Origin of the sequence: Spongiibacter marinus (assembly GCF_016906995.1) — a bacterium.
Taxonomy (GTDB): Bacteria; Pseudomonadota; Gammaproteobacteria; order Pseudomonadales; family Spongiibacteraceae; genus Spongiibacter; species Spongiibacter marinus.
In genome coordinates this window covers 55767-113437 of record NZ_JAFBBD010000005.1, presented here as the reverse complement: position 1 = coordinate 113437, position 57671 = coordinate 55767, and the positions used below count along the sequence as shown (strand labels likewise).

The window sequence follows — 57671 nt, the reverse complement described above, 5'->3', positions numbered from 1 at the left end:
AGGCTCCGCTTCCGGCTCGGGTTCCGCTTCCGCCGCTGGCTCTTCTGCCACTGGCTCTGGTTCGGGCTCAGCTTCCGGTTCGGGCTCAGGCTCGGGTGCAGGCTCTGCCGCCTCGACAACCTCAGTTTCTTGAGGTGCTGCGGTTTCAGGCACCTCAGCTGCAGGCGCTTCTTCTTTGACTTCCGGCTCAGCAGCAACCTCGACAGGCGCTTCAGTGGCTGCAGCTTCCGCTTGCTCAGCTTCAGCAGCCAGACGCGCCGCTTCCTCGGCCTCTGCGGCCAGCTCAGCAGGGTCGCGTTTTACATACGTCCGCTTCTTGCGCACTTCGATGTTGACAGTTTTCTTGCCCGCACCTGAACCTGTTTTTAGCGTACTGATGGTCTTACGCTTCAAGGTAATTTTACGCGGCCCCTCGGTGGACTCACCGTGGCTGCGCTTTAGAAAGGTCAGCAGAGTTTGCTTGTCTTCGTCGGACACCTTTTGTTCCGCCGAGCTGTGCGACAAACCGGCCTCTTTCATCTGCCTAAGTAGACGCTCTACTGGTGCGCCAACAACTTCGGCAAGCTGGCTCACGGTAACTTCAGCCATTCATTATCTCCCTAAACTGTACGACTCGCTTAGCTTGCTGATTCGTCTTCGTCGGCAAACCAGGGGGCACGGGCAGTCATAATCAGCTCAGCAGCCCGCTCTTCAGTCATATCTTCAATATCGAGAAGATCTTCAACAGCTTGTTCAGCCAGATCTTCCATCGTCACAATGCCACGGCTGGCGAGGATGAAGGCCAGGTGTTTCTCCATGCCATCCATCGTCAACAGGTCTTCAGCCGGCTCAGCAGCATCCAGTTGTTCTTCACTTGCAATTGCCTGAGTCAGCAGCGCGTCTTTGGCTCGCGCGCGCAATTCCTGAGCAATTTCTTCGTCAAAACCTTCGATCGCCATCATCTCTTCAAGCGGAACGTAGGCCACCTCTTCAAGGGTGGTAAAGCCTTCTTCCACAAGTACTTCGGCAACATCTTCACCGACGTCCAGGCTCTCCATGAAAGATTCGATAATCTGGCCAGATTCCTGCTCGTGCTTCTCAGCCATCTCATCAACGCTCATTACGTTGATCGTCCAACCCGTCAGCTCACTAGCCAGTCGAACATTCTGTCCGGCACGACCGATGGCCTGCGCCAGGTTATCCTCGGCAACACCCACATCCATGGTATTGGTATCTTCGTCGACGACGATCGACTCAACTTCAGCCGGTGCCATCGCGTTGATTACCAGCTGCGCTGGGTTGTCGTCCCACAGGATAATGTCAACACGCTCATTGCCGAGCTCACCCGATACGGCTTGCACACGCGAACCACGCATACCGACACATGCACCAACCGGGTCGATGCGGCCGTCGTTAGTCTTAACGGCGATCTTCGCGCGAGAACCCGGGTCACGAGCAGCAGAGCGGATTTCGATCACATCTTCAGAAACTTCTGGCACTTCAATTTTGAAGAGTTCGATCAGCATTTCCGGGCATGCACGGCTGAGGAACAGCTGCGGGCCTCGCGCTTCCGGGCGTACGTCTTGCAGAATGGCGCGCACACGGTCATTGATGCGGAAAACTTCCCGCCCCACCAGCTCTTCTCGAGGCAGAAGGGCCTCGGCGTTGTTACCAAGGTCAACAATAATGCTGTCACGGGTGACTTTTTTCACCGTGCCATTAATCAGCTCGCCGACGCGACCGGCGTATTCTTCAACAACCTGCGCTCGTTCGGCCTCGCGCACTTTTTGCACGATAACCTGCTTGGCTGTCTGCGCAGCAATTCGGCCAAAGCCGACGTTTTCAATTTGCTCTTCATATACATCGCCAGCCTTAAGGCTCGGGTCACACTCGTGAGCCTCTTCGAGCGTAAACTGCGTGCCGAGCAATGCCATTTCATCATCAGGCATTACTTCCCAGCGACGGAAGGTCTCGTAATCACCGGTCACCCGATCAATTACAACACGGATATCCGAGTCTTCTTCATAGCGCTTCTTCGTCGCAGTGGCCAAAGCCTGTTCCATCGCCTCGAAGATGATGTCCTTAGACACCCCCTTCTCGTTGGATACTGCTTCAACTACCAGCAATATTTCTTTACTCATCGTCCGCCTCTATTCCGTAGCCGGCTGTTATGGTTAATTGCCCGTCAGAAACTCGGGACAATCTGTGCTCTGTCAATTTGCTCGAATGGCAACAAGTACTCGTGACCATCAAGCTGAATAACAACTTCATCACCCTCAATCGCTACCAAGCGACCTTGGAATTTGCGCCGCCCTTCAAAGGCGATGCGCAAGCGAATATTAATATCGCTGCCAATATACTCAGCGTACTGTTCTAAGCGATACAAGGGGCGGTCCATACCCGGCGAAGACACCTCAAGCGTGTACTCACCAGTAATCGGATCCTCGACATCCAAAACACCGCTCACCTGATGACTGACCTTGGCGCAATCATCAACAGAAATACCGGCCTCTGCATCAATATAAATGCGAAGCATGCTGCGCTTTGCGTGGGACTGGTATTCAATCCCCCACAAATCAAACCCCAGGGCTTCGATGCCCGGCCTTAGCATTTCTTCTAGCTTGTCGCGCTGTGCTGACAAATTAATTACCCACCAATAAAAAATGGGCCCAAGGCCCACCATCGAAATTTCCTGTCGACCATCGCAAACTACACCGCGACGATACGAAAAAGCCCCTACGTAAGGGGCTTTTAAAAACTTCTATAAAAGCAGATGAGTCGCCCTACGCACCCGATGACGGAAACTCTCGCCGCCACCAGAACTGACCTGCTCCAAGGAGGCGAAATTATAGACAGTCGCCCGAACCAGGTCAAGATAAACACAGGCAAATACCCACATACAGGCGCACGATCATGGCGACAACGGGGCATAAAAAAAGGGAGCTGCCTTGCAACTCCCTTTTCGGTATTTGGTGCCGAAGGCGGGACTTGAACCCGCACGAGCTAAGCTCACTACCCCCTCAAGATAGCGTGTCTACCAATTCCACCACTTCGGCTTTATTACTACTTACTGCCCCTGGGGCATGTCGCTGTCGCTCATCGCCGGCATGTCCGACGCAGCCGCCTCAGGGAGGTCACCCTCAGGCACTGGAGCCACTTCGCGACTCTCCTCCAGAACAGGTACATCGATGATATCTTCACCAACGACACTGCGCTGCTTGGCCACATAAGCCAACGACAAACTGGTTACAAAGAACAGTGTTGCCAGGATCGCGGTCGCGCGGGTCAGCACATTACCACTACCATCGCTGCCAAACAACGTCTGCGATGCACCTGCACCAAAAGACGCCCCCATATCGGCACCTTTCCCCTGCTGAACAAGGATCAAACCGATAATGGCCAGCGCAGCCAAAACATGTACAACTAATATAATTTGTTCCATTTACTCCGCCGCCCGACATATTGCGGAAAATTCCTGCGCATTCAACGATGCGCCACCGACCAAGCCACCATCGATATCAGCCTGGCTAAATAACTCAGCAGCATTCGCCGCTTTTACACTACCGCCATAAAGAATTCTCATCTCATTTGAGAGATTGGCATCTTTTTCGGCAAACACGCTGCGAATAAACGCGTGTACTTGTTGCGCCTGCTCCGGGGTGGCGGTCTTACCTGTACCAATTGCCCACACCGGCTCGTAAGCCACTATTAAGGAACCCAAGTCTGCTACTGACAGTTGATCCCAAAGCGCATTCAGCTGACGCGCAACCACTTCTAGGGTTTGCCCGGCTTCGCGCTCAGACTCCGATTCCCCCACACACAGCACCGGCGTTAAGCCTACATCGAGAGCGCGCTTGACCTTTGTGACGACAAGCGCGTCACTTTCACCATAAAGCGCCCTGCGCTCAGAGTGCCCGGCAATCACATAGCGACAACCGACATCGGCCAACATGGCTGCCGACACCTCACCCGTGTATGCACCTTCACCGGCGTATTCACAGACATTCTGGGCACCAACGGCAACCGGACTTCCCTTGAGCACCTTAATCGCGTCGTTGATATAAACCGAACTGGGGAAAACGGCAATATCAACGCTTGGCTCAGAGGGTAATTCAGCTTTTAGGGCAGTCAGCAACTCACCGATAGCCGCACGATCTCCGTGCATTTTCCAATTACCTGCTACCAGTTTGCTCCGCATAGCACTTCCCTTAGCGCAAAATGGGCGCCAATCTTACATAAACTTATACACACATACAACATCAGCTTGCCAAGCTTTCAACGCGCTGCGCCAACTGCTTACAGAGCCGCTGTACCTGCTGCTCGTCATGTCCTTCAACCATGACGCGAATCAACGGCTCGGTGCCCGAGGCACGCAGCAATACCCGCCCTCGATCACCCAGCTCTGCCTCCACATCAGCAACTGCCGCCTGCAACGCGGCGTCACTCAGGTCGAAGGCACCCGCTGTACGAACGTTTATCATCACTTGCGGCAACATCTGCAGTGGCGCGCGCAAGGTGGAGAGCGAAGCGGATTGTGTCTGCATGGCTTTCAGTACTTGCAGCGCAGCCACTACGCCGTCGCCAGTGGTACTCACATCCGAGCAAATAATATGCCCCGAATTTTCACCACCCAGCGAGAAGCCTCGCTCATTCATTAATGCCTTCACGTAACGATCGCCGACGTTGGCGCGCTCAAAGGGAATACCAAGCTCGCCAAGCGCGAGCTCCAAGCCCAGGTTGGACATAAGTGTTCCCGCCACACCATCGCAGCGACCCGTGCGACGGTGTTGATCCGCGGCAATGATGTACAGCAATTCATCGCCATCGACCAGTTCGCCATTGCTGTCGACAAACAATACGCGATCGCCATCGCCATCAAAGGCAATACCCAAGTCGGCCTTCTCTGCCACCACGCGCTCGCACAGCGCTTTGGGGTCGGTCGAGCCATATCCGGCGTTAATATTTAAGCCATCCGGCGCCGCACCAATAACTACGAGTTCGGCCCCCAGCTCGGCAAACACCGCTGGCGCCACATGATAGGTCGCGCCGTGGGCGCAATCCAAAACCAGTTTAAGGCCGCTCAGGGAAAGGTCGGAGCCGACCGTCGATTTGCAGTATTCAATATAGCGGCCCGCTGCATCATCTATGCGCTTGACCTTGCCCAGCGCCGACGAATCGACGGTGGTCATCGGCAGGTCCATCGCCGCTTCGATTGCACTTTCAAGCGCATCGGGCAACTTACTGCCTTCAGCCGAAAAGAACTTGATACCATTGTCGTAATACGGATTGTGGCTGGCACTAATAACAATCCCTGCGCGCCCCTTAAAGGTACGGGTCAGATAGGCAATCGCCGGCGTTGGCATTGGCCCCAGCAAACGCACATCTACGCCTGCCGCCACCAAGCCCGCTTCCAGCGCAGACTCAAACATATACCCCGAAATCCGCGTGTCCTTACCAATTAACACTCGGCTGCGGCCTTCTTTTGCGAACACCTGGCCAACCGCCCAGCCCAGCTTCAGAACAAACTCGGGAGTGATGGGAAACTCCCCCACTCGACCGCGCACACCATCAGTGCCGAAATACTTTCTTGTCATTATCAGAATCCTTTTAGCGCTGCGGCGACGGCTAAGGCATCGGCCGTTTCAGCGATATCGTGGGCACGAATGATGGCCGCGCCGCGCTCGGCAGCGAGAGCAGCCAGGGTGATACTACCGGGCATACGATCAGCAACTGCTCGTCCGGTAATATCACCCACCATAGACTTGCGCGACACTCCCACCAACACCGGATAACCCCAGGCGCACAATTCCGGCAGGCGGCGGAACAAGGCCAGGTTGTGGGCTAGCGTCTTACCAAAGCCAAAACCGGGGTCCAGCAGTAAGCGCTCCGCTGGTATTCCCGCGTCGGCGCAGGCGGCTACGCGTTCACGCAAGAAGGCCTCTACCTCAGTGACGACATCCTCGTACTGCGGTTGACGCTGCATATCCCCCGGTTCGCCACGCATATGCATCAAACAAACCGGCAGGCCGGAGTCGGCAGCCGCCGCTAGCGCGCCTTCGCGACGCAAAGCCCGCACATCATTGATCAGCCCAGCCCCCGCCGAAGCCGATTCGGCGATCACAGAAGCCGTGCTGGTATCCACCGAAATCACCACATCAAATCGCCGCGCAACCGCTTCTACCGCGGGCAGCACACGCGCCACCTCCTCCGCCTCGGAAATCGGCGCCGCGCCGGGGCGCGTTGATTCACCACCAATATCAATCATGGTGGCACCGGCGCGCAGCGCCGCATCGACCTGGTTCAGCAGGGTATCGAGGTGCAAACCGCCATCACGGAAATAGCGCCCGCCATCGGAGAACGAGTCGGGAGTGACATTGATTACCGCCATTAACTGCGGTTTCGAGAGGTCTAAAACGCGATCGCCACAGCTCAGCTGTGGCGATTCGGGAATCTTCGATAAAGCCATCGGGATCAATGATCGCTTACCGAATCAACAAAGGGGTCTTCGGGGCCGCGCTTGCGTGGCTGCTCGACGTCTTCTTCCGCTCCGTCATCCACCACCGGGCGCTGTTGGCCGCCGCGACGATTTTGGTCGTCATCCCAGCCCGCTGGGCTGCGCGGCTTGCGCCCCGCCATAATGTCGTCGATCTGCTTGGCATCGATGGTTTCGTACATCATCAATGCTTCAGCCATCATATCCAGCTTACTGCGATTTTCTTCCAAAATGCTCTGCGCCTTGGCATAGCACTCATCGATGATGCGTCGTACTTCCTCATCGATCTGTCTGGCTGTCTCGCCGGAGACACCCTTACCAGGCTGAGCGGCAGAGCGACCCAAAAAGACTTCTTCGTCAGCATCGTCGTACATCAGTGGGCCCATTTTTTCTGACAGGCCCCACTTCGTTACCATTTTGCGCGCGATGTCGGTGGCACGCTGAATATCGTTCGACGCCCCGGTAGTGACGCCGTCGGCACCCAGCGTCATCTCCTCAGCGATACGACCGCCAAACAGCGAGCATATCTGGCTGATAATGTGGCGACGGCTCAGGCTGTAGCGATCTTCCTCTGGCAAGAACATGGTCACACCCAGGGCGCGCCCACGCGGAATAATACTCACCTTGTAAACGGGATCGTGCTCAGGCACAACGCGGCCAACAATGGCATGCCCGGCCTCGTGGTAAGCGGTATTGAGCTTTTCCTTCTCCGACATCACCATCGATTTGCGCTCGGCGCCCATCATGATCTTGTCTTTGGCCAGGTCGAACTGTTCCATCGTCACCAGGCGCGAATTTGCCCGCGCGGCAAACAGCGCCGCCTCGTTTGCCAGGTTCGCCAGATCAGCACCCGAGAAACCCGGTGTACCGCGAGCAATAACCGCGGCATCCACATCGTCACCGACCGGCAATTTGCGCATATGTACTTTCAGGATTTGTTCACGTCCGCGAATATCGGGCAGACCAACCACGACCTGGCGGTCAAAACGCCCGGGGCGCAGCAGGGCCGGGTCAAGCACATCGGGGCGGTTCGTCGCGGCAATAACGATAACGCCATCATTAACTTCAAAACCGTCCATCTCAACCAGCAGCTGGTTCAGGGTTTGCTCACGCTCATCGTGACCACCGCCCATGCCGGCACCACGGTGACGGCCGACGGCGTCGATCTCATCGATAAAGATAATGCAGGGTGCTTGTTTTTTGGCCTGTTCAAACATGTCCCGCACACGCGAAGCACCTACACCGACAAACATCTCGACAAAGTCTGAACCGGAAATCGAGAAGAAGGGGACTTTTGCCTCACCGGCAATCGCCTTGGCAAGCAGGGTTTTACCCGTTCCCGGGGGCCCCACCATCAATACGCCGCGAGGGATTCGGCCGCCTAAACGCTGGAATTTTCCGGGGTCGCGCAGGAACTCAACCAACTCCTGTACGTCTTCCTTCGCCTCATCGACACCGGCAACATCGGCAAAGGTGGTTTTAATCTGGTCTTCACTCAGCAGTCTGGCCTTACTTTTGCCAAACGCCATCGGGCCGCCTTTGCCGCCACCCGCGCCACCTTGCATCTGGCGCATGAAAAACATAAAGATCGCGAGAATAATTAAAATCGGGAAGCTGGCGACCAGCAATTGCGTCCACAGGCTTTGCTGCTCAGGCTTGCGCCCTTCTACAACAACATTGTGTTCCAGCAGGTCGTCAATCAGCTTGGGATCATCGAGCAAGGGACGAACGGTTTCGAACCGGCTATTATCGTTACGCTGGCCGCTAATGACTAAGCCATCGATCACCACCTTTTGCACACGCTCGTTTTGCACCTCAGTAATAAACTGGGAGTAATTGAGCTGCTCAGTAGGCGATTGCACGCTGAAGTTATTAAATACTGTCAGCAACACTGCGGCGATAACCAGCCACAATAATAAATTTTTAGCCATGTCGTTCAAAAACCGATCCTCATATCGCACACTGCGCAAAGCCAGTTGGCCAGGCGCACAGTCCTAGACCCCACTCTACTACAGAAATTCCACGCTCTCTACGAACAAATGGCCGCAGCACCATTAGGCCTTGAGGCCACGCCCCAGCAAATAAACTTCACGCGAGCGCGGCCGCGACGCCGCCGGCTTGCGCGTTATCACCTTGTCAAAGCGGCTGCGCATGTCTCGAAAATACGCCTCGAAGCCTTCGCCCTGGAATATCTTTGTTACGAAATCGCCACCAGGGCGGAGCACATGAGCTGCCATATCAAGGGCCAGCTCACATAAATACATAGAGCGGGGCTGATCCACGTCCTTCACTCCACTCATATTGGGGGCCATATCGGAAATTACAAGGTCGGCCCGCTGATCGCCCAGCGCGGCGAGCAGCTCGTTGAATACCGACTCTTCGGTAAAATCACCCTGAATAAACTCAACGCCAGCCAGTGTATCCATCGGCAGAATATCTGAGGCCAATACACGCCCCCGGTCGCCCACCAGTTCTGCCGCTACCTGGGACCAGCCACCCGGCGCGCAGCCCAGATCAACAACACACATCCCAGGCTTTATCAGACGGTCTTTTTCTTGAATTTCCAGCAACTTATAACAGGCGCGCGAGCGATAGCCCTCCTTTTGGGAGCGCTTCACGTAGTGGTCATCAAAGTGCTCTTTCAGCCACGCACCACTAGAAGAAGATCGTTTTGCCACCGCATTTCCCTTTTTTGTATGTAAACGAGCCGAGCCCCAAAACGGGCGTATCGCTAACAGTATACCTTTCCCGTACAATAACGCTCCCGTAAACCAACAAGCTAGATACCTATGGAAGCACTCACCGCCAGCGACAAAAAACATCTGCGCAGCATTGGCCACAAACTCAACCCTGTTGTGATGATTGGCGACCGAGGCTTGAGTGAAGGTGTGGAGCAGGAACTGGAGCGGGCCCTGGAGGACCACGAACTGATCAAGGTCAAAGTCAATGTTGCCGATCCAGGCGAGCGGCGCGAATTGATCGATCAACTGTGCGAGGGAAGCCGCGCACAGCTAGTACAGGCTATCGGTAAAATAGCGCTGATCTACCGCGCCGCGAAAAAGCCCAACCCGCGCCTGTCAAACTTGCTGCGCGCCTAAATCGGCGCGCTGTGCGGCGCTACTCTGCGAGGTGTTGCACCTGGTCGATTTCGTATTCGATGTCGCCACCGGGGGCAGCAACTACCGCCACATCACCCTCTTCCTTACCGATCAAGGCGCGCGCAATCGGCGACGTGACAGAGATCTTACCCGCCTTCACGTCGGCCTCATCCTCACCAACAATGCGGTAGGTTACTTCTTCGTCGGTATCGCAATTGATCAGCGACACAGTGGTGCCGAAAATCACCTTGCCGGTACAGGGAATTGTGGTGATATCAATCACCCGCACATTGGATAGCTTGCCTTCAATTTCCTGAATACGACCTTCACAAAAACCCTGCTGCTCACGCGCAGCATGGTATTCGGCGTTTTCTTTCAAGTCGCCGTGCTCACGGGCCTCGGCAATCGCCTGAGTAATGCGAGGACGATCAACCGTTTTCAGGCGCTTAAGCTCATCGCGCAACGCCTGTTCACCGGCCACCGTCATCGGGGTTTGCTGACTCATTTTACCAACTCCTCATGCACATCCTGCAGGCGACGCACCGTACGCTCAGCGCCGAATACCAGCGCCTGGCAAATGGCTTCCGCCCCCGCCAGCGTTGTGGTGTAGCTCACCTTATTCTGCAGAGCAGAGCGGCGAATCAGCGATGAATCGGCAATCGCCTGCTTACCTTCAGTGGTATTGATAATCAGATCAATATCGCCATTTTTGACCATATCGACAATATGCGGACGCCCTTCCATCACCTTGTTCACGCGCTGGCAAGCCAGGCCCGCGTCGGCCAGGACTTTGTGCGTTCCGCGAGTCGCGCACAGCTCAAAGCCCAACTCCAGCAACTGCTTCGCTACCGCAACAGCGCCCGCCTTATCTGGGTCACGCACCGAGATAAAGGCACGACCTTCGGTTGGGAAGACCTCGCCAGCACCGCGAGCCGCCTTAGAGAAGGCCTCTGCGAAGCTTTCGCCCAAGCCCATAACCTCGCCCGTCGACTTCATTTCGGGCCCGAGAATCGGGTCGACACCGGGGAATTTATTGAAGGGGAAAACCGCCTCTTTCACCGAGTAGTAATCGGGCACGCGCTCGGCGGTAAAGTTTTGCTCAGCAAGGCTGGTACCCGCCATACAGCGCGCGGCCACCTTGGCCAAAGACAGACCAATACACTTGGAGACGAAGGGCACGGTACGCGAAGCGCGCGGGTTGACCTCGATCACGTAGATCTCGCCATCCTGTACTGCCAGCTGCACGTTCATCAGTCCGACAACGCCAAGCTCCAGGGCCATGCGCTTGACCATTTCGCGCATTTTGTCCTGCGTTTCGGCATCGAGCGAATATGGCGGCAGCGAACACGCCGAGTCACCCGAGTGAACACCCGCCTGCTCGATGTGCTGCATAATGGCGCCAATCACCACCTGCTTGCCGTCTGACACGGCATCGAGGTCGACCTCTACTGCCGCATTAAGGAAGTGGTCCAGCAGTACCGGCGACTCGTTGGACACCTTCACCGCTTCGCGCATGTAGCGCTCCAGTTCTTCCTCTTTGTAAACGATCTCCATGGCGCGACCACCCAATACATACGATGGGCGAACAACCAATGGATAGCCAATTTTCTGCGCAGCGGCCAATGCCGCCTCTTCAGAGCGCACTGTGGTGTTGGGCGGCTGCTTGAGATTCAGGCGCTCAATCATTTGCTGGAAGCGCTCACGGTCTTCAGCGCGGTCAATCGCCTCAGGGCTGGTACCAATAATCGGCACACCGGCAGCTTCGAGGTCGCGGGCCAGCTTAAGTGGCGTCTGCCCACCAAATTGCACGATCACGCCCTTGGGCTTTTCTTTCGCCACAATCTCCAGCACATCTTCAAGCGTTACTGGCTCGAAATACAGGCGGTCGGAAATATCGTAGTCGGTAGAAACCGTCTCGGGGTTACAGTTCACCATAATGGTTTCGTAACCGTCTTCGCGCATGGCTAATGCCGCGTGCACGCAGCAATAGTCAAATTCGATGCCCTGACCGATGCGGTTTGGACCGCCACCGATAACCAGAATTTTTTCGCGCTCGCTTGGCTGGGCTTCGCACTCTTCCTCGTAGGTTGAGTACATATACGCCGTAGACGTAGCGAACTCTGCCGCACAGGTATCCACCCGCTTGTACACCGGCAATACGCCCAATGCGTGACGGCGGGCGCGCAATTGCCGCTCGCTCACTGCCAGCAGCACGGACAAGCGCTGATCGCTGAAACCTTTGCGCTTGAGGCGACGCATAAGCGCTTCGTCAATATCCGACAGCGCCACCTTCTTCAGGGCGTTTTCAGACTTAACAATGTCTTCGATCTGCACCAGGAACCAGGGGTCGATCCACGAGTGCTCGTACACCTCTTCCACCGACATGCCAGCACGGAAAGCATCGGCCACATACCAAATGCGCTCAGGGCCAGGGTTGGTCAGCTCGGCAATCAACACATCGCGAGCATCGTCGCGATCAACATCAATCTTGTGCTCAAAGCCGGCAGAGCCTACTTCCAGACCACGCAGTGCCTTTTGCACGGACTCCTGGAAGGTGCGGCCAATCGCCATCACCTCTCCGACCGACTTCATCTGCGTATGCAGCTTGGTCTGTGCTTCGCCGAACTTTTCAAAGGTAAAGCGCGGAATCTTGGTCACGACATAGTCGATGCTCGGCTCAAATGACGCAGGCGTTGCGCCGCCGGTAATGTCGTTTTGCAGCTCATCGAGGGTGTAACCCACCGCCAACTTGGCAGCGACTTTAGCAATTGGGAAGCCAGTGGCCTTCGAGGCCAATGCCGATGAACGAGACACCCGCGGGTTCATCTCAATCACCACCAGGCGGCCGTCTTTCGGGTTCATACCAAACTGGACGTTCGAACCGCCCGTTTCAACACCAATCTCACGCAGCACCGCGCAAGAGGCATTTCGCATGATTTGATATTCTTTATCCGTCAGCGTTTGCGCGGGGGCAACGGTAATCGAGTCACCGGTGTGCACACCCATCGGGTCGAAGTTTTCGATGGCACAAATGATGATGCAGTTGTCATTGCGATCACGCACCACCTCCATTTCAAACTCTTTCCAGCCGATCAGGCTCTCATCGATCAACAGCTCGTTGGTGGGTGACAAATCCAAGCCGCGGGTACAAATCTCCACGTACTCTTCTTTGTTATAGGCAATACCACCGCCGCTGCCGCCCATTGTGAACGACGGACGAATAATCGCCGGAAAACCGATGGAGTCGAGAACTTGCAGTGCCTCCTCCATGCTGTGTGCAATCGCAGAGCGCGGCGTTTCCAGGCCGATACGCTTCATCGCTTGATCGAACAACTGGCGATCTTCGGCCATGTCGATGGCGTCTTTCTTGGCGCCGATCATCTCTACGCCGTACTTCTCCAGTACGCCTTCGCGATCCAGGTCCAGCGCACAGTTCAACGCTGTCTGCCCACCCATTGTTGGCAGCAGTACATCGGGGCGCTCTTTCTCGATGATTTTTTCAACAGTCTGCCAGGCAATCGGCTCAATGTAGGTGGCATCAGCCATTGCCGGGTCGGTCATGATGGTGGCCGGGTTGGAGTTCACCAGAATAACGCGATAACCCTCTTCGCGCAGCGCCTTACAGGCTTGCGCACCGGAGTAGTCAAACTCACAGGCCTGGCCGATGACAATCGGGCCGGCACCCAGGATCAAAATGGATTCTATGTCGGTTCTTTTGGGCATGTTGTCTCCGCTTTACGCTCAGCGAGAACGGCTACTGCCGCCCCCGGTTGCGCAGGACGCAATCCGATAGTCTCAACCGGCCTTCTTGGCCTGGATTAACTCAATAAAGTGGTCAAACAAGGGCGCAATATCATGCGGCCCCGGGCTAGCTTCTGGGTGTCCCTGAAAGCCAAACGCAGGTTTGTCATTGCGCTCAACCCCCTGCAAGGAGCCATCAAACAGCGACTTGTGGGTCACCGTCATGGTCGCCGGCAAGCTGTCTTCATCAACGGCAAAGCCGTGGTTCTGACTGGTGATGTGTACCACCTTGGTTTTTAAGTCCTGAACCGGATGGTTGGCGCCGTGGTGGCCAAACTTCATCTTCATGGTCTTTGCACCTGATGCCAACGATAACAGCTGGTGCCCCAGGCAAATTCCGAAGACCGGCAAGTCGGCGTCGAGAATGTCTTTGATCGCCGCGATGGCGTAGTCACAGGGCTCTGGATCGCCCGGGCCATTGGACAGGAAGACCCCATCGGGATTCATCGCCAGTACATCAGCTGCTGGCGTGGTTGCAGGCACCACGGTGAGGCGACAGCCGCGGTCGGCCAGCATACGCAAAATGTTGCGCTTTACGCCGAAGTCATAGGCAACAACATGGTGAGGCAAGTCGTCATCGCCCAGGACTTTATGCCCCTCGCCCAGCTGCCATGTGCTTTCGCGCCACTCATAGCGCTCGGCAGTGGTCACTTCTTTCGCCAGATCCATGCCTTTCAGGCCTGCAAAGCCCTTTGCCAATTCCAGTGCTTTGGCTTCATCTTCCGCGCCGAGGTCATCACCGGCCAGCAGACAGCCACCCTGAGCACCCTTGTCGCGCAGAATACGCGTCAGGCGGCGGGTATCTATCTCGGCGATGCCGACTATATTGCGCGCGCGCAGATAGTCAGACAGGCTTTGCTCGCTGCGGAAACTGCTCGCCAACATGGGCAAATCGCGAATAACCAAGCCCGCAGACCAAATTTCTGCAGCTTCTTCGTCTTCTGAGTTAACGCCGGTATTGCCGATATGGGGATAGGTCAGCGTCACGATCTGACGCGCGTAGGAGGGATCGGTGAGAATCTCCTGATAACCCGTCATGGCGGTATTGAACACCACCTCCCCAACCGAGTGCCCGTGCGCACCGATTGCAACACCCCGAAAAATACTGCCGTCTTCTAGGGCGAGTATGGCTGTAACCGTCAAGATAACCTCCTGGATCAGACTTGCGGCCGAGAGTCACCGCCGACAGCCGTCGGAACGATAACCAGGGAACCACAGAGGAAAATACGCGTGCAAAAAAGCGAGATGCGGTGAATCCCCATCTCGCTTTTTTACGGGGTCTCGGGTGATTAAACCCGGCGCCCAAATCTGAAAAGAAATTTTACGCGAAGTTGGCAGCAGAATCCACCGCGACCGACACGCTCACGGTGTAACTATTACCCTTTGAGAGCCGCGACCATCTCCGCGGGCGCATCGACAGCACGCCCCAGCTCGGGAGAAACCACCAGATGGGCCGTTTTCGCCACCGCCACCGCGCGGCCGGAGCTCACATCGCTGACTCGGTAGGCGATATCAAAACCGCAGCGATGAAAGTCGCTGGCGGCAACATCAAAGCGCAATACCTCACCGTAATGCGCCTCGCTTAAGTAGCGCACCGCCATATCTGCATTCACCATACCCAGGCCATCGTCACGGCCACCCTCGCGAACGCCGCGGCTTGCCAGGAAGCGCCCGCGCGCCTCGTTAAGCAAACTCACCAAGGCATCGTTACCCAGGTGATTGCCGGCGTTAATATGGCTGCGCAACAAAGCAATATCGGTGCTGAACGGGAAGGCCTCGGGCACCGCAAACTCTAGCTTTGCCATCGATTTAATCCGCTTTCAGGCCGAGCACATCCTGCATATCGTAGCGGCCGGCGGTCTGCGCCTTCAGCCAAGCCGCCGCCCGCACGGCACCGCGCGCGAATGACATTCTGGAGCTGGCCTTGTGCGTAATTTCAACGCGCTCGCCCTCGGCGCAAAACATCACCGTGTGATCGCCAACAATATCGCCGGCACGCACCGTGGCAAAGCCAATGGTTTCGCGCTCGCGAGCCCCGGTTTGCCCCTCCCGGCCATATACAGCGACCTTATCAAGGTCGCGACCCAGGGCATCAGCAACCACCTGCCCCATGCTCAGCGCGGTACCGGAGGGTGCATCAACTTTGTGGCGGTGATGAGCCTCATACACCTCGATATCAACATCGTCACCCAGCACGCGGGCCGCCATATCCAATAGCTTGAAACAGAGGTTCACCCCGGTACTAAAATTGGAAGCCTGGCACACCGCTATCGGCGCAATAAGGCGCTCTAACTCGGCTTTTTGCCCAGCATCAAAGCCGGTTGTGCCAATCACCATGCCCTTGCCTGCCTTTGCACACACCTCGGCATTAGCCAGGGTAGCCAGTGGCGCGGTGAAGTCGATCAGCACATCAAAATCGTCAACAACTGCAGCAATATCAGCGCCCACCAGCACGCCGCACTTACCCAAGCCCGCCAGCTCACCGGCGTCGGCACCAATCAAGCTGCTTTCCGGGCGCTCCAATGCGGCACTCAGCTCGCAGCCCTCGGCCACGCTTATCGCCTCTATCAAGGTTTTACCCATGCGCCCCGCAGCGCCCGTCACAGCAATTTTTACAGTCATGATTTACCCAGTTGATTACTTGATTCTTCTAACTCTGGCGACGCCTCTGCCAAAGCCATATCTTTTACACTTGTCTCGGCCAGTACCGACGACACCGCATCATCAATATTCTTGCGCACTGCCTCTACCCCGGTAACCGCTCTGCGCGGTCGCGCAGCGGAGACGAAACCCTCGCCCCCCTCATTGCGCACCGCCTCCAGCACTTCTTGCAGGCGCACTTTTTCCAGGGGCGCATTGGGCAGGTAGCGCGGCGGATCATCGCTGTTTTCAGTGATAAGGCCAGCCCGGGTCAATGCGCGAAGCACCCGCGTGACGCCCTGAATCTGCACCCGCAACCGCAGCACATAGTCCGAGGCCGACATCGGCCGACGCCCTTCATAATAGCGCTGCGCCAGCACCGCCATAATATTTAACGCCAAATCTTCCTGCTGGCGAATACTCATATCGCCGCTGCGCTTGGAAGGGACGACATATTCGGGATGTTGCACATAAAAAGCAACACTGCTGCCCACCAGCAGGATCAACCAACTGATGTACATCCACATCATAAACAGGATCAATATCGCAAAGCCGGAGTAGATCGCGTAGGTACCGCTGTCGCTCGCCGACACCACCACGCTACCAAAGCCCCAGCCCAGACTCTGGAACAACACCCCCGACACCAACCCCGCCATCGCGCCCGCGCGGAATGTCACTCGCGTGTTGGGAATAAACATATAAAAGAAGGTAAACGCGGCGATAATCATGATGTACGGCGCCGCCGTGGTGAGCAGTGATACCACGTGGGTCACAAAGGGCAGGTATTCACTCGCCTCCTGCACCGCGCGGCCACTCAATACACTGGCCGACAGACCGATCGCCGAAAATACCAACAAAGGGCCAATCAGCATGACACTGCCATAGTCGGCAAAGCGTCGACCAATACTGCGGTGCTGCTCCAGGCGCCAGATATAGTTAAACGTTCCCTCAATCTTTTGAATCAGCGAGATCGCGGTGTAAAACAGCAGCGCAATACCGAAGGTTCCCAGCACGCCGATCTTCACATTGTCGATAAAGCCAATGATCTTTTGAGTGATCTCCACACCCTGCTCACCCATCGGCGCCAGGAACTGCAGCATGATCGGCTCAAGCTGCTTGTTGTGCATGCCAAAGGCCTTCAACACAGAAAAGCTCACCGCCAGCATCGGCACCAGAGAAAGCAGCGTGGTATACACCAAACTCATCGCCCGCAGCGTGAGCTCGCCTTTGGCCAGGTCATCCAGCACCACATACACGTAGCGCAAGATATGCACGCACCGGCGCCGCCAAGGGCTGTAATTGGCAACCTCCGGCGACCAAAGCGACTCAGCAACAAAGCGATTAAGGGTTTTTTCCATAGTGTGTCGTCCAACCCGGATACCAGGGTCTCAGGATGGAGAAAAATGTGAGGCAAGTCGAGGGGAGGCAACCCTCCCCTCAACTATTTACAGCTTCATGTCGTCAAAGAAGTCTTTAACGCCGTCAAACCAGCTTTTCTTGCGCGGCGACTGCTTGTCATCGCCATCCAGCGTTGACTGAAACTCTTGCAGCAGCTCCTTTTGGCGCTTGCTCAGCGATACCGGCGTTTCAACAACCACCTTACAGATCAAGTCACCAGTGCTGCCACCACGAACCGGCGTAATCCCCTTGCCGCGCAGGCGGAAAGACTTACCCGTTTGCGTCTCGGCGGGAATCTTCAGTTTTACTCGGCCATCAAGGGTGGGCACGTCCAGCTCGCCACCGAGCGCCGCGTCGGCAAAACCAATGGGCACTTCGCAGTGAAGGTGCTTGCCATCGCGCTTGAAAATGGGGTGCGGGCGCACCGACATTTGCACATACAAATCGCCAGCGGGGCCGCCGTCGGGGCTAGCCTCGCCCTCGCCACTCAGGCGAATGCGGTCGCCAGTATCAACGCCGGGCGGCACTTTCACCGACAGCGTCTTGGTTTCCTCTACCCGACCCTGGCCATGGCAGTCATTACACGGGTCGGAAATAATCGTCCCGCTACCCCGGCAATTGGGGCAGGTTTGCTGCACAGCAAAGAAGCCCTGCTGCATGCGCACCTGACCCACGCCATTACAGGTTCCGCAGGTAAGCGGCGTCGAGCCTTTCTTGGCACCGCTACCGTCACAGGTTTTACACGACACCAGAGTCGGAATACGGATTTTCGCCGTTGTTCCGCGCACCGCTTGCTCAAGATCGATCTCAAGCGTGTAGCGCAGATCCGCGCCGCGCTGCGGGCCACGCTGACGCCCCCCGCCACCGCCGCCAAAGATATCGCCAAAAACATCGCCAAAGATGTCGCTGAAGCCAGCGCCACCTGCGCCGCCACCGAAACCTCCGGCACCGCCACCTACCGCGTCGTGACCAAAGCGGTCATACGCTGAGCGTTTCTCAGAATCCGACAGCACCTCGTAGGCCTCTGTCGCCTCTTTGAAAATATCTTCCGCCTTGGGGTCATCCGGGTTGCGGTCCGGGTGATTCTTCATGGCGATACGGCGATAGGCTTTTTTAATTTCCTTCTCGTCCGAATCTCGGGACACGCCCAGTATTTCGTAGTAATCGCGTTTTGACATCGTCTCGCTTCACGCTGTGTTGGGCGCAGACAAACCCCGCAAGCCCAGTAAAAATTCAATCTCTCATCACACGCGAAACGGGAGCGGGCCAAACGCCCTGCAAAACCCTAAGGTTTTAGCGCCTCCCTTCTCCCGTTCACGCCAGCAACGCGGGGCAGAGCCCCGCCCGCCGCTTACTTCTTGTCGTCGTCTTTGACTTCTTCAAACTCCGCATCGACAACGTCGTCGCCGGCCGCTGAGGCTTCAGGCTGCTCACCGCCCGCCGCTTCCGCTTCTGCCGCTTGCTCGGCGTACATCTTTTGCGCCAGGCCAGCAGAGGCTTCGCTAAGCTCTTTGGCAGCCGCTTCGATAGCCTCGACGTCGTCGCCTTTAACGGCCTCGTCAACCTTCACCAGCGCTGCTTCAATGGCTGACTTCTCTTCGTCACTCGCCTTATCGCCAGCTTCTTCCAGCGTTTTGCGAGTCGCGTTAGCCAGACCTTCGGCGTTGTTGCGCGCAGTGACCAGCGCCTCAAATTTCTTATCAGCTTCGGCATTCGCCTCGGCATCGCGCACCATTTGCTCGATCTCGTCCTCGTTCAGGCCGCTGGAAGCAGTGATGCGAATAGACTGCTCCTTGCCAGTTGCCTTGTCTTTGGCCGATACATGCAAAATACCGTTGGCATCGATGTCGAAGGTCACTTCGATCTGCGGCAGGCCGCGCGGTGCCGGCGGAATGTCTGCAAGGTCGAAACGGCCGAGTGACTTGTTCGCCGACGCCTGCTTACGCTCACCCTGAACCACGTGAATGGTTACAGCAGTCTGGTTGTCTTCCGCGGTCGAGAACACCTGCGACTTCTTCGTTGGGATAGTCGTGTTCTTCTCGATCAGCGGTGTTGCCACACCACCCATGGTTTCAATACCCAGGCTCAGCGGGGTGACGTCGAGCAGCAGTACATCTTTTACATCACCCGACAGTACCGCACCTTGCAGGGCAGCACCCATCGCAACGGCCTCATCCGGGTTCACGTCACGACGCGGCTCTTTGCCGAAGAATTCAGTCACTTTAGACTGCACCAGCGGCATACGCGTCTGACCACCAACCAGAATCACTTCGTCAACCTCAGAGGCAGACAAACCGGCATCTTGCAGCGCCGTTTTCATTGGCTCCAGCGAACGCTTCACCAAATCCTCAACCAGCGACTCCAACTTGGCACGGCTCAATTTAACAACCAAGTGCTTAGGACCGGTGGCATCTGCCGTGATGTAAGGCAGATTAACCTCGGTTTGCTGACTGGATGACAATTCGATCTTCGCTTTTTCAGCCGCTTCTTTCAGGCGCTGAACTGCCAGCGAGTCACCTTTCAGGTCAATACCGTTTTCTTTCTTGAACTCTTCCGCCAGGTAATCAATCAGGCGCAGGTCAAAATCCTCACCACCCAGGAAGGTGTCACCGTTGGTCGCCAGCACTTCGAATTGATGCTCGCCATCCACCTCGGCAATTTCGATGATCGAGATATCGAAGGTACCACCACCTAGGTCGTACACGGCTACGGTGCGATCGCCCTTGGCCTTGTCCATACCGTAGGCCAGTGCAGCCGCCGTCGGCTCGTTGATAATCCGCTTCACTTCCAGACCAGCGATACGGCCGGCATCTTTAGTCGCCTGACGCTGAGAGTCGTTGAAGTAAGCAGGAACCGTGATAACCGCCTCGGTGATTTTTTCACCCAGGTAGTCTTCAGCGGTTTTCTTCATTTTCTTCAGTACTTCCGCAGAGATCTGCGGGGGTGCCAGCTTTTCACCCTTTACTTCAACCCAGGCATCGCCGTTGTCGGCTTTGCTGATGGTGTAAGGCACCATCTTGATGTCTTTTTGAACAACATCGTCCTCAAAGCGGCGACCGATCAGGCGCTTAACCGCATACAGGGTGTTGTCCGGGTTCGTCACCGCCTGACGTTTGGCGCTCTGACCAACCAGAATTTCATTGTCGTCAGTGTAAGCAACAATAGAAGGCGTGGTGCGACCACCCTCGGCATTCTCAATAACCTTTACCTTGTCGCCATCCATTACCGCCACACAGGAGTTGGTGGTGCCAAGGTCGATACCAATAATTTTACCCATAACTTTTCTCCGCATTCGCTGTTTACTGCGCGAGGCACCCAGGCCCCGTTAAACTCTGTTCTTGCTGTAGATATTGGTCCGTTTTTCTCAATTTCAAGCCGGCCATCAACATCTCAGGTGTGAATATTTGGCAGTTACTCCGCCTTCGCGACCACAACCATCGCCGCACGCAGCAGGCGCCCGTTCAGGGTGTAGCCCTTTTGCATCACATCAATCACCGAGTTCGGCTCCGCACTCGGGTTAGGCACCATCGCCATCGCCTCGTGGAATTCCGGGTCAAATGGCTGACCGGTTGGATCGATCTGTTCAACATTGTGGCGCGCCAGCGCATCCAGCAATGATTTGCGCGTCAACTCCACACCTTCAAGAATCGGCTTCAGCGCCTCGTCTTCGGTATCGGCAGCCGCAAGCGCGCGATCCAGATTGTCCGCCACGCTCAACATATCCCCGGCGAACTTCTCCAGCGCAAACTTGCGCGCGTTCTCGGCGTCTTTCTCGGCGCGGCGACGCACGTTCTGCGCCTCTGCTACAGCGCGCAACGCCTGCTCTTTGGCATTGGCCGCCTCTTCACGCGCGGCGTCCAGCTGCGCCTGAAGATCATCTCCCGCATCGGCGCCCTGCTCTTCAGCAACCTGCTCAACCGATTCTGCCTGCTCCGCTGCCAGCTCTTCAGCCGCGGCTGTTTTATCTTGTTCCTCTGCCACCTTAGCAGCCTCCTTCATTTCGCCGGACGGCCCAGCCGCCCAATAACTTCCGCACCCCGAGGGTGAGCTTCCCCGTGTATGGGGGCTCTGCCTGTTTTTTCAAGGCCGCCGGTATTTTTAATTCCCGGAACGCAACCAGGGCTTGAGCGGGCACAGCCAACTACTGTATAAATAACCATACATCTTCATTTTGGAGCCGCCACCATGCTGGTTCATTTAAGCGTCAGCAATTTCGCCATCACCCAAGCCCTGGAAATCGAGCTACAGCCGGGAATGACGGTATTAACAGGCGAGACCGGCGCCGGCAAATCGATTATGCTCGACGCACTCGGCCTGACACTGGGCGACCGCGCAGACAGCGGCGTCGTGCGGGCGGGCGCCGAGCGCGCCGACATCCACGCCGAATTCGATATCAGCGATATTCCCCTGGCCCGCCAATGGCTGCAGGAGCGAGAACTGCTAGCGGGCAACGAATGCCGACTGCGACGAGTAATCACCAAAGAGGGTCGGTCGCGCGCCTATATCAACGGCCAGCCCGCCACCGTAAACGACACCAAAGAGCTCGGCGGCCTGCTTATTGATATTCACAGCCAGCACGCCCATCAGTCCCTGCTTAAAAAGCCCTATCAACGACAGCTGCTCGACGCCTTTGCCGGCGCCAGCGAACTGTGCAGTTCACTCGGGGAAGACTGCCTGCGCTATCAGCGCATTAGCAAGCGCCTCAACGAACTCGAAAGCCACCTCGATGAGCAAAACGCCCAGGAACAACTGCTGCGCTACCAACTCGACGAACTAGAGCGCCTCGATATTCAGCCCGGCGAAATTGAAGAACTGGAGATCCAACAAAAGCAGCTCGCCAATGCCGAGCAAATTCTGGCCGCCAACCACCACAGCCTGGCACTGTGCCGCGAAGGCGAAGTCAACGCGATGGGTATTTTGCATCAAGCGCTCTCGTCACTGAGCGGCTGCCAGCACGGCCACCCAGCGCAAGAAGCCGCCATCAGTCTGATTGAGAGCGCGCGCATTCAGATCGAAGAGGCCGCCAGCGAACTGCAGCGCGTCACCGACGAAACGGAACTGGACCCCCAGCGCCTGCAAGACGTTGAACAACGGCTTGACGCCATCTACCAAACCGCGCGCAAACACAAGATTCAACCCGAAGAACTTCCCGAGCTGCAACAATCGCTGCAACACCAGCTCGAGCAGCTCGACGCAACCGATGAAAAGCTCGATGCCATGCGCCAGGAGCAACAGCAGGCGCTCAGCAACTACCAGAGCAAAGCCAAGAAGCTGAGCAAGCTGCGCAGCGCCGCCGCGTTAAAAATGAAAAAACGCATTGAGGGCAAACTGGGCGAACTGGCAATGAAACACTGCGAAGTGGAGTTTGCCATTATTCCTCTTGCTGACGATGAGCCGCACAGCCACGGCGCCGAAGACATCGAAATTCGCATTCGCAGCAACCCCAACGCCGCGATGGGCCCGCTGCATAAAATTGCCTCGGGCGGCGAATTGTCGCGTATCAGCCTGGCCATACAAGTCGTCACCGCTCAGGTTGCCGCCGTCCCGACAATCGTCTTCGACGAGGTGGACGTGGGCATTGGCGGGGCGACCGCAGAAATTGTCGGCCAGCTACTCAACGACCTGGGCAAACGCAGCCAAGTGCTGTGCGTCACCCACCAGGCACAGGTGGCCAGCCAGGGCGACCACCATATTCGCGTTAAGAAAACCGGCAACAAGACGGCCTTGCGAACCGAGCTGGAGCCGCTGGCAGAAGATCAAAAAATCGAGGAAATTGCCCGAATGCTGGGCGGGATAGCGATAACCGAGAACACCTTGGCACACGCCAGAGAAATGCTCGGCATACGCCACTGAACGCGGGCGGCAGCGCCGCCCGCAAGATAAGCGTTACTTCTTGGGACGAACGTATAACACCAAGCTGTGATCGACGAGTTCAAAGCCGCGCTCTTCCACCAGTTTATGTTGGCGCTCCTCGATCACGTCATCGTAAAACTCAATTACCTCACCACTCTCCATACACACGATATGGTCGTGGTGCTCGCCCTTGGCCAATTCGAAAACGGAATGCCCGGCCTCAAAGTTGTGGCGCACCACCAAGCCGGCGGCCTCAAACTGAGTGAGAACACGGTAAACGGTCGCCAGGCCCACATCTTCACCAGACTCCATCAGCGAACGGTAGACATCTTCCGCACTGAAGTGCTGATTTTCAGCTTCGGCCTGCTCAAGCAGTTGTAGAATTTTTACCCGAGGTAGGGTGACTTTAAGCCCAGCTTTGCGGAGCTCTTGATTTTCGCTTGACATAAACCACTGACCTTAGCGTTGTGTTTAGGTTTGCGCTATTATCCCTGCCTCTGCGAGTGATTGGAACCCTGACTATGTTTTTGCGTATTGCTACCGCCAGCCTGGTAATTTTGCTTGGCGCCTGCAGCTCTCTGGAGTTTCCCGGCGTTTACCGCCTGCCCATCGATCAGGGCAACATCATCACCCAGGAAATGGTAGATCAGCTTGAAATCGGCATGAGCCGCAGCCAGGTTGAATACGTTATGGGCACGCCGCTGATTCGCGACAGCTTCAGCCCCGACCGCTGGGATTATGTGTACACGTTGAATAAAGAAGGCAAGCCCGCCGAGCGCCACCAGCTCAGCGCGTACTTCCAAGGCGACAAACTGGTGCGCATTGTTACCGACGTTAAACCCTCAGCCGAGGGGAAAATTAGCAGCAGCAGCGCCGAGGCCGACGCCCAAGCCGCTAGCGAATAAGCAGGTCAAGCCTGCTTGCGAGCCTTGGCTTTAGCCGCCCGCTGTTTGCGAACCTCTTTCGGGTCGGCGATCAGCGGCCGGTAGATCTCCACGCGCTCGCCGTCGTTGAGCGCCTGCGCATCAGGCTTGCTCACCACCTTGCCAAAAATCCCCACATCCGCACTGGACAAATCCAGCTCGGGAAACTGGCTGTCCAGCCCCGACTGCATTACCGCATCGCGAACTGTCGACCCAGCGGGCAACTCTAACGCCACAATGCGCTGCTTATCCGCGAGTGCATAGGCGACTTCAACATGTACTGTTTGATTGTTATCCATATTGCTCTTTCGCACGTTTAACCAGGGCATCGACCAAATTATTGGCCACAGAATTAAATAATTGACGCGTCGCCGCACCCGCCAGCGCATTGCTCAACGCAAATCGCAGATGCAGGCTCACCTTGCAGGCTTTGTCACCCAGCGCCAATAGCTCCCATTCGCCGCGCAGCTTTTCAAAGGGGCCGTCGAGCAGCTCCAGCACAATGCGGCGCGGCGGCGTAAGCTGATTTCGCGTGCTAAAGCTCATTTTGATCCCCGCTCGCGACAAATCCAGCCTCGCCTCCATCATCGACTCATCCGCCAGCAGCACCTCAGCGCCAACGCAGCCATCCATATACTGCGGATAAGCTTCAACATCGTTAATAAGCTGATATATCAATTCTGCTGAGTATGGCAATAGCGCGCTGCGGCGAATATCGTTCATGCGGAGGGCTTCCGGTACTGGGTTATAGCTGTAAGCGCTGATACAAGCCTATTGAAAGCAGGCAAAGCAGCGCTGGCGGCGCAATATACCGCAACATACGCAACCAAAGCCAAAAAAAGCCCTGCTCCAGCCAGTGATCCCGGCCACCGTACACATTCTTGGGTACCCGCCACGCCGCAAATAGCACAAAACACAGCGCGCACATCGGCAGCAGAATATTCGCGACCGCGATATCCAGCCACTCCATTGCCGTTCGCGAGAACCACTGCAGCGGTGACGCCACCTGCAGCGATGCCAGGGAAACCTCACCCACCGCGAACACCGACAAACCCACCGCAACCGCCGCCACCCAGCGCGGCAACGCCCAGCGCTCAACCAAATAGGCCACCACGGGCTCAAATAGCGCGACAACCGTCGTCAGCACCAAAATGCTCAACAACACATACAAGCCGGTACCGGCAATATCACCAAAGGCCAAGTTGCCAAAGCTGTAAGGCAGGCTAATAAAGAGCAGCGCCGGCCCCTGGCCCGCCACAATATGCTGGTCACTGACCAGGGCGATTAAGATCAACCCGCCGAGCAGCATCGCCAAGGTGTCGATAACAGCCAAGGCCAACAACTGGCGGGTAATGGAGCGCCCGGACGGGAAATACGCCCCATAAGCCATGAGTGCCGCCGTGCCTAAACCGAGGGCATAAAATGCCTGCTGCAGCGCAGACAGCAGCGCCTGCCAGGAAAAGTCTCCCGGGCGGAAATCAAACAACGCGCGCCACGCTGCGCCGTAATCACCCAGCTCATAACTGAAGTACAGCAAGCTGAGCATGACCAGCAACAGCACCGGCAACAGAATGCGCAACACCATGGCCATGCCACGGTTTACGCTGATCGACGACAGCAATACCGCCAGCACCACAAAAAAGCCGTGCGCGCCGCGCGTTTCCTCAGGGCTGGTCAGCAGCCGCTGGAATTCGCCAGCAATGGTATCGAGGCTCGCCGCCTCCATTACCCCCGACGACATTTTCATTATGTAGGTCAGCAGCCAGCTGGCAACAACCCCCAGGTTTGCCGCCAGCAACAGCGCCGTTAGTGCCGCCAGCTGGGTAACCAGCGACCAGTGGCGAAACGCGCCGGAGAAATGGGCGATTTGGTCCACCGCGTGAATGGGATTGGCGCGGGCGCGCACGGCGATACGCACTTCAGCGATAGCCACCGGCAACACCACCAGCAACAAGAAGACGAGGTAAGCCACTAGGTATACCGCGCCACCATTAGCGGCGAGCTGTTGGGGAGCCTTCCAAAAGTTACCCAAACTCACAACAAGGCCGGTCGCCGCCGCTAGAAATGTCCAGCGACTTGACCAGATACCCTGAACTTTATTCTTCTTGAGGGCCATAAACCGCCGGCGAAAGTCATCAAAGCAGCGCTATTTTTACCTGAGCGCCATAGGTTTTGCCAGCGAGTCACTCTATAATCGCCGCCATGAGCAAAAAGAAACCCAAGAACACCAGCAGCACAATCGCCCTGAATAAGAAGGCGAAGCACGACTACCACCTCACAGAAAAATTTGAGGCGGGCTTGTCGCTGCAAGGCTGGGAAGTGAAAAGTCTGCGCCAGGGCAAGGTGCAGATCACCGACACCTATGTGCTGCTAAAAGACGGTGAAGCGTTTCTGCTCGGCGGCAATATCACCCCACTACTCAGTGCCTCCACTCATTTTGTGACCGACCCCGGCCGCACCCGCAAGCTATTGCTTCACAGCAGAGAACTGCGCAGACTGGAGGAAGCGACCCAGCAAAAGGGCTACACCTGTGTGTGTACCGCCCTGTACTGGAAAAAGCATTTGATAAAGGCGGAGATCGCCCTGGCCAAGGGTAAGAAAGATCACGACAAGCGCGAAACTGAAAAGAATCGCGACTGGGACCGCCAGAAACAGCGCATACTGCGCCAACACAATTCGTGAGTGACACACGCCCGAGCCGATGAAAACTCTCTACTTGTTAAGGCATGCCAAATCCAGCTGGGATGACGACCAGCTCAACGATGCCGAACGCCCGCTGACCCGCCGCGGGAAACGAGACTGCGGCTTGGTCGCTCACCAATTAGAGCGCAACCATAAAAAGTTCCCGCAGGTATTTTGCAGCTCTGCCAATCGCTGCCAGGAAACCCTTCAGCGCTTCCGCACCGAATCGGATGTTTTCGACCACGCCGAGATACATACCACTGAAGACCTCTACACCTTCGACATGCAGCAGCTGCTCACCTGGCTCAAAGAGCTGGGCAACCAGTACGACAACGCCCTGATTATCGGCCACAACCCAGCGCTGCTCGACTTAGTGAATTACCTCTACGACGGCGAACTGGATCAGCTCGGCACCTGCACCTTTGTCGAGCTGGAAATCAACGTTGAGTACTGGGACCAACTGCGCCCCGACAGCGCCAAGCTGCAAGACCTAATACGCCCCAAACAGCTGCGCTAAGCCGCTGCACCAGGAAGCCATTGCCGCATGAGCGAGCCAGAAGTTCTCAAGAATATTCGCATCGTTCACGATGTTCTCATCCTCAAGAAAAGCCACAAGCTTATTCGCCGTATGCAGCGCGCATTGGCCCAGCCAGAGATTCACGGCTACCAGGTGTGGGGCTCATCGTTTTTGATCATGGACTACCTGCTGCAACACCCTCCCCGCCGCGGCAGTAAAGTGATGGAAATCGGCTGCGGCTGGGGAATACTGGGAATTTTCTGCGCGCAGCAGTTCAAGTCTAAAGTGACCGCCATCGACGCCGACGAGCACGTCTTCCCCTACCTGGACGCCCACGCCCTGCTCAATGATGTCAGCATCACCCAGCGCGTAGCTCGCTATGAAGAACTCACCGCCAACGATATGAAGGGCCAAAAAATGGTGTTAGGCGGCGATATTTGCTTTTGGCCGAAGCTGGTACAGCCGCTTTTCAATGCCATTGAAACGGCTCTCGCAGCTGGCGTGAAAACTATTATCATCGCCGACCCCGGCAGGCCACCTTTCCACAAGCTCGCACGCAAATGCGAAAAGGCATTTGGCGCCGAACTGATCGACTGGGAAGTGAGCCACCCCAAAAAGCAGAGTGGCGAATTGCTTATTATTAAAGCCTGAGGCTTAGCCGCGCTTCTTCTTGGTTTTTTTGCTCTTATTGCGCGCCTTATAGTCCAGCTTGGCCAGACGCGGTAACTTGCCCGATTCCAGATAGCTATGAATCTGCAACTGAGAGCGCACCTTCGGCGCACTCTTCTTGCGCGGGCGAAAGGCGTTAGTCTGGCTGGGATCAATCAGCCTCGCCTTTACATTATCCGCCCACTGAATATCGATAATGCTCTGAATGCGCTGCTGAAGCTCGGGGCTGTATATCGGGCAAGTGACCTCAACGCGGAAGTCGATATTGCGCGTCATTAAGTCCGCCGATGAAATAAAGTAACGAGGCTTGCCGCTATTGCGGAATATATACACCCGAGGGTGCTCCAAAAAGCCATCGACAATACTGATGGCTTCTATATTTTCACTCAAGCCCTTCACGCCCGGCACCAAGGAGCACATACCCCGCACAATCAGGCGTATCGGCACACCGGCCTGGCTCGCCTCATACAGCTTGTCGACCAGCTCCCGATCAACCAGATTATTGCACTTAAGCGTTATGCCGCACTCGTCGCCGCGCTTGGCCGCATCGATCTCTGCCTGAACATTTTCAATCACCCTATCACGGCTATTCAGCGGCGAAACTGCAAGGTGCTGGAAGTTGTGCCGTTTGTAGGTGTAGGCAATAAAATCAAAGACCTTCGCCACCTCATCACCAATGGCTTGGTCGTAGGTAAGCAGGCTGAAGTCGGTATATACCTCGGCGGTCTTCTCGTTGAAGTTACCGGTTCCCACGTGGCTGTAGTATTTCTGAACGCTGCCTTCCTGGCGGCTAATAGAGATCAACTTGCTGTGCACCTTCAAGCCCGGCACACCCAAAATGACGTTAACACCACCATCGGTCAGGCGCTGCGACAGGGCAATATTCGCCTCTTCATCAAAACGCGCCTGCAATTCAACCACCACCGTAACTTCCTTGTGGTTGGCCACCGCATTGAGCAGCGCGTCCACAACATGTGAGTTGGAGGCAACCCGGTACAAACTGATGCGAATAGACTTAACCGCTGGGTCGATGGCGGCGGTTTTCAGCAAATCGGTCAGGTAGTCAAAGCTGTGATACGGATAGAACAGCAGAAGATCGCGTTCGCGCATGCAGCTGAGAATATTGTCCGCCGCATCAATCTCGGGCACGCGAATTTTCGGCAGCGACTTGCTGTCGAGGTAGGCCGGCCCCAGATTGGGAAAGCGCATAAAATCTTTGGAGTTGTGGTACCGCCCGCCGGGAATCATGGAGTCCAAACGACCCAGCCCCAGGCGGCGCACAAGATACTCCAACAAGTCATTAGGCATTTGCGCATCGTAAACAAAACGCACCGGATCACCTTTGCGACGACGCTTCAAACTTTGCGTCATTTTTTCCACAAAGGTTTGCGTCACTTCCTCACCAAGCTCCAGCTCCGCATCGCGCGTTAGCTTAATGGTATAGGCCTCTGCCGAGTCCAGCGGGAACACGCCACGAAAAACCTGCGGCAGGCACACGCGAATCATATTCTCCAGGGCAATTAGCACCTTGCCTTTTTTACCGTTGCGCCCGGGAATACGCACAAAGCGCTCGATCCGCGTGGTGGGCACTTCAAGCAAGGCAAAGCGCGTCTGCCCCTGATAGCTCAGCTTAATCGCCAAATAGATCGACGCGTCATTCAACTCCGGCATTGGGTTGGCTTCGTCCAAAACGATCGGCACCAACTCTTGCTGAATGTGGGCATGGAAATAATTGCGCACATACTCAATCTGAGAATCGTCGAGCTGCTTCTCGTTGATAACGTAAATCTTGCGGCGGCGCAGCTCTTTAAGGTTGGCGTTGTAGGTCGACTCAAAGCGATGTTGCAGCTTCAACACCTTCTGGCGAATCTCTTCCAACAATTGCTTGTATTCTTCTTGTTTAGAGGGCGTGGAGAACGCGGCCAGACGACGCACATCGGCGACACGAACACGAAAGAACTCATCCAGGTTGTTGGAAAAAATACCGAGGTAGCGAATGCGCTGAATAATCGGCACTGACGGATCGGCCGCTTCCTGCAACACGCGATCATTAAACGACAGCCAGCTCAGCTCCTTGGCTATCCACGCTTTATCGGTGTTCGACTCCGCCATATCAGCAACCCTTACCCTTCAATAAAACACAACGTCGCGCGCGAGCTTAGTTGTTATACATGTCAGCAGTATTACAGTGTACGACGGTCGCAATTACCCTGCACAGGCCTTACACTCAGCCTTCGCATTGGGAATTAATACATGGCACAAAACTCCGATTCTTACGCTGCGCTGGACCTCGGCTCAAACAGCTTTCACCTTCTGATTGCCAGTTTTCAAGACGACAAACTTCGCATTATCGACCGCCACAAAGATATGGTGCGCCTCGCCGCGGGTCTAAACGACGACGGCGTACTGAGCGAAGACGCCCAACAGCGCGCCCTCGACAGCCTGGCCAAAGTCGCCAACCGCCTTCGCGGCGTGCCGCGCAGCCAAGTGAGAATAGTCGGCACCAATACCCTACGCGCCGCCAGCAACGCCGGCGACTTTATGCAGCGTGCCGAAGCCATACTCGGCCTGCCCATCAACATTATCTCGGGTACAGAAGAAGCCCGGCTGGTCTATCTTGGCGTGGCCAATGACCTCGCGGTAGAAAAGCAAAAACGCCTGGTTATCGATATTGGCGGTGGCTCCACCGAGCTTGTTGCCGGCAAGCAAAACCCCAAGCTGCTGGAAAGCCTGCCGATGGGCTGCGTGAGCTACAGCATGCGCTTTTTCAACAACGGCGACATTAGCGAGAAGGCCTTTAAGCGCGCCGTCAACGCCGCCCGCCAGCTCATCTCCCCCTATGTAGAACAGTACAAAGACCAATGGCAGGAAGTGGTCGGCTCCTCCGGCACCATACGCGCCATCAGTAAAATTGCCGCCGAAATGGCGCTGTGCGACACCGGACAAATTACCCGCGACGCCATGCAAGCCATCAAACAACAGCTACTAAAAGCCCGCCACACCAGCGAACTGCAACTGCCCGGACTCAGCGACGACCGCCGCGACGTTATCCCCGGCGGCTTTGCCGTGCTCTATGCCCTGTTCAAAGAAATGGACATACCCGAGCTGCATATCTCCAGCTACGCCGTGCGCGAAGGCATTATTTACGACCTGGCTGGCCGCCTACACCACAAAGACCGCCGCGACGAAACCATTCGCCAACTCATCGAGCAGTACCACATCGACCCCCTCCAGGGTGACCGCGTCGCCCAACTGTGCAAACGCTGGCTACCCGCGCTGGAGCCACGCATGAACAGCGACTACCAGGAGGCGGAAAAACTACTGGTCTGGGCTGCGCAATTGCATGAACTCGGGCTGGCCATTGCCCACGGCGGCTATCACAAGCACGGCGCCTACATACTGAAGAATGCCGACTTGTCGGGCTTTTCCAGACAAGAACAAGCGCGGCTCAGCATGCTGGTGCTCAACCACCGCCGCAAACCCAAAAGTCTGGGGATTGCCGAATACGGCGTCACGCCCGACTGGGTAATGATCAGCCTACTGCGCCTGGCCTGCCTGTTTTACCGACGACGCCAGGCCTTCGAACTCACCCACGACATCACCCTGCAGAGCCCCGAAACCGACCTTATCGAGCTAAACGTGCCCCAAAGCTGGCTGGACGCCAACCCACTCACCGCCGCCGACCTCTGCGACGAAGCCGAGCTGCTTGCCAAAAGCGTGAACATCCAACTAAAAATTCAGCCCCAAGACCCCAAGCAATGAACTTTGCTAGTGCCGCTGTAGTCGAAGTGGTACGATACGCTATTGCAGATTTCGGGGCCGATTTGGATTCGACGCCGGTTACAAAACTCTGTGGTGCATGCCGTGAGGACAGCGAATCACGTAAATCCAAAGCTGTTAACTTATAGTTGCCAACGACGACAACTACGCTCTAGCGGCCTAAACCCCGTTAGCGGTTGCTACCGGATGCTTGTAAACGGGACGCAACCGTCAGATAGAACAAGCTAGCTGTGACGTTTGTCTGAGACCGATCAGCGAAACCTTTAATCAGAATCGCCAACTACGTCCTGACCGTTGGGCTGTAAGCGGCTAAATCAATAAACGGAAGCTAAGCATGTAGAGCCCCGAGCGGCGGACTGGCGGACGGGGGTTCAATTCCCCCCGGCTCCACCAACTAAAAAGGCCAACCCATCTGGGTTGGCCTTTTTGTTTTAGCACCCGCTCAACTTAACCATTCATTAGCAAGTGAACCCAAATACTGGCGCCGTAGCCCAGCGCAATGACTGGCGTCCATTTCAGGTGGCTGAAGAAGGTGTATTGGCCTCTTGCCTGGCCCATTAGGGCAACGCCAGCGGCCGAGCCGATAGAGAGCAAGCTACCACCGACCCCAGCGGTTAGGGTAACCAGCAGCCACTGCGAGTGCGGCATATCGGGGCTCATGGTGAGTACGGCGAACATAACCGGGATGTTGTCGACGATGGCCGACATGATACCCACCATAATATTGGCGCCGGTATTGCCCAAGCCGCCGTATACGAGGTCAGACGCGACGCTGAGGTAGCCGATAAAGCCCAAGCCGCCCACGGCCAGAATAACGCCGTAGAAGAAGAACAGGGTGTCCCATTCGGCGTGAGCGATTTTGGCAAACACGTCGAAGTTGTAGGGGTCGTCGGATGAGCCCGGCGGGTTCTCTGTTCCCTGGTTCCAGTTTTTGGATTTTTGGCGAAGGTAATAACCGTAGAACTTGAGGTAGGCCAGGCCGGTCATCATGCCGAATACCGGGGGGATGTGCAGGAAGTTGTGGAAACTGATAGCAGTAACGATAGTCAGCAGGAACAGACCAACAATCACCAAACCGCCATATTTCATTTGCACCTGGCTGCCGCCCGATGCCGGGGGCGTGCCACTGGGCAGGGCAAATTGCATGATGACGGCAGGCAACAGGAAGTTCACTGCACTGGGGACAAACAGCACAAAGAATTCTTTAAATTCAATAACGCCTTTTTGCCATACCATCAGTGTGGTGATGTCGCCAAAGGGGCTGAACGCGCCGCCCGCATTGGCGCCCACCACAATGTTAATACAGGCAATGGCCACGAACTTGGGCTGGCCAACGCCTACCGCCAACACCACCGCACACATAATTAATGCCGTGGTGAGGTTGTCGGCAATGGGCGAAATAAAGAAGGCCAGAATACCCGTTAGCCAAAACAGCGCGCGGTAACTAAAGCCCCGCGCCACCAGCCAGTTGCGCAGCGCCTCAAATACGCCGCGCTCCAGCATGGCGTTTATGTAGGTCATTGCTACCAGCAGAAAGAAGAATAGCTCGGCGTATTCCAGGAAGTTGTGGCGAATTGCCACCTCCACTTCGTGGGGCCGCCCGTTGCCGTTGTAAACCACGGCAATCAGCATCCAAATAATACCTGCAGCAAGCAGCACGGGTTTGGATTTGCGCAGATGTATTTGCTCTTCCAGGATCACCAGCACATACGCGGCGACAAATACTGCAATGGCAACAAAGCCGACCCAGTGCTGGGTAAGGTCCATTGCGGTGGCGTGCGCCTCTGACGCCTGCGCCGCAATAGCCGTTAGCCAGGCAATAGCAAACACTATTCCTCGTTTCATTAAGGTTCTCCCATATGGTGTAAAAATTCTGCTTGGAACGGGCCGTCGACCGAAAATGCGCGATCGGGTATGTCGAGATGACGGGGCGTTCGCTCGCCGGTAACAAGGTGGACGTGACTCAGCGACACGGCGTGTGCGAGTCGAATAGGGGCACGAAAGGGCACAACTCAGGTTGAACCGGCGACAATCGCCGGGACTATACGCCTACTATGGCGGACGCACTATTCGACTTTTGTACAAGGCGAAGGACTGCTGCGACAAACTGCACTGTTACGGCTGAAAAACTTGGCGCGGAAGGTAGCAGCTTTAGCAGGCTGCGCATTGATCTAGCGCAAGATCTGGCGTGAAAACCGACTCAATTCGGCAACCACAATGCGCAGATGCGGATGCGCGGCTCAATGGAACTTTCTCAGCGCCCCGCTGACACAACCCCAATGGCACCAACATATTGTTCGTTACTTGGGAGGCAGGTATCCACAAAAAATCGCCAGCGATAAGGAGAATAATCGTGATGTCACTGCGACCAGCAACGCGCTTGATCGCCCTTCTATTCATTCCACTCCTCTTTTCCGGGCATACCCTTCACGCAGCACCGCCGACGACCAGTGATAGCTCGTCGGTCCTCGCAGAGTTACTTGAGAACGAGGGCGCCCGCAACGCGTTGATTGAGCAGTTGCGCAACCCGTCCAAGGCAGTAAATACCAGCGACGCCCCCGACAAAGAGCAAGCATCGTCAGAGGATGATAAATCGCCCTCAAACAGTGAGGCCAGCGATAGTGAAGACTCACTCGCCCGCCAGCTTGCAACACTAACCGCTGCCGCTGGCGAGAATTTCAAACAGCAGCTGGCTACACTGGCAACAAGCGTCGAGGCGCTGACTCACAGCGACGACAAACACCGCGTCGAGTTGGCCGCTATTATTCGCGCCGCAAGCCACCTGGCCCTGCTGGCATTCGCAACATTTGCGCTGTTTTTTATTCTGCATCGCGCCGCCAAGCCGCTGTTTGCTGGCATTAATGATTGGGCGGTGCGCGGGTCCCGCAAATTCGCCATGCTGAGAACCGTAGCCGCGGTAAGCGCCGCCGGGCTGGTGGATTTAGCGACGGTGTTGCTGGCCTATGCGTCGGGTCACGTGATTGCCTCGCAGTTGTCTGCCGAGGCCGACGCCGATAGCACTCGCCTCGCGCTGTTTCTCAATGCGTTTTTGATCGTTGAGGGAATAAAACTGGTGCTGCGGGCGCTGTTTGCCAGTCGTTTTCCGGCTCTGCGCTTGTTACCGCTTAACCAACGGCAAGCAAAGTACTGCAATCGGTTTTTCGCCAACATCACAGGCTTTACCGGCTACGGCATTATGGTGCTGGTGCCGATTGTGAACGCCAATGCCTCGGAGGCGCTCGGCAGCGCGCTGAGCACCAGCATTGTGCTGCTCGCTGCGCTGTACTACACCGCCACCGTTTTACTAAACCGAAAACGCTTGCGAGACCAGCTATTCGGCAGGGCTGCCAACTATCAGGGCAGCCGCCGCATTGCCCTGCGTCTGCTGGCGCGCAGCTGGCATTTACTGGCGCTGGCCTACGCACTGGTGGTGGTCTTTACCAGTTTGCTGCGGCCCGAAAGCGCCCTGCCCTTTGTGGCGCTCGCTACCTTGCAGACCGCCACCTATGCCGGTCTGGGTGCATTGCTGCTCGTTGTTCTTCGCCAGTTGATCGGCAGGGAGGTGCGGCTTTCTGAGTCGATCAATGAGCAACTGCCCCACCTTCAAAAACGCCTGAATACCTACATCCCCACCGGTTTACGAATACTGCGAGGGCTGGTGACCGCCGCAATTGTTGTGTGGTCACTCGACGCCTGGTCGGTGTTTGACCTGGGCCAGTGGTATGCCACGGAAGTCGGCCGCAGCACGGTGTCGTCGCTGGTTGATATTCTGCTCATCCTCGCCCTGGCCGCAGGCTTGTGGATTGCACTGGCCAGCTTTATCGAACACCGCCTTTCCCCCACGGGCATGGCCAATGCCGCACGCGCTGCCCGCGCAGAGACGCTACTTGGCCTGTTCCACACCTCCCTTGCTGCGGTCATTATTGTGATGACAACCATGATCGTGCTGTCGGAAATTGGCGTGGACATCGGCCCACTGATCGCGGGCGCCGGGGTGCTCGGTCTTGCGGTTGGCTTTGGCGCGCAAAAACTTGTGCAGGACGTGATCAACGGCATATTTATACAACTGGAAAATGCCATGAACACAGGCGACTACGTGCAAGCTGGCGGCCACGAAGGCACCGTTGAACGCGTGGGCATTCGCTCGGTTGCCTTGCGCGACCTGTTCGGCACCTACCATATTGTGCCCTTCTCGTCGGTGGATGCGGTGTCGAACTATACGCGCGACTTTGCTTACCACCTTGGCGAATACGGCATCGCCTATCGCGAGAATATCGACAAGGCCATCGAGCACTTGCAGGCTGCCTTTGAGGAGTTGGCAAGTGGTGAGCACAAGCAAGACATTCTCGAACCAATGCAAGTGGCGGGCGTGTCGGCACTGGCCGACAGCTCGGTAAACATTCGCGTATTGATCAAAACCGCGCCCGGTATGCAGTGGGCCGTTGGCCGCGCCTACAATCGCTTGGTGAAGATGCACTTTGACGACGCCGGCATTGAAATCCCCTTCCCGCATACCACTTTGTATTTTGGCGAGGACAAGAACGGCGACGCACCAGCCGCCAATGTGCGCTTAGCCAGCAGCGATAGTGATGTTGTGGCCAGTCAGGATTCGGCGCGTTAGCCGCCGGCATTCATCACCAAGGCGACCAGCACAATTTGTGGCACCGTCAGCAGCGGCAAAAACAACGCCGCCTTCCAGCTGGCGGTGCGCTCCTTCATCACCATAATTTCGGTATAGTCGGTGCTTGCGCCCGTCATTAAAAACGCAAAACTGTTTCCGGGGGCGTTCGCTCTGGTTAACAGGTCTGCTGCAATCGGCGTGGAACCTTCGGAGCACACTTCGATAATCGTGGCCGCCACAATCGTTGCCCCCAGGCCCATTAAGCTCGGCCCGAAATAACTGGAAAAGATATCCGCCGGCACAAAGCTTTTTAAGGCAACGGCAAGCACAATGCCAAATAACACCCAGCGCATCACCATGCGCGACTCTTTTATGCCATCGACAAACATGGTGAATACAAAGCGCTTATCAAAACGCGTGTCTCGCAAGCCAGCCTTTGCCTGCGACCAAAAGTCGAAATTTTCTGGCAGCGCAAGCGTGTTGGGGTTAGCGGGCAATACCCCGCGCCGCACCAATGCATCAAACAAGCAGCCGCTAATCACGGCAATTAGCACCGATGCAAGAATGAACACCACCGTCCACTTCAGCCCGATCAGGGCGACCAATATCAAGGTGAGGGAAAAGGAGTTCCAGGGGCTGGCGATAAGAAAGGCCATCACTTGCCCCAGGCTGGCGCCGCGCTCATAGAGTTTGGCACCCACCATTAATACACAGGTCGAGCAGCACGCCTGCCGCGGTGGCCCGAACAATGCCGGTGAAACCGCCACCGGCGCCCAATACGCTTATTACAAACTCTCGCGGTATGCGCGTTAACAACGAGAGCATCACTACCCCCAGAGCCATGCCCCACCACATGGTATTCACCAGGTTTTCGGTGGCCTCCGCTGCGGTGTGCAGCCAAGTGGGCAGGGCGTCGCTGGCCACCAGCGCCAGCGCGTACAGTACAGCGACAATTGCCATAGAGCCCCACAGCAACACATCAAAGGACTGCTTGCTGTGGCAAGAGGGTGAATTATTGTGGTGGGAGGTATCACAAGTAGACATTCGGCGCTCCAATTCACTGCTCGTTCACAGTGAATCAAAACCCCGGTGGCTCTGCAACGCTAATCGTTTAGCTCAACCCAGACACTGATCGCCAGCAGTAATACCGCGACCATTACATACGGCGCAGAGGCATGAAAAGCATAAATAAACGTGCCTAACATAGGCCCGACGACCACGCCTACGCCTTGCGCCACGGTGACCGTACCGGCAGCAGCGCCCTGCTCCTCTGAAGAAACCGAGTTTGCCGCCAGCGCCGACACCGAGGGATATACCCAGCCCATTCCGGCGGCCGCCAAACCAAAACACGCCCACAAGCCCCACACTGACTCAACCCACACGCTGACCATAAAACCACAGGCCGACACCAGTGCTCCGATACGGATTAGCCGCGCGGGCGGCTGGGATAGTTTGCGCAAAATACTCTGCGAAATAATTAACGCCACACCGACAACGGTTAGCGCAATACCAGCCACCTGAGCGGCCTCGGGCGCGGGAAGCCCGAGCTGATCCAGGGCAAAAAAGCCCACCGTGACCTGAGCAATAGAGACCGAAAATGCCGCAGAGAACGCCACCACAATCGGTCGCCGCAGGCGTCGATCTTGCAGCTTTGGGGCGCGCGTTACCGGCGCCGCCTGAGGCGGTTGCCGGGGAATACGCCACCACACCAACACCAGCGCCAAGACGGGAAGAACGGCGGTCACGTACATGGGAAAACCCAGCCCGTAGGGCGCTAACAAGCCAACAAAGCCCGGCCCGATTACCATGCCCGCGCCACTGGCTGCGCCGAGTAACGCCATAGCTCCAGCGCGCTTATCCGGCTCGACATTGTCTGCAACCGTAGCGGCCGCTGTGGCCGGCACCGCCGCGTAAAACAGGCCCACCACCACCCGCCCGACAACGAGCCCAAGAAAGGCCAGCATCGGCAGTATTTGGTGGCGCAGTGACAGGTCAATAAACAAGCACAGACCAAAGTAGCTCACCGTAAAGCCTGTTAGCCCGATCAGCATGATCGGCCTGCGGCCGTGGCGGTCGCTCAGGCCACCCCACCAGCGCGCACAAAGGATCCAGGTGAATCCCCCCATCGTCATGGCGGCGCCAATATGCCAGGGCTCAAGAGACAAAATACGCGCCACTGGGCCCACCAGGGCAACAAAGGCCATGATCGCCAAAGTGCAGCTAAAGTTTTGAAACATCAACGGCGCAAGGCTGAAGGCCCTGACAGGTGACACAGCGGACGCGGGGTTTTCCATAACGGAGCCCTTGGTAAATTAGAAACGCTAAAAACAGGCGGGGGAGATGGTATCGGATTATCAAGGAAAGGGCAGGACGCCTTTCTCACTCCGAGAGGGAAAATGAGATAAAGACCGCGCCAGCAGCCTTTATCTCCTGGGCGTATGGCTAGCTCTCATCCTGCCAGCGGAAGTCTTTGTAGTCCTCGCGAATGTCCTTCTTACTCAGCTTGCCGGTTGCCGTGTGGGGCAGCGAGTCAACAAATACGCAGTCTCCTGGAATCCACCACTTGGCGACTTTGTCTTCGAACCAAGCGAGCATTTCTGATTTTTCCATTTGCTCGCCGTCTTTCAAAATCACTAATAGCAGTGGGCGCTCTGTCCATTTCGGGTGAGGAATACCCACCACGGCGGCCTCGGCAACTTTGGGGTGGTTAACGGCGCAATTTTCCAGCTCTATTGAGCTGATCCATTCACCACCAGACTTGATAACATCCTTCAAGCGGTCAGTGATTTGCATGTAGCCGTATTCGTCGAAGCAGGCGACATCGCCGGTTTCAAACCAGCCATCGTCGTCGAGGGTTTTGCCGTCGTAGCCGTAATAGTCGTTGACGATCCACGGGCCCCGCACTTTGACGGCACCTGAGCTCTCGCCATCCCACGGCAGCTCATTGTTGTCGCTGTCGACCACTTTAATTTCCACCCCAAAGGACGGCCGCCCCTGCTTCAGGCGAATCTGGTTGTATTCTTCTTCGCTCAGACCGTCGAGCTGCAGCGGGATACCTCCGTTGAAGGTGCCCAAGGGGTTCATTTCCGTCATGCCCCATGCCTGCTGTACCTCAACGCCGTAATTGTCGCGGAAGTCGGTCATAATTCTTAGCGGGCAGGCCGCACCGCCGACGGTCACTCGGTTCAGGCTTTCTACTTGTTTGCCGGATGTGCCAAGGTAATCCAGCAACGCCAACCAAACGGTAGGGACACCTGCCGAGCAGGTCACTTGCTCGTCGTTAATCAGTGCACACAGTGTTTCTCCATCGCCCATTTTCGGACCGGGCATCACCAGTTTCGTACCCACTATGGGAGCGCTGTATACCAGCCCCCAGCCGTTAACATGGAACATCGGCACAATAGGCATCGCCACATCCCGTACCGACAAACCAAATACATCCGGCGCAATACTGGCAAAGGCGTGCAACACCGTAGAGCGATGGGTGTACATCACCCCCTTTGGATTACCCGTGGTACCGGAGGTATAACACAAGGCTGATGGCGTGGTTTCTTCCAGCTCCGGCCAGTCGAACTCGTCCTTCTCGGCAGCAATTAATTGCTCATAACAATGCACATTGTTCAGGCTGGTATCGGGCATATGTGCTTCATCACTCAGCACGATATAACCCTTTACTGCGGGCAGTTTGTCTTGCAAAGGTTCTAGAACCTTCACCAACGTGGCGTCAACGAATACCCACTTATCCTTGGCGTGATTAACGATGTAATCGATTTGCTCGGGGAAGAGTCGTGGATTTATGGTGTGACAAATCATGCCACTGCAAGATAGCGCGTAGTATATTTCCAGGTGGCGGTAGTCATTCCACGCCAGCGTGGCGAGGGTATCGCCGGACTGCGCCCCTATCGTTTGCAGGGCATTGGCAAGCTGGCGAACACGCTTAAATGCATCTTTGTAAGTATAGCGATGACGTGGATTATCGGCAGTGACCGAAACAATTTCGGTCGCGCCATTCACTCGCTCGGCGTGCTTCATGATTGACGTAATGGTGAGTTGGCTCATCATCATTGGGGTCATTATTATTACTCTCCCTCATTTGAATTAGGCCAATACTAGCCCAGCACCCTCTTCGAGGTGAACCACCTGAAGGGCGCTATTTCTATCGATTTGCGGACGAATGCCTCTCAGCCCAGATGCCACGTAGAGTAAGCATTTCGTATTAAAATAAAAAAATGGCTGATCAATACCCTGCTCGCTGCTATCTTGAAGCCCAGCCGCACACAGATTCACCAAGATCGAGATCGACGGACTGATGGCTTTCGACATTAATGATAGGAAACTCCCCGCACCTACACCGGCCAGTCTGCTGCTGGCGGACCTATTGCGCAGCGGCGAATTTGAAGTTCAGCAGCTAACACAAATACTAGAAGGCACACCGGGGCTTGCCGAAGATACGCTGAATTTTGTCAACTCCCCCATTTTCCAACCAAGGCGGCCGCACAGTGACATCCATCGCCTTGCAGTGCTGCTCGGGGGAAGAACCGTCGCAGCGCTAAGCCTCGCCGCAACCATCGCGCAAAGCTATGCAAAAGCCGGTACCCGGCGCTTAGACCAACATCACTTCTGGCTGAGGGTCATGCTCTGCGCCACAGCAGCCCGGTTGCTAAGTGAGCTGGATAAGTCGCTTCCCGCTGAAGAGGCCATCATCGCCGCCAGCCTGCAAGACATCGGTATGCTGGCTATTGATCACTTACAACCAGAGTTTTATCAACCAATCCAGAACCAAGGCGAAGATCACAACACCTTCGCAACACTGGAACGCGATACATTTGGCATTGACCATTCAGCCCTAAGTCAGACTCTCTTAGAAAAGTGGGGGTTGCCCGAAGCAATAAGCAACGCCACCGGCCTGAGCCACCTCAATGAGGCGCCACTTAGCAACAACGTGACGGAGCAGTTGGGGTTTATCGCCAAGCTTTCTTCGCTGGCCGCAGACCTGGCCTTTTCAAGCGACCCTGACGCCATCCTGCAACGCCTCCACTACCACTGTTTGAACGAACTGGAATGGCACAGTGGCCAACTAACCATGCAGCTACACCTGTTTCGCAGTGCATACAATGAGCTGCGCCCACTGGCTGACCGAATGAAAATTCCGGCCGCAGTATTTCAAAAAGCCGGACAGCACCTGAGAGAGGCACTACAGCCACGGCGTATCGAGAATGCTCTTAAAGCATCGGACGAGTTACCAAAACCAGACAAGCACAAAGCGCGTGATGTTAGCGAAGTTAGCGAATCTATCGACCCGATAACGGGGCTGTACAACCGCCATGCACTAACCTCGTTACTCCAAAACGAACTCAACCGCTGTGAATACGACCAGCAGGCACTGTCGGTATTTTTGGTTGGTATTCGCCACTATTCCGTCATACGGGAATGTATTTCTGAAGAGGACAATGTTGCCTTTCTGCAAGCGATCGCACAGCGGGTCGACCGCCACTGCCGCCGTGACGATATCGTCGCACGTATCACCGACGCAGATTTTGTAGTGGTTTGCCCCAATGCCGAAGCAGAAGCCTGCCCGGCAATATGCCAACGATTTATCAGCCAGATTGAAAGCGCTGCAGCAGACACTGAAAATGCCAGTCCCGATATCTACAGCGGCTATGTTTGCGTTCCCTACGAGCGCTCCCAAAGGAGCGCGTCAGTGGTGCTTTCGGAACTTAAGCAAAGCCTTCTCAGCTTAGGATAGACCGCAACACCAACTAGTATTCCCCGCGCCTGGACCCATGCCCACACACTAGTCACTGCAGTAATGGAATGCCCGAGCCCCCTCCGCAAAACGGTGACTCACTATCAGGATCAAACGCAGTACAAATCGCATCTTGGCCATCGGTTAAGCACTGCGCCGGATTCGAGGTGTCGTCGCAGAGCTCGCCCAATAAGTCAGTGGGGTCGACCGGCAGTTCCGGCGGAGTACCGGGGTCGCCACCGCCGCAGAATGGGGTCAAACCTTCTGGATCAAAAGCCCCGCACAGCGCATCTTGGCCATCGGTCAAGCACTGCTGTGGATTAGACGTGTCGTCGCAAAGCTCACCCAATAAGTCGGCGGGATCGACTGGAAGCTCTGGGGGAGTACCTGGGTCTCCTGCATCGCCGCAGAATGGGGTCAAACCTTCTGGATCAAAAGCTCCGCACAGAGCATCTTGCCCATCGGTCAAGCACTGCTGTGGATTCGACGCATCGTCGCAGAGTTCACCCAATAAGTCAGCAGGGTCGACCGGCAGTTCCGGCGGAGTACCCGGATCACTGGAACCCCCGCAGAATGGCGTCGTACTATTCGGGTCAAAGGCACCACACAAAGCATCTTGCCCATCGGTCAAGCACTGTTGGGGGTTCGAGGTATCGTCACAAAGCTCACCCAATAAATCAGTCGGATCGATTGGTAGTTCTGGGGGGTGCCCGGATCGCCAGCATCGCCGCAGAATGGGGTCAAACCTTCTGGGTCAAAAGCTCCGCACAGAGCATCTTGGCCATCGGTCAAGCACTGCTGTGGATTGGACGCATCGTCGCAAAGCTCACCCAATAAGTCGGCGGGATCGACTGGAAGCTCTGGGGGAGTACCGGGATCGCCACCATCGCCGCAGAATGGGGTCAAACCTTCTGGGTCAAAAGCTCCGCACAGCGCATCTTGCCCATCGGTCAAGCACTGCTGTGGATTGGACGCATCGTCGCAAAGCTCACCCAATAAATCAGTCGGATCGACTGGCAGCTCAGGCGGAGTGCCCGGATCGCCACCATCTCCGCAGAATGGGGTCATGCCATTGGGGTCAAACGCGCCACAGATCGCATCTTGGCCGTCGGTTAAGCACTGCTGTGGATTGGACGTGTCCTCGCAAAGTTCACCCAATAAGTCGGCGGGATCGACTGGAAGCTCTGGGGGAGTACCGGGATCGCCAGCATCGCCGCAGAATGGGGTCAAACCTTCTGGATCAAAAGCTCCGCACAGCGCATCTTGACCATCGGTCAAGCACTGTTGGGGGTTCGAGGCATCGTCACAGAGCTCGCCCACTAAATCAGTCGGATCGACTGGCAGCTCAGGCGGAGTGCCCGGATCGCCAGCATCGCCGCAGAATGGGGTCATGCCATTGGGGTCAAACGCGCCACAGATCGCATCTTGGCCATCGGTCAAGCACTGTTGCGGATTCGAGGTATCGTCACAGAGTTCACCCAATAAGTCGGCCGGGTCGACCGGCAGTTCCGGCGGAGTGCCGGGGTCGCCACAGAATGGCGTCATGCCACTGGGGTCAAACGCACCACAGATCGCATCTTGGCCATCGGTTAAGCACTGCTGCGGGTTGGACGTGTCGTCACAGAGTTCGCCCAGTAGGTCGGCGGGATCAACCGGCAGCTCCGGCGGAGTACCCGGATCACCACCGCCGCAAAATGGCGTCTCACTATTCGGGTCAAAGGCACCACACAAAGCATCTTGACCATCGGTCAAGCACTGCTGCGGATTCGAGGTATCTTCGCAAAGCTCGCCCAATAAATCGGTGGGATCAAACGGCAGCTCCGGCGGAGTGCCCGGATCACCACCGCCGCAGAATGGCGTTTCACTATTCGGGTCAAAGGCACCACACAAAGCATCCTGGCCATCGGTTAAGCACTGTTGGGGATTGGACGTGTCGTCACAGAGTTCGCCCAGTAAGTCGGCGGGATCAACGGGCAGCTCCGGCGGAGTGCCCGGATCACCACCGCCGCAAAATGGCGTCTCACTATTCGGGTCAAAGGCACCACACAAAGCGTTCTGCCCATCGGTCAAGCACTGCTGCGGATTCGAGGTATCTTCGCAAAGCTCGCCCAATAAGTCAGTGGGATCGACCGGCAGTTCTGGGGGAGTACCTGGGTCGCCACCGCCGCAGAATGGCGTCTCACTATTCGGGTCAAAGGCACCACACAAAGCATCCTGGCCATCGGTTAAGCACTGTTGGGGGTTGGACGTGTCGTCACAGAGTTCGCCCAGTAAGTCGGCGGGATCAACCGGCAGCTCCGGCGGAGTGCCCGGATCACCACCGCCGCAAAATGGCGTTTCACTATTAGGGTCAAATGCACCACACAAAGCATCTTGCCCATCGGTCAAGCACTGCTGCGGATTCGAGGCATCTTCGCAAAGCTCGCCCAATAATTCAGTGGGATCGACCGGCAGTTCTGGGGGAGTACCTGGGTCGCCTCCGCCGCAGAATGGCGTCTCACTATTTGGGTCAAACGCACTACAGATCGCATCCTGACCGTCGGTTAAGCACTGCTGCGGATTCGACGCATCGTCACAGAGTTCGCCCAAAACCTCCTCTATCTGCGATGGAAATTCCGGCTCACCCTCCAAGGGCAAGAGGCACTGTGTTTCAGGGTCTTGGTCGGCACAGGCCTGCAGCTGGCTAAAGACCTCCTCAAATTGCTCTGGATTCGGGGAGAAATCCTCGTACGGCAGCGGGCACGCTGTGTCGGGGTCGCCGTCAGTACAAATTGCAAAACACTGCTGGTAGGTACCGGGATCGGCTGGATCACAAACCGCAGGCGCGGGCGCAACAACGACGCTGACATGGTCGTCTGCACTGAGTGCGCCATCACTCACTGTTACTTTGAATGTCAGGGTTCTTGACTCGCTAACATCTGGTGCCGTGAAACTGGCAACCTTTGTATCGGCACCGGTGAGCTGGATATCCGTATCGTCAGTCTGCTCCCAAGAATAGCTAAGCTCGTCGCCATCAGCGTCACTTGAAGCACTGGCGTCGAGAGTGACACTGTCGCCGGCTATAGCGTTTTGGTCATCGCCTGCATTAGCAACAGGAGACACATTTTCGGGCTCGGTATCCTCAGGGCTTACGTTGATCGTGATGTCATCAAAATCGGTCGCCGATTCGTTATCCGAAACCGTCAGGCGAAAACGCAGCTGAGTAATTACGTCAACGCTCGGCGCCGTGAAACTGGCCTCAGCGGTATCGCCATTTTGCAGCGCAACACCATTGCTAACCGAGTTTCCATCCTCGTCGATTTGCGACCAGCTATAACTTGTTATCTGACCATCCAGGTCTTCACTATTACTGCCGTCGAGTACAACAACTTCGCCTGACTCAACATTTTGGTCGACACCGGCATTGGCCACAGGCCGCGCATTTCCACCACCACTGCTGTCGCGCACTAGCACAGCAACGGTATCGCTGGCTCGATCGCCATCGTTGTCTGTCGCCGTTAATGAAAAATAAAAGATTCTGTCTTGATCGACTTCCGGCGCGGTGAAGCTGGCCGTTAAGGAACCGGGATTATTGATTTCGATGCTGCCATTAATCGCAACACCATTGCGGTCAGTCTGCTGCCAGAGCGTGCCCGTGACATTGCCGTCGTTATCTTCCGCACTTCCCTGCAGGGTAACGCTGCCGGCTTCAGCAACGACCAGGTCAGCGCCAGCACTGACGATAGGCAGCTCATTGATATTGCCAGTGCGCCGCTGCTCTTCAGTGTCTTTTACTTCGCTTCGAGCCGCGTCCTCGTCGACAATGTTACTTTCACTACAGGCGGGTATCCCTCTCGCCGCTTTTACTTCGCAGATAAATTTCACTGCCGGTTTATCACTGTCGGCAAACATATCCGGGTCAGTGAAGTCGATGCTATTGACGTAAGCACTAACTTTTTGGGCTGCCTCTGACGGAATTTGTATACCGTTGCCACTATCGCCATCCACGTCCAGAGACTGGAGCAGGCGCGCCAGGTTTACGATCGCCGGAAAGTCATCCAACACCTCATCAGTGCTGCTACCACTGTTCGCCGCTGCCCGAGCACCACCAACAAGATCCAGCAAGGTAATAATGGCGGCCCCTTGCGCACTCCCTAGCGAAAGCCCCCCAAGCCGGAAGGAGACGGCGTCGCCCTGGCGGTAGGAAAATGCCCCATTCACATTGGTGAGACCGGTGATCGACGAGCTGCTAACGAAGCCCGCACCCTTAACCGGGCTATCTATCAGCCGCCCCTGTTCGATAGGTTTAGGTGATGTCGTACCGCCACCAGAATTAGAGCTTGAGGAGGAGGAACCTCCTCAGGCAGCAAGACCAATGGACAATACCGCAATGGCAAACTTTGATAATGACATATGAACCCCGGTTGGGCCGGAAGGCCTGTTTCTTCTTGAAACACTCAAAATGCCTACCTGCGCAACCAAGGCGAGGTCTGACATTTCATTATTATTTTTCTAAACTTTTACGTTAAGTTGCACAGCAGGTCAAGAAGTGTGCCGTAGCACCAAAGAGGAAAGGTTATTTCTGTGAGCCAATCGCACAATCGTGCGGCAGGTGTAACAAAATGGCGGCGTGTGCGTCACACCGCGATATGTAAGACCTTAACATTGGAGACAGTATGACAGTACAAGCCGGCGACCGTGCCCTACCCCTACGCCTGACCGCCATAAATGGTGAGGAGTTTGACATAGCCAGCTTAGCAGGCCGACCCTATATGCTGTCGTTCTTTCGCTTTGCCAGCTGCCCTTTTTGCAATATGCGGGTTCATGAACTGGTAAAGCGTTTCGATGAATTTACTAACGATTTTACGGTGGTCGCGGTATTTGACTCGCCGCTGGACAACCTTCAGGAGCACGCAGCTGACCATCACGCCCCCTTCCCAATTCTCGCCGATGAAACCGGCCAATACTACGAGCGCTACTCAGTGCAACGCTCAATACTCGGGGTGATAAAGGGTATGCTGACGCGCATGCCCACAGCGATACGCGGTATGTGCAAAGGCTATGTGCCGACTACGATCAAAGGCAATATGACAACCATGCCAGCCAATTTTTTAATCGACCGCGACGGTATTGTTCGCGTTGCTCACTATGGCAAAGACGAAGGCGATCACCTGCCCTTCGATGACCTGCTGGCGTTTTGCGCCACCCAGGACAACGCCTAACAGTGTCTCAAGTCGTGGCGATTTCGCTCGCGAGTATGCCGGGAGATCGCCTCGTAGTCGGCGAGCAGGATGTCACTACTGCGAGCCGGCTTGGCGCACAACTGGCAGGCAATCTGCGGCTTGGTACTTATCTCAAAACTGTCCTGAAGTGAGAAGTCGCCGGTAATGTACTGCCGTCCCTCATCGCTCAGGTCCAACGGCGGCGAGCCATAGTACTCGCCTCGAATCTTGCCGGGGCTAACCGCATAGCGGCAAAAGCCAACGCCAATAAATTCAGCCGCAGACCAAATTTGCGGGCCATTTTCGTCGAACAGGCGAATAGAGGCGCCACCCGTTCCCACCAGCACCTGCACATAACCAAGGGGGTTGGGCAGCCCCAGTCCCATCGGTTTGGAGCGCTGATAGACATGGTCGTGCCCCACCGCTAACAGGTCAACGCCATAGCGCAGCATAATGTTCTCTTCCAGCGCCACCAACGTGGGGTTAGCCGGGCTGCGACCGAGCTGATCAGTCCAGATCGTGTAGTGCTGCATAACAACAATAAAGTCGATCTCACCCCGCGCTCGACGCAGTGCAGCCTGAGCCAGGTCGACCTCAATATTGATAATTTCTTCAACGAGGGTGCCGTCGTTGATCAAGGCCCCGGCCGTTGTTACAAGAAAATGCACGCGGTTATAGTCGAAGGAATAGAACGAGCTGCCGGGACTCCCCTGACCAATCACCGAACTCAATGGTTTGGGCGGGTGGGTAAAGCGGTTTTTAAAAGCCTCGCCACCAAAATCCTTTTGCTCGTGATTGCCCGGCGCGGTCATGGTAATGCGGTGAGCCAGCAGCGGCTCCATTTGCTCAAACCAGGTATCCCAGATTGGCTGGTCGCCATTCGCGTAGCTGAGATCCCCAGCAATCATAATCAGGTCTGCGGGTGTTTTTAGTACTTCGGCCGTCAGTTGCTGGGGCAGGTCACCAATACCGTGGTCGCCAAAGTGGATAAAGCTCCACTCGCCGCGCGGCGACGGCGCAACCACATACACCGGAGACCAACCGCCCTCATCTGAGCCCACGCGGTAACGCATGGGCTTTTCAGCATCAATCCCCGCTGCCGTTGCACGGTGAGTAAAACTCTCCACCCCCGGCGTTTCGTCGGCACTCGCATCGACGAAATGCTCGAACACCTGCTCGGCGATATCAGCTTCGCTCATGCCCTCTTCAACCACGCCAAACTCCAAGCGAGACTGCGGCGGTTCAAGGCCATCGGTAAACCACGTTACCGTGCGCGAGGTGTGGCTGTCGCCAACAAAGCTGAGGTGCAAACCTCTTGGCGGGATGGGGCCGGGCTCAGCACTATCGGGTATCGGCTCAGGCTGCGGGTCCGGGGGAAGTGGCGAATCGACAGGGCCGCTGCTTGATGAGCTGCCCGAGGAGCCCCCACACGCGCTTAGAGCCAAACCTGCCATGCTACCCGCCAAAAAGCGGCGACGACTTAAACTGCTTGAAGACACAACGGCTCCCCCCGATATCAATATCGCGGGGAGTGTAGGTGGCCAATATGAAAATCTGGTGACAGCCCAGTAACTGCCACCGGGAAACGCGATTTAGAAAAAGGCCTTAAAGTCGACACCGTAGGTGAGTGGGTCAACAATGCCCACGTGGTAGGTGCCCAGTACATCGCCGGTTAAACCGCCGGGCTGCGAAACCCGCTCGTTTTCCAAGAGGTTTTTACCCCACACCGCAAACTCATAGCCCCCTGACGGAGTGATAAAACTCACGCGGGCATTGAGCAGTTCGGTATCATCGCCGTAACCGGGGACACGGTTAAACTCATCCAGGTGGTCCTCGTTCTCGCGGTCTGTATTCTCCTCGTACACATAGTCGAGGTGAAACAGCACGGTACCCGCAGCAAGCTCTGGCGACCAATCCAGGGTAAGCGTGTATTCCTGAGGTGTTGTCGCCGAACGATTGTCGGCGGTAACAAAATTACCCTGCGCATCGTAGTGCGCCTCGCGGCTGGACTCCTGCTCGCGGTAGGTATAAATCACGCCAAAGCGGAGCGACTCGGTGACCAACCAATCTAAGGTCAGCTCGACACCACTGATATCTTCATCAGTGTTAATCACCGTCGGCACTGCCGCGCCACTGCCCGGCTGCTGCGACTCAATAGCCTCCTGACGGTCGTCGATGGTCATTTGGAATAACGCCAACTGCGTTCGAATCGTCGTGGCTAAAAAGTCGCCTTTTATCCCCAGCTCATAGTTATTAACGACCTCTGGTTCCAGAGGAACATCCCCCGAGCCGGGGTTTAACGAGTCGTAGCCACCAGACTTGTAACCCGTAGAGTAACTGGCGAAGGCCATCGCTCCCTCGGCCAGCTGATAGTTCGCCACCAGGCGGCCGGTAATTTTGTCCCAGCTTTCGCTGGCACGCTCAACACCATTGGTGTTGAAGAAAAAGTTTTCCCCTTGTAATTGCGACAGCGGGAAATCAGTAAGCGGCGCATCCCAGCTGAACTGCTTGTCATCTTTGCTGTAGCGCAAACCGGCTAGAATATTCAGCCGGTCCGTCACCGTAAAATCGACGTCTGAGTAAACGCCGTAGTTTTCAAAGTCACCGATATTGGTCATCGTCTCGGTAACATAATTACCGGCAATCACCCCTCCGATTAACGAGTTGAGCACGTTGGCGGGCAGGCCCAACATGTCGGAGGCCAGCTCGACGACGGCGCCGTAACTAAAGGTTAACGCGGTGAGCTGGTAGGTATCTTCGGTGCTGTAGTTAACACCGAAAACCATATCGACATTTTCCAGAGCGATATTGAGCTGCGCTTCGAGATAGCTGATATCGGAGTCTTCGACGTTGTTGGTATCTACATAAACATCTTCAACGGCAGTACCGTCTTCATCTTGCAAGTTATAGGTTTCAAATTCGCGATGGCTAGCGATCAGGCTTAAGGTACTGGCATCGTTCACATCAAACCAGAGTTTGCCAACCACGCCGTACATATCGCGACGCTCACCGGGCTTGCGCGCATCGGTACTGACTTTTCTATCCGTTGGGTCGGGAAAATCCGCGTATTGCTCGCTAATTCCCATCATCGCCTGCGGGCCGTTATCGACCTTGTCGTAATCGGCAGACAGCTGCATACGCAGCCGATCACTGGCCTGCCACAACAGTGATACTTTGGCGAATTGGTTATCCTGCTCTCGCGGGTCTGGCCGCGATGGCCCCTTATTGTCGACCACGGCATCACGCTGGTTGTGCAGCACATTGACCCGCAAAGCCAGATTATCGCTCAGCGGCACATTCCCCATGCCCTCAATGCGAACGAGGCCGTAATTCCCGAGTTTCGCGGAGAGAAAGCCCTCGCGCGCCTCAAGGTCGGGAAGGTTGGAAACGAAGCTGACCACGCCTGCTGCGGCATTACGCCCGAACAGCGTGCCCTGCGGGCCTTTCAAAACCTCGACACGGTCCATATCTGAAAATGGCACCGTTATCGCCGCGCGAGGAAGGTAGACACCATCCAAGAATGTGGCGACAGAGGGGTCGCCACCGGTACTGATATTAGAGCTTTCAATACCGCGGATCACAAAAGAGGACTGGGTAACACCGCCAGCATCCTGAATGTTAGTCCCCACTTTCAAGCCTGGAATATAGGCTTGAATGTCGGTCATGGTTAAGGCCCCGGTATTTTCCAGATCCTGGGTACTGAAGGTATCCACGGTTACCGGCACCGTCATGGCACTCTGCTCCCGCTTCTGCGCGGTGACCAAAACTTCCTCTAGGGCGAGGTTGTTTGCCGCCTGCGCGCCTGTTGCCACTACGGTCGCGGCGATTGCTGCGCCTATTCGCGCTCGATGCCCTGCCTTCATGCTTTACCCTCTTCGCTTCTCACCATGCTGCGCGGCGGCTTGCATTCGAAAAGAAGAGCGGCGTTCTGGCGACGCCGTCACAACTCACAAGCCTCGATCGTTTACCTCTTACTTTTTAATCTCTTACTTCTCAATCTCTTATTTCTCAATCTCTAGCATATATTCTGCCACTTTGCGCCTTAACTCTTCCGATAGATGCGACTGAGTTGGCATAGGCGGATAATCCGGGCGAATCTTGTGCGGGTCAGCAATATAATTGGCAATGCCCTCTGGGTTCTTGTGGTACAGGGCTTGGATCGCCAGCGTGGGCGGCCCAATCATCCGCATATTGTAGGCGTGACACCCCGCACAAATACCTTGATAAAGCCGCTTAGTACGGTCCTCATCATTTTCGATTTCTCGTGGCGGTGCACCATCAGCAAGCAGGTAGGTATCAATATCGTGCGTATTGGTTCGCTCGCACTTGCTCCATTTCTTTAGGCCAAAGGTGATGTACTGTTCTTTTTGCAAGATGCAGTTATCCGGCTCTTGAGCAGAACCGATATTGGCAAAAACATCCGGGCCACGGCGGGTGAATTGCGTGAGCATGGCCGCTTTAATTTCGGGAACAGGGTCGGTGCCGTTGTCATACATTAGATTATCGAGAATGGCGATACGATCCGGGTTCGGCTCAGATTCGGGGTCGGAAGCAATATCGGTAACAAAGCCGAGATCGGTAATTACGATACCCGCCGTCGTGTTACCAGAAATGATATTACCCTCGACGATCACATCATCCGCCGCCATGATAACCACACCGATACCGCGCGGCACCTTGGCAACAATCGAGCCCGGCGCACCAAAATTTTCGGTATTGTTATTCACCACAAAGTTGTCGCGCAGAATCACATCGTAGGCAGTTTTAATCGGTAAGCCAGGGGTAATGAATACCAGCAGACCTGCCGTATTGTTGTGAGCATAATTGTTTTCGACAATCGCATGCCGGGTGTTTTCAATTTCAATCCCCGCCACGTTGTCAAACACTTCATTGTGGCGAACCACGACGTTGTCACACATGCCAACGTAGATCGCCGCATCCTCGATGCCACTGAGCACGTTGTATTCAATCAGGCCGTTTTTACCGAACTGAGGGAATATGCCGTAGACGCCGGTATCGATAACCCGGTTATAGCGGATGATGTAGTTATTACCGGCCTGCCCCATAATGGCATTGCCTTTGTAATGCTTAATGGTCAGCCACTCTACGGTAACGTCGTTACCGGAGTACAAAATCGCGTCATTGCGTTTGTGCTCGCCGTCGAGTACCGGCCACTCCCCCTCAACCACCACGCCTCGCAGGGTGATATTGTCCTTATCGATATAGACGCTTTCTTTGTATGTACCGGGGTGAATTAAAATCACATCCCCAGGCGCAGCCGCGTTCACTGCCTCCTGAATAGATTGGCCATCTTTCACGGCAAGCTCGGCGGCAATGGCCGCGCCTGAAGTGATTAACAAACACAGCCATAGCGCCAACTTGGCAACGGGCTTTTTCATGGTTCTGCTCCTTAGGTTTTCTACCCAGGCATTGATTGCTATCAATGGCTTCCCAATACTGGCGTCAGCCCTGACGGCACGCGTTCGGGCAGTGTCGGCATATAGCTTTCGTCAGTCAGTGTTTTCATAAAGTCGACGAGGCGATCCAGCTCCTCATCGGTGAGATTCGGCTCCCAAATATGCCAGTGCAGGCTGAGCTTCTCGCCGGCGGGTACAGCGTGTCCCCGTCCGCCGTTATAAAACGCCGTGGCATCGCGCAGCGTGGCAAAACGCCCCGAGTGCATATAGGGCGCCGTCAGCGCAACATTGCGCAACGAGGGCACTTTAAAGCCGCCACGCTGCGACGCGTCACCGGTCACGCCCTGCACGCCGGGGTCAAGTGCTCGCCCGTCCGGCTCTGGCGTCCCCAGTACCGCAACCTGCTGGTTAGTAAACAGCGGCGGGGTGTGGCACTCCGCGCAGCGCGCCACAAACGAGCGAAAGATGTTCATCCCCTCAATTTCCTGGGCGTTGAGAACATCGTGATAGCCGTGGGCGTAGAGGTCGTAACGGCTGTTTAACGACACCAGGGAAGACTCAAAAGCGGCAATCGCGGTGTATATCTGATCCAACTGAATCGATGCATCACCACCGAAGGCCTCGGCAAATAGCGCGGGGTAATGCGCCGAGGCGCGAAGATCGGCCAGCAGTTGTGCCGGGCTGTTCGCCATCTCCACCGGGTCGTAAAGGGGGCCCTGCATTTGCGCCTCCAGCGAGTCTGCCCTGACATCCCAGAACAAGCGCTTAAGAAAACCGACATTCCACAAACTCGGCGCCGATCGCTTGGCAAGCTGCCCTCCGGCGCCAATGCTCAGTCCACGTCCATCGGCAAACCCCTTACTCGGATCGTGACAGGAGGCACAGCTCAACTGGTGATTACCCGACAGCACCGGGTCAAAGAACAGCAAGCGGCCGAGGTCAATTTGCTGCGGGCTAAAGCCCTCTCGCAGCGTGGGTAAGCCGGTTTTCAGTCCGCCCACACCACTTTTTTGCAGCGATCGGTAATCGCGATACAAGCTCAGCAAATAGCAGCCGCCATCGCGCAAGGTAAAACCCGCCGGACAAAATTCATTGAGTTTCCAGGTTTGCGCAGCGTGGACAGCCGGCAAATAAAACAGCAGCACGAGGCAAGGCAACAAGGCCCGCGTGTAAGCACTCATTGCTAGTCGGCCAGTGACTGAATATACGCCAGGACATCGCGCAGTACGGCTTCGTCTGGCAGGGAATCCGCCATCATCGCCATTTGGTAGCCGTATTTATCGGCTTCATCCGCACCGCGAATACCGTCTCGAAAATGAATAAATTGACGCTCCAAATACCAGTCATCAACCCCCGCCAAAGCAGGCGCTTGCAGCAATTCAATCCCTTCAGCCGCGGGGCCATGACAGGCACCACACAGATTGCTGTAGTAATCGGCGCCGCGTTTTAGGTCGCCGCTGAGCGTCGCCGCTGCCGCCTGACTTCCCATCGCCGAGATGTATGTCACGACCGCGTCGACCGCCTCGCTGTCGGGTAAGGTCTTGGCGATTGCCTGCATTTGCTGGCCATAGCTGTCTTCAGGATGGCTGCCGCGCAGCCCCGAGCGATAGGCCTGCAACTGACGCGTCAAATACCAGCTCTGCTGGTTGCGCAGCGACGGCGCGCCCAGCGACTGATTGCCCTGTGCCTCATCGCCATGGCAGGCCACGCAGGCCTGATAGAGCGCCTTGCCATCTGCCCCCGCTCCCTTGGCCAGCAGTTGCTGAGCTGCCGCTGCGGCTTGTTCGCTATCGGCCGATGGCCCCTGGTCAGAACTACACGCCACGACGGCAAGCGAGCACAGCACCACCGCCAGGCGGCGATAGCGCTTGAAGTTATGCAAATTGAAATGGCCAGACACACTTTCCATGGGGCGGCTCCGTAATCCTATGTAGAACTGGCCACAACGAGTGGTGCAGGCCAGTATTATTATTTTTATTCAGCATAGACCGTGCCATAAAAAAGCACAGCCAATACACACAGCAAAGTTTACGTGTATTACATTGACGATACCCGCTTCCGCCATGGCTGTTAAGCCCCACACACATTACAATCGCGTAAAAAATACGCCCACGGTGTAGATTTCTAGAAATTTTCTATATTTTTCATTGAGATAAAAAGACCCCTTCGCGAGGACAAAGGGGCAAAGGCATCGAAAAGGCCACTGAAAAGAGCGGTGTCTTTGAAAGGAAAACTAGCGATTCACTTGGCGAGCAGCGACATCGGGATAGCGCAACTGCCAATCGTTAATCAGTGCACGCTGGTCAATATCATCGGGGTGAAAGCCGCGACGAAATGCCTTCAAAAAGTGCGGCATTGCCTCCGTCATCAGCCCGCCCCGCCCCCAGAAAAAGCACAACGCCTGCCAGCGCTCACGCCACGTCACACGCCGGCCATCCGCCCGCAGTAACTGGCGCTGAAATACGCTGATGCGGAAGAAAAAAAGCATCAGCGACAGCATAAGTACACGCCTGCGCAGAAACTCACTGCCCACGTGGCGACGAAAGACATCGAAGGCCACCGCCTTGTGTTCGATCTCCTCAACCGCGTGCCATACCAACATGTCCCGAAATGTCGGGTCCATCTCGCCCAGTACCTCGGGATGACGCAAAGCGTGCTCAGCAAGCGTTGCGGTAACATGTTCCAAAGACACCGTAATCGCGAGTTGGCGCTGGGGCGACAGGCGTTTTCGCGCAGTATCGAGCAGCGCCTTTGCCCGTGCGGCAACCTTTGCCATAGGAAAGCCCTGGGCTTCCAAAGCACTGTTGAAGTCTTCATGCGCCTTGCCGTGGTGGGCTTCCTGGCCGATAAAGGCCCGAATGCGCTGCGTCAGCGCCGGGTCGCTAACCTCGGGCTGGTAGTGGCGCACGGTATCAATGAAAAAGCGCTCGCCGTCGGGAAAGGTCGCCGACATCGCATAGAAAAAAGTCGAAATCAGCGGATTCCCACCAAACCAGTATTTGTCCATGGATGCGGGCGCAGGAAAGTGCATCCGCCGAACGGTAATCCCATTATTAACCTGCATTATTATTCTCCAACTTGTCGCGGTGCTAGGCGTGCTCAACCACCCGACGGAAACTATGGCATAGTGCTTTTACTGCTAGCAGGTTAATTTCTCGCAGCCTCCGGTGCTTTAACGACACAGGACACGTTATGGACGCAGAACAACACGGCGACGGTGAGTATTCCATTTCCAGTGACTACCTGGTGACGCTCAGCGAGCAAGCTTTTGAGCGCGGCATGGCCATTGGCGAACTGCTACAGGGCTGTGGGCTGAGCAGCGAGGTGCTGCTTCTGCAAGACGTCAGTATTGGCCACCGCTCTTTTCTACAGGCTGTGAGCAACTTTCAGAAAATTGATAACAACCTGTGGTCGGCACTGGAAGGCGGCCGCCGGATGACGCTATCCAAGCACGGTTACTTGGGCTACGCCGCCCAGCATAGCCGCAGTTTGTCCGAGGCCGCGGACAAGCTGTATCGCTACGTATCTACCCGCATTAACTTTGTCACCCTCGAGTCGGGACAAACCCACCCTGAAATAACCGAAGGCAGCGATCGTGCCATGCTGTGCCTCCGGCCACTCGAGCCACAACACCCTGCCATGCGCTATGTCTGCCTGTCTTTACTTTCCTGCCTGGACACCTTGTGCCGACAAATACTTGGACGCGGCGCCGCGCACCTGGCTAGCCATATCACCATGCAGGGAGAGGCCCCAAACTGCCCGCCACCGGCGCTCCCCGGCGGCTCCAAAATCAGCTTTGGCGCTTCGGTTTACAGCCTGTCGTGGCCGAACAGCATCCTCGATCTGCCGCTTGCGACCCGCGACGCCGACCTGGCAAAACTGGCGGAAGCGCGCTGCGAAAATGACCTGCGACGCAGCCTCTCATCACAACGCCTATCGTCGCGGGTGCTCGCCCAACTGCAGCGCAGCCAGGGCGAGTTACCGACCATTGACGACGTTGCCGCGAGGCTCAATATGTCTACCGCGACCCTGCAGCGGCGACTGAAAACCGAGCAGTGCAGCTATCAGCAGTTAAAAGATGAGTTCCGGCAAAAGCGCGCCCGCGAGTTACTCAACCAAGCGGTAAGCATTGAGTTAATCGCCGAGCAGCTGGGGTACAGCGATGCCAGTAATTTTGCGAAAGCCTTTAAAAGTTGGACAGGATTCCCGCCCAGCGTCTACCGACAGCAACTCAGGGAAAAATCCGAGACATAAAAAAAGGCACCCGAAGGTGCCTTAGCTGAAGGATATCCCGCTTAGGGATTGTCAGTGTAGAGCGTGTAATCACCACTGCCACTGTATGACTTCACACGCCAGCGGTAGGTGCCACTGGTGCCGTTGTAGGTCACTTCTTCGCTTGAGCTCGCCGTCTCACCGCTGGCCACGCTCGACCAACTGCTGAAAAACAGGCCACGGCTATATTTTTCCAGAATGAGATCGAAATCGGCATTTGCAGGGCCCTCTAGCAGACCATAGAACTGGCCACCATTGCTGGAGAAACCGCCGCTGCTCGGGCTGTAGTCATTGTCATTGCTGCCAGTGAGCGTGCCACTGGTTTGCTCACACTCAGGACAGGGACCAGCACCGGGCTCTTGCAGGCTCAGCAGCTGGCTATCTGTATCCTGCTGGCCAGCAGTGTCGCTCACCGTCAGCGTAACGGTAACGTCGCCGTAGGCTGCATAAGTATGGCTAACACTCGCGCCAGCGGCCGAGCTTCCATCGCCAAAGCTCCAGCTGTACTGCTGAATGCCCTGGTCGTCAGACGATGCCGACGCATCAAAGCTACAGCTGAGTTCATTACAGCTATAGCTAAA

At 56.0% G+C, this 57671-nt stretch carries 48 protein-coding genes, 1 tRNA gene and 1 other RNA gene (2 of these 50 cut by a window edge); 12 read left to right on the top strand and 38 right to left on the bottom strand.

Features of this window, described 5'->3' with window-relative positions; genetic code table 11:
* The 10 genes from infB to rlmE all read right to left on the bottom strand — a co-directional run.
* Positions 1–588, bottom strand: the 5' portion of a protein-coding gene (infB, locus tag HNR64_RS08930) for a translation initiation factor IF-2 (RefSeq protein ID WP_204996157.1). The gene continues 2184 nt to the left of window position 1, outside the view; only the first 588 of its 2772 coding nucleotides appear in the window; its start codon is at positions 586–588; its stop codon lies off the left edge, out of view.
* A gap of 29 nt (positions 589–617) precedes the next feature.
* The gene (nusA, locus tag HNR64_RS08925) at positions 618–2120 is read right to left on the bottom strand and encodes a transcription termination factor NusA (protein ID WP_204996156.1); all 1503 of its coding nucleotides are present in this window, start codon (positions 2118–2120) and stop codon (positions 618–620) included.
* Between the two features lie 44 nt (positions 2121–2164).
* Positions 2165–2620, bottom strand: coding sequence for a ribosome maturation factor RimP (gene rimP, locus HNR64_RS08920; protein ID WP_204996155.1), 456 nt, complete (start codon positions 2618–2620; stop codon positions 2165–2167).
* 329 nt (positions 2621–2949) lie between these two features.
* Positions 2950–3035 (bottom strand) — tRNA-Leu (locus tag HNR64_RS08915).
* An 11-nt stretch (positions 3036–3046) separates the two neighbouring features.
* The gene (gene secG, locus HNR64_RS08910; RefSeq protein WP_204996153.1) at positions 3047–3421 is read right to left on the bottom strand and encodes a preprotein translocase subunit SecG; all 375 of its coding nucleotides are present in this window, start codon (positions 3419–3421) and stop codon (positions 3047–3049) included.
* On the bottom strand, positions 3422–4177 hold the full coding sequence (tpiA, locus tag HNR64_RS08905; protein ID WP_204996151.1) for a triose-phosphate isomerase: 756 nt from the start codon (positions 4175–4177) through the stop codon (positions 3422–3424).
* 61 nt (positions 4178–4238) lie between these two features.
* The gene (gene glmM / locus HNR64_RS08900) at positions 4239–5573 is read right to left on the bottom strand and encodes a phosphoglucosamine mutase (protein ID WP_239547743.1); all 1335 of its coding nucleotides are present in this window, start codon (positions 5571–5573) and stop codon (positions 4239–4241) included.
* A gap of 2 nt (positions 5574–5575) precedes the next feature.
* A complete protein-coding gene (folP, locus tag HNR64_RS08895; RefSeq protein WP_239547742.1) occupies positions 5576–6445 on the bottom strand; it encodes a dihydropteroate synthase in 870 nt (289 codons plus the stop codon).
* Between the two features lie 5 nt (positions 6446–6450).
* Complete coding sequence (gene ftsH / locus HNR64_RS08890) at positions 6451–8403, bottom strand: ATP-dependent zinc metalloprotease FtsH (RefSeq protein WP_204996332.1); 1953 nt, start codon at positions 8401–8403, stop codon at positions 6451–6453.
* A 123-nt stretch (positions 8404–8526) separates the two neighbouring features.
* On the bottom strand, positions 8527–9150 hold the full coding sequence (gene rlmE, locus HNR64_RS08885; RefSeq protein ID WP_204996149.1) for a 23S rRNA (uridine(2552)-2'-O)-methyltransferase RlmE: 624 nt from the start codon (positions 9148–9150) through the stop codon (positions 8527–8529).
* Between the two features lie 111 nt (positions 9151–9261).
* Here rlmE and yhbY point away from each other — a divergent pair, with 111 nt between their 5' ends.
* A complete protein-coding gene (gene yhbY / locus HNR64_RS08880; protein WP_204996148.1) occupies positions 9262–9570 on the top strand; it encodes a ribosome assembly RNA-binding protein YhbY in 309 nt (102 codons plus the stop codon).
* Positions 9571–9589: 19 nt separating this feature from the next.
* Here the strand turns inward: yhbY and greA are convergent, their stop codons facing one another.
* The 9 genes from greA to grpE form a co-directional block, all read right to left on the bottom strand.
* On the bottom strand, positions 9590–10075 hold the full coding sequence (greA, locus tag HNR64_RS08875) for a transcription elongation factor GreA (RefSeq protein ID WP_204996147.1): 486 nt from the start codon (positions 10073–10075) through the stop codon (positions 9590–9592).
* Positions 10072–13293 (bottom strand): carbamoyl-phosphate synthase large subunit, encoded by a 3222-nt coding sequence (carB, locus tag HNR64_RS08870; RefSeq protein WP_204996146.1) that lies wholly within the window; start codon positions 13291–13293, stop codon positions 10072–10074. Before carB ends, greA begins: the two co-directional genes overlap by 4 nt.
* A 72-nt stretch (positions 13294–13365) precedes the next feature.
* Positions 13366–14514, bottom strand: coding sequence for a glutamine-hydrolyzing carbamoyl-phosphate synthase small subunit (gene carA, locus HNR64_RS08865; protein ID WP_204996145.1), 1149 nt, complete (start codon positions 14512–14514; stop codon positions 13366–13368).
* Positions 14515–14747: 233 nt separating this feature from the next.
* A complete protein-coding gene (locus HNR64_RS08860; RefSeq protein ID WP_204996144.1) occupies positions 14748–15176 on the bottom strand; it encodes an acyl-CoA thioesterase in 429 nt (142 codons plus the stop codon).
* A gap of 4 nt (positions 15177–15180) precedes the next feature.
* Positions 15181–15993: a 4-hydroxy-tetrahydrodipicolinate reductase gene (gene dapB / locus HNR64_RS08855; RefSeq protein WP_204996142.1), complete on the bottom strand. Its 813-nt coding sequence runs from the start codon at positions 15991–15993 to the stop codon at positions 15181–15183.
* Complete coding sequence (locus HNR64_RS08850) at positions 15990–17369, bottom strand: YhjD/YihY/BrkB family envelope integrity protein (RefSeq protein WP_204996141.1); 1380 nt, start codon at positions 17367–17369, stop codon at positions 15990–15992. Before HNR64_RS08850 ends, dapB begins: the two co-directional genes overlap by 4 nt.
* Before the next feature lie 87 nt (positions 17370–17456).
* On the bottom strand, positions 17457–18587 hold the full coding sequence (gene dnaJ, locus HNR64_RS08845; protein ID WP_027874165.1) for a molecular chaperone DnaJ: 1131 nt from the start codon (positions 18585–18587) through the stop codon (positions 17457–17459).
* Positions 18588–18760: 173 nt separating this feature from the next.
* Positions 18761–20686, bottom strand: a complete 1926-nt coding sequence (gene dnaK / locus HNR64_RS08840; RefSeq protein WP_204996140.1) for a molecular chaperone DnaK — start codon at positions 20684–20686, stop codon at positions 18761–18763.
* A gap of 134 nt (positions 20687–20820) precedes the next feature.
* Positions 20821–21390: a nucleotide exchange factor GrpE gene (gene grpE, locus HNR64_RS08835; RefSeq protein WP_286836828.1), complete on the bottom strand. Its 570-nt coding sequence runs from the start codon at positions 21388–21390 to the stop codon at positions 20821–20823.
* Positions 21391–21594: 204 nt separating this feature from the next.
* On the opposite strand from grpE, the gene recN reads away from it, so the two are divergent.
* Positions 21595–23262 carry a DNA repair protein RecN gene (gene recN / locus HNR64_RS08830; protein WP_204996138.1) on the top strand — a complete coding sequence of 556 codons (1668 nt, stop codon included), beginning with the start codon at positions 21595–21597 and terminating at the stop codon, positions 23260–23262.
* Between the two features lie 33 nt (positions 23263–23295).
* Here the strand turns inward: recN and fur are convergent, their stop codons facing one another.
* A complete protein-coding gene (gene fur, locus HNR64_RS08825; RefSeq protein ID WP_027874169.1) occupies positions 23296–23709 on the bottom strand; it encodes a ferric iron uptake transcriptional regulator in 414 nt (137 codons plus the stop codon).
* A 74-nt stretch (positions 23710–23783) separates the two neighbouring features.
* On the opposite strand from fur, the gene HNR64_RS08820 reads away from it, so the two are divergent.
* Positions 23784–24167, top strand: coding sequence for an outer membrane protein assembly factor BamE (locus tag HNR64_RS08820; protein ID WP_239547741.1), 384 nt, complete (start codon positions 23784–23786; stop codon positions 24165–24167).
* 5 nt (positions 24168–24172) lie between these two features.
* Here the strand turns inward: HNR64_RS08820 and HNR64_RS08815 are convergent, their stop codons facing one another.
* The 3 genes from HNR64_RS08815 to HNR64_RS08805 are packed head-to-tail and all read right to left on the bottom strand — an operon-like array spanning position 24173 to position 26301.
* The gene (locus HNR64_RS08815) at positions 24173–24484 is read right to left on the bottom strand and encodes an RnfH family protein (protein WP_204996137.1); all 312 of its coding nucleotides are present in this window, start codon (positions 24482–24484) and stop codon (positions 24173–24175) included.
* Positions 24477–24908 (bottom strand): type II toxin-antitoxin system RatA family toxin, encoded by a 432-nt coding sequence (locus HNR64_RS08810; RefSeq protein WP_027874171.1) that lies wholly within the window; start codon positions 24906–24908, stop codon positions 24477–24479. Before HNR64_RS08810 ends, HNR64_RS08815 begins: the two co-directional genes overlap by 8 nt.
* 22 nt (positions 24909–24930) lie before the next feature.
* Positions 24931–26301: an SLC5/6 family protein gene (locus HNR64_RS08805; RefSeq protein ID WP_204996136.1), complete on the bottom strand. Its 1371-nt coding sequence runs from the start codon at positions 26299–26301 to the stop codon at positions 24931–24933.
* 86 nt (positions 26302–26387) lie between these two features.
* Here HNR64_RS08805 and smpB point away from each other — a divergent pair, with 86 nt between their 5' ends.
* The 3 genes from smpB to HNR64_RS08790 are packed head-to-tail and all read left to right on the top strand — an operon-like array spanning position 26388 to position 28035.
* Complete coding sequence (gene smpB, locus HNR64_RS08800) at positions 26388–26867, top strand: SsrA-binding protein SmpB (RefSeq protein WP_204996135.1); 480 nt, start codon at positions 26388–26390, stop codon at positions 26865–26867.
* 19 nt (positions 26868–26886) lie between these two features.
* Complete coding sequence (locus HNR64_RS08795) at positions 26887–27384, top strand: SixA phosphatase family protein (RefSeq protein WP_027874174.1); 498 nt, start codon at positions 26887–26889, stop codon at positions 27382–27384.
* Positions 27385–27411: 27 nt separating this feature from the next.
* Complete coding sequence (locus HNR64_RS08790) at positions 27412–28035, top strand: class I SAM-dependent methyltransferase (protein WP_036256392.1); 624 nt, start codon at positions 27412–27414, stop codon at positions 28033–28035.
* Between the two features lie 3 nt (positions 28036–28038).
* Here the strand turns inward: HNR64_RS08790 and ppk1 are convergent, their stop codons facing one another.
* Positions 28039–30165 (bottom strand): polyphosphate kinase 1, encoded by a 2127-nt coding sequence (gene ppk1, locus HNR64_RS08785; RefSeq protein WP_204996134.1) that lies wholly within the window; start codon positions 30163–30165, stop codon positions 28039–28041.
* 141 nt (positions 30166–30306) lie between these two features.
* Between ppk1 and ppx the strand changes: the two genes are divergently transcribed.
* Positions 30307–31815 (top strand): exopolyphosphatase, encoded by a 1509-nt coding sequence (ppx, locus tag HNR64_RS08780; protein ID WP_204996133.1) that lies wholly within the window; start codon positions 30307–30309, stop codon positions 31813–31815.
* A gap of 53 nt (positions 31816–31868) precedes the next feature.
* Positions 31869–32226: a transfer-messenger RNA gene (ssrA, locus tag HNR64_RS08775) on the top strand.
* A 54-nt stretch (positions 32227–32280) separates the two neighbouring features.
* On the opposite strand, the gene nhaD is transcribed toward ssrA, so the two are convergent.
* Positions 32281–33678 carry a sodium:proton antiporter NhaD gene (gene nhaD, locus HNR64_RS08770; protein ID WP_204996132.1) on the bottom strand — a complete coding sequence of 466 codons (1398 nt, stop codon included), beginning with the start codon at positions 33676–33678 and terminating at the stop codon, positions 32281–32283.
* A 511-nt stretch (positions 33679–34189) separates the two neighbouring features.
* Between nhaD and HNR64_RS08765 the strand changes: the two genes are divergently transcribed.
* A complete protein-coding gene (locus HNR64_RS08765) occupies positions 34190–36454 on the top strand; it encodes a mechanosensitive ion channel domain-containing protein (RefSeq protein ID WP_204996330.1) in 2265 nt (754 codons plus the stop codon).
* On the opposite strand, the gene HNR64_RS08760 is transcribed toward HNR64_RS08765, so the two are convergent.
* The 4 genes from HNR64_RS08760 to HNR64_RS08750 all read right to left on the bottom strand — a co-directional run bounded on the left by HNR64_RS08760 (position 36451) and on the right by HNR64_RS08750 (position 40528).
* Positions 36451–37158 (bottom strand): permease, encoded by a 708-nt coding sequence (locus HNR64_RS08760; protein ID WP_338061843.1) that lies wholly within the window; start codon positions 37156–37158, stop codon positions 36451–36453. The genes HNR64_RS08765 and HNR64_RS08760 overlap by 4 nt on opposite strands.
* Positions 37136–37498, bottom strand: a complete 363-nt coding sequence (locus tag HNR64_RS17475; protein ID WP_338061842.1) for a hypothetical protein — start codon at positions 37496–37498, stop codon at positions 37136–37138. The genes HNR64_RS08760 and HNR64_RS17475 overlap by 23 nt, the downstream gene beginning before the upstream one ends.
* Positions 37499–37557: 59 nt before the next feature.
* A complete protein-coding gene (locus HNR64_RS08755; protein ID WP_204996131.1) occupies positions 37558–38748 on the bottom strand; it encodes an MFS transporter in 1191 nt (396 codons plus the stop codon).
* A gap of 148 nt (positions 38749–38896) precedes the next feature.
* On the bottom strand, positions 38897–40528 hold the full coding sequence (locus tag HNR64_RS08750; protein WP_204996130.1) for a long-chain fatty acid--CoA ligase: 1632 nt from the start codon (positions 40526–40528) through the stop codon (positions 38897–38899).
* A 235-nt stretch (positions 40529–40763) separates the two neighbouring features.
* Between HNR64_RS08750 and HNR64_RS08745 the strand changes: the two genes are divergently transcribed.
* The gene (locus tag HNR64_RS08745) at positions 40764–42200 is read left to right on the top strand and encodes an HDOD domain-containing protein (RefSeq protein ID WP_204996129.1); all 1437 of its coding nucleotides are present in this window, start codon (positions 40764–40766) and stop codon (positions 42198–42200) included.
* Between the two features lie 52 nt (positions 42201–42252).
* Here HNR64_RS08745 and HNR64_RS08740 read toward each other — a convergent pair whose 3' ends face one another.
* Positions 42253–42873 (bottom strand): hypothetical protein, encoded by a 621-nt coding sequence (locus HNR64_RS08740; protein ID WP_204996128.1) that lies wholly within the window; start codon positions 42871–42873, stop codon positions 42253–42255.
* A complete protein-coding gene (locus HNR64_RS08735; RefSeq protein WP_204996127.1) occupies positions 42828–46400 on the bottom strand; it encodes a PKD domain-containing protein in 3573 nt (1190 codons plus the stop codon). Before HNR64_RS08735 ends, HNR64_RS08740 begins: the two co-directional genes overlap by 46 nt.
* Before the next feature lie 455 nt (positions 46401–46855).
* On the opposite strand from HNR64_RS08735, the gene HNR64_RS08730 reads away from it, so the two are divergent.
* Positions 46856–47401 (top strand): peroxiredoxin family protein, encoded by a 546-nt coding sequence (locus HNR64_RS08730; RefSeq protein WP_204996126.1) that lies wholly within the window; start codon positions 46856–46858, stop codon positions 47399–47401.
* Here the strand turns inward: HNR64_RS08730 and HNR64_RS08725 are convergent.
* From HNR64_RS08725 to HNR64_RS08700, 6 genes are all read right to left on the bottom strand, one after another.
* Positions 47398–48900, bottom strand: a complete 1503-nt coding sequence (locus HNR64_RS08725; RefSeq protein ID WP_338061841.1) for a purple acid phosphatase family protein — start codon at positions 48898–48900, stop codon at positions 47398–47400. The genes HNR64_RS08730 and HNR64_RS08725 overlap by 4 nt on opposite strands.
* A 93-nt stretch (positions 48901–48993) precedes the next feature.
* Positions 48994–51264, bottom strand: a complete 2271-nt coding sequence (locus tag HNR64_RS08720) for a TonB-dependent receptor (RefSeq protein WP_204996125.1) — start codon at positions 51262–51264, stop codon at positions 48994–48996.
* A gap of 138 nt (positions 51265–51402) precedes the next feature.
* Entirely contained in the window at positions 51403–52800 is a 1398-nt protein-coding gene (locus tag HNR64_RS08715) for a parallel beta-helix domain-containing protein (protein ID WP_204996124.1), read from the bottom strand.
* A 41-nt stretch (positions 52801–52841) separates the two neighbouring features.
* On the bottom strand, positions 52842–53999 hold the full coding sequence (locus HNR64_RS08710; protein WP_204996123.1) for a cytochrome-c peroxidase: 1158 nt from the start codon (positions 53997–53999) through the stop codon (positions 52842–52844).
* A 2-nt stretch (positions 54000–54001) separates the two neighbouring features.
* Positions 54002–54727 (bottom strand): c-type cytochrome, encoded by a 726-nt coding sequence (locus tag HNR64_RS08705; protein WP_204996122.1) that lies wholly within the window; start codon positions 54725–54727, stop codon positions 54002–54004.
* A 324-nt stretch (positions 54728–55051) separates the two neighbouring features.
* On the bottom strand, positions 55052–55882 hold the full coding sequence (locus tag HNR64_RS08700) for a metal-dependent hydrolase (RefSeq protein WP_204996121.1): 831 nt from the start codon (positions 55880–55882) through the stop codon (positions 55052–55054).
* A gap of 128 nt (positions 55883–56010) precedes the next feature.
* Here HNR64_RS08700 and HNR64_RS08695 point away from each other — a divergent pair, with 128 nt between their 5' ends.
* Positions 56011–57072, top strand: coding sequence for an AraC family transcriptional regulator (locus tag HNR64_RS08695; protein WP_204996120.1), 1062 nt, complete (start codon positions 56011–56013; stop codon positions 57070–57072).
* A 41-nt stretch (positions 57073–57113) separates the two neighbouring features.
* Here the strand turns inward: HNR64_RS08695 and HNR64_RS08690 are convergent, their stop codons facing one another.
* Positions 57114–57671, bottom strand: the 3' end of a protein-coding gene (locus HNR64_RS08690; RefSeq protein ID WP_204996119.1) for a S8 family serine peptidase. Its footprint extends 1311 nt past the window's final position; only the last 558 of its 1869 coding nucleotides appear in the window; its start codon lies beyond the right edge, outside the window; the stop codon is at positions 57114–57116.

Excerpts from the sequence above, each read along its gene's own strand:
- nusA (WP_204996156.1), bottom strand. The coding sequence starts at position 2,120 with ATGAGTAAAGAAATATTGCTGGTAGTTGAAGCAGTATCCAACGAGAAG.
- secG (WP_204996153.1), bottom strand. The coding sequence starts at position 3,421 with ATGGAACAAATTATATTAGTTGTACATGTTTTGGCTGCGCTGGCCATT.
- tpiA (WP_204996151.1), bottom strand. The coding sequence starts at position 4,177 with ATGCGGAGCAAACTGGTAGCAGGTAATTGGAAAATGCACGGAGATCGT.
- glmM (WP_239547743.1), bottom strand. The coding sequence starts at position 5,573 with ATGACAAGAAAGTATTTCGGCACTGATGGTGTGCGCGGTCGAGTGGGG.
- folP (WP_239547742.1), bottom strand. The coding sequence starts at position 6,445 with ATGGCTTTATCGAAGATTCCCGAATCGCCACAGCTGAGCTGTGGCGAT.
- ftsH (WP_204996332.1), bottom strand. The coding sequence starts at position 8,403 with ATGGCTAAAAATTTATTATTGTGGCTGGTTATCGCCGCAGTGTTGCTG.
- yhbY (WP_204996148.1), top strand. The coding sequence starts at position 9,262 with ATGGAAGCACTCACCGCCAGCGACAAAAAACATCTGCGCAGCATTGGC.
- greA (WP_204996147.1), bottom strand. The coding sequence starts at position 10,075 with ATGAGTCAGCAAACCCCGATGACGGTGGCCGGTGAACAGGCGTTGCGC.
- carB (WP_204996146.1), bottom strand. The coding sequence starts at position 13,293 with ATGCCCAAAAGAACCGACATAGAATCCATTTTGATCCTGGGTGCCGGC.
- HNR64_RS08860 (WP_204996144.1), bottom strand. The coding sequence starts at position 15,176 with ATGGCAAAGCTAGAGTTTGCGGTGCCCGAGGCCTTCCCGTTCAGCACC.
- dapB (WP_204996142.1), bottom strand. The coding sequence starts at position 15,993 with ATGACTGTAAAAATTGCTGTGACGGGCGCTGCGGGGCGCATGGGTAAA.
- HNR64_RS08850 (WP_204996141.1), bottom strand. The coding sequence starts at position 17,369 with ATGGAAAAAACCCTTAATCGCTTTGTTGCTGAGTCGCTTTGGTCGCCG.
- dnaJ (WP_027874165.1), bottom strand. The coding sequence starts at position 18,587 with ATGTCAAAACGCGATTACTACGAAATACTGGGCGTGTCCCGAGATTCG.
- dnaK (WP_204996140.1), bottom strand. The coding sequence starts at position 20,686 with ATGGGTAAAATTATTGGTATCGACCTTGGCACCACCAACTCCTGTGTG.
- recN (WP_204996138.1), top strand. The coding sequence starts at position 21,595 with ATGCTGGTTCATTTAAGCGTCAGCAATTTCGCCATCACCCAAGCCCTG.
- fur (WP_027874169.1), bottom strand. The coding sequence starts at position 23,709 with ATGTCAAGCGAAAATCAAGAGCTCCGCAAAGCTGGGCTTAAAGTCACC.
- HNR64_RS08820 (WP_239547741.1), top strand. The coding sequence starts at position 23,784 with ATGTTTTTGCGTATTGCTACCGCCAGCCTGGTAATTTTGCTTGGCGCC.
- HNR64_RS08815 (WP_204996137.1), bottom strand. The coding sequence starts at position 24,484 with ATGGATAACAATCAAACAGTACATGTTGAAGTCGCCTATGCACTCGCG.
- HNR64_RS08810 (WP_027874171.1), bottom strand. The coding sequence starts at position 24,908 with ATGAACGATATTCGCCGCAGCGCGCTATTGCCATACTCAGCAGAATTG.
- HNR64_RS08805 (WP_204996136.1), bottom strand. The coding sequence starts at position 26,301 with ATGGCCCTCAAGAAGAATAAAGTTCAGGGTATCTGGTCAAGTCGCTGG.
- smpB (WP_204996135.1), top strand. The coding sequence starts at position 26,388 with ATGAGCAAAAAGAAACCCAAGAACACCAGCAGCACAATCGCCCTGAAT.
- HNR64_RS08795 (WP_027874174.1), top strand. The coding sequence starts at position 26,887 with ATGAAAACTCTCTACTTGTTAAGGCATGCCAAATCCAGCTGGGATGAC.
- HNR64_RS08790 (WP_036256392.1), top strand. The coding sequence starts at position 27,412 with ATGAGCGAGCCAGAAGTTCTCAAGAATATTCGCATCGTTCACGATGTT.
- ppk1 (WP_204996134.1), bottom strand. The coding sequence starts at position 30,165 with ATGGCGGAGTCGAACACCGATAAAGCGTGGATAGCCAAGGAGCTGAGC.
- ppx (WP_204996133.1), top strand. The coding sequence starts at position 30,307 with ATGGCACAAAACTCCGATTCTTACGCTGCGCTGGACCTCGGCTCAAAC.
- nhaD (WP_204996132.1), bottom strand. The coding sequence starts at position 33,678 with ATGAAACGAGGAATAGTGTTTGCTATTGCCTGGCTAACGGCTATTGCG.
- HNR64_RS08765 (WP_204996330.1), top strand. The coding sequence starts at position 34,190 with ATGTCACTGCGACCAGCAACGCGCTTGATCGCCCTTCTATTCATTCCA.
- HNR64_RS08760 (WP_338061843.1), bottom strand. The coding sequence starts at position 37,158 with ATGGTGGGTGCCAAACTCTATGAGCGCGGCGCCAGCCTGGGGCAAGTG.
- HNR64_RS17475 (WP_338061842.1), bottom strand. The coding sequence starts at position 37,498 with ATGTCTACTTGTGATACCTCCCACCACAATAATTCACCCTCTTGCCAC.
- HNR64_RS08755 (WP_204996131.1), bottom strand. The coding sequence starts at position 38,748 with ATGGAAAACCCCGCGTCCGCTGTGTCACCTGTCAGGGCCTTCAGCCTT.
- HNR64_RS08750 (WP_204996130.1), bottom strand. The coding sequence starts at position 40,528 with ATGACCCCAATGATGATGAGCCAACTCACCATTACGTCAATCATGAAG.
- HNR64_RS08745 (WP_204996129.1), top strand. The coding sequence starts at position 40,764 with ATGGCTTTCGACATTAATGATAGGAAACTCCCCGCACCTACACCGGCC.
- HNR64_RS08730 (WP_204996126.1), top strand. The coding sequence starts at position 46,856 with ATGACAGTACAAGCCGGCGACCGTGCCCTACCCCTACGCCTGACCGCC.
- HNR64_RS08720 (WP_204996125.1), bottom strand. The coding sequence starts at position 51,264 with ATGAAGGCAGGGCATCGAGCGCGAATAGGCGCAGCAATCGCCGCGACC.
- HNR64_RS08715 (WP_204996124.1), bottom strand. The coding sequence starts at position 52,800 with ATGAAAAAGCCCGTTGCCAAGTTGGCGCTATGGCTGTGTTTGTTAATC.
- HNR64_RS08710 (WP_204996123.1), bottom strand. The coding sequence starts at position 53,999 with ATGAGTGCTTACACGCGGGCCTTGTTGCCTTGCCTCGTGCTGCTGTTT.
- HNR64_RS08705 (WP_204996122.1), bottom strand. The coding sequence starts at position 54,727 with ATGGAAAGTGTGTCTGGCCATTTCAATTTGCATAACTTCAAGCGCTAT.
- HNR64_RS08700 (WP_204996121.1), bottom strand. The coding sequence starts at position 55,882 with ATGCAGGTTAATAATGGGATTACCGTTCGGCGGATGCACTTTCCTGCG.
- HNR64_RS08695 (WP_204996120.1), top strand. The coding sequence starts at position 56,011 with ATGGACGCAGAACAACACGGCGACGGTGAGTATTCCATTTCCAGTGAC.